This window comes from Pseudomonas sp. BMS12 (genome assembly GCF_001592875.1).
Lineage (GTDB): Bacteria > Pseudomonadota > Gammaproteobacteria > Pseudomonadales > Pseudomonadaceae > Aquipseudomonas.
The window spans coordinates 201116-257647 of sequence record NZ_LSOF01000018.1; the positions used below are offsets into that span (position 1 = coordinate 201116).

At 64.4% G+C, this 56532-nt stretch carries 55 protein-coding genes and 1 tRNA gene (1 of these 56 running past the window's edge); 35 read left to right on the forward strand and 21 right to left on the reverse strand.

The annotated features are described in order from the left end of the window. Position 1 precedes the first annotated feature (1 nt). From AYB31_RS17590 to AYB31_RS17605, 4 genes are all read left to right on the forward strand, one after another. Positions 2-77: transfer RNA gene (locus AYB31_RS17590), tRNA-Glu, on the forward strand. 263 nt (positions 78-340) lie between these two features. Beyond that, positions 341-1192 (forward strand): alpha/beta fold hydrolase, encoded by an 852-nt coding sequence (locus AYB31_RS17595; RefSeq protein ID WP_068830099.1) that lies wholly within the window; start codon positions 341-343, stop codon positions 1190-1192. Between the two features lie 148 nt (positions 1193-1340). Beyond that, positions 1341-1991 carry a bifunctional 4-hydroxy-2-oxoglutarate aldolase/2-dehydro-3-deoxy-phosphogluconate aldolase gene (locus AYB31_RS17600; protein WP_068830101.1) on the forward strand — a complete coding sequence of 217 codons (651 nt, stop codon included), beginning with the start codon at positions 1341-1343 and terminating at the stop codon, positions 1989-1991. Next, positions 1988-2437, forward strand: a complete 450-nt coding sequence (locus AYB31_RS17605; RefSeq protein ID WP_068830102.1) for an acyl-CoA thioesterase — start codon at positions 1988-1990, stop codon at positions 2435-2437. The genes AYB31_RS17600 and AYB31_RS17605 overlap by 4 nt, the downstream gene beginning before the upstream one ends. Positions 2438-2441: 4 nt before the next feature. Here the strand turns inward: AYB31_RS17605 and AYB31_RS17610 are convergent, their stop codons facing one another. Then, entirely contained in the window at positions 2442-2834 is a 393-nt protein-coding gene (locus tag AYB31_RS17610) for a hypothetical protein (protein ID WP_068830104.1), read from the reverse strand. A gap of 105 nt (positions 2835-2939) precedes the next feature. On the opposite strand from AYB31_RS17610, the gene AYB31_RS17615 reads away from it, so the two are divergent. After that, on the forward strand, positions 2940-3899 hold the full coding sequence (locus AYB31_RS17615) for a tRNA dihydrouridine synthase (protein ID WP_068830105.1): 960 nt from the start codon (positions 2940-2942) through the stop codon (positions 3897-3899). A gap of 1 nt (position 3900) precedes the next feature. Here AYB31_RS17615 and AYB31_RS17620 read toward each other — a convergent pair whose 3' ends face one another. Continuing rightward, the gene (locus tag AYB31_RS17620) at positions 3901-4647 is read right to left on the reverse strand and encodes an SDR family oxidoreductase (RefSeq protein WP_068830107.1); all 747 of its coding nucleotides are present in this window, start codon (positions 4645-4647) and stop codon (positions 3901-3903) included. A 108-nt stretch (positions 4648-4755) separates the two neighbouring features. On the opposite strand from AYB31_RS17620, the gene AYB31_RS17625 reads away from it, so the two are divergent. Further along, complete coding sequence (locus AYB31_RS17625) at positions 4756-5205, forward strand: Hsp20 family protein (protein ID WP_068830108.1); 450 nt, start codon at positions 4756-4758, stop codon at positions 5203-5205. Positions 5206-5287: 82 nt separating this feature from the next. On the opposite strand, the gene AYB31_RS17630 is transcribed toward AYB31_RS17625, so the two are convergent. Next, a complete protein-coding gene (locus tag AYB31_RS17630; RefSeq protein WP_068830110.1) occupies positions 5288-8203 on the reverse strand; it encodes an EAL domain-containing protein in 2916 nt (971 codons plus the stop codon). 114 nt (positions 8204-8317) lie between these two features. Next, positions 8318-9196 (reverse strand): LysR family transcriptional regulator, encoded by an 879-nt coding sequence (locus AYB31_RS17635; RefSeq protein ID WP_068830112.1) that lies wholly within the window; start codon positions 9194-9196, stop codon positions 8318-8320. A 208-nt stretch (positions 9197-9404) separates the two neighbouring features. Here AYB31_RS17635 and leuC point away from each other — a divergent pair, with 208 nt between their 5' ends. From leuC to AYB31_RS17705, 14 genes are all read left to right on the forward strand, one after another. Beyond that, positions 9405-10832 carry a 3-isopropylmalate dehydratase large subunit gene (leuC, locus tag AYB31_RS17640; protein WP_068830114.1) on the forward strand — a complete coding sequence of 476 codons (1428 nt, stop codon included), beginning with the start codon at positions 9405-9407 and terminating at the stop codon, positions 10830-10832. An 11-nt stretch (positions 10833-10843) separates the two neighbouring features. Beyond that, positions 10844-11491, forward strand: coding sequence for a 3-isopropylmalate dehydratase small subunit (gene leuD, locus AYB31_RS17645; protein WP_068830116.1), 648 nt, complete (start codon positions 10844-10846; stop codon positions 11489-11491). Positions 11492-11505: 14 nt separating this feature from the next. Then, positions 11506-12588, forward strand: coding sequence for a 3-isopropylmalate dehydrogenase (gene leuB, locus AYB31_RS17650; RefSeq protein WP_068830118.1), 1083 nt, complete (start codon positions 11506-11508; stop codon positions 12586-12588). 56 nt (positions 12589-12644) lie between these two features. After that, complete coding sequence (gene asd / locus AYB31_RS17655) at positions 12645-13757, forward strand: aspartate-semialdehyde dehydrogenase (protein WP_068830120.1); 1113 nt, start codon at positions 12645-12647, stop codon at positions 13755-13757. Positions 13758-13864: 107 nt separating this feature from the next. Then, positions 13865-14869, forward strand: a complete 1005-nt coding sequence (locus tag AYB31_RS17660; RefSeq protein ID WP_068830122.1) for an aspartate-semialdehyde dehydrogenase — start codon at positions 13865-13867, stop codon at positions 14867-14869. Between the two features lie 153 nt (positions 14870-15022). Further along, entirely contained in the window at positions 15023-17776 is a 2754-nt protein-coding gene (locus AYB31_RS17665; protein WP_068830124.1) for a FimV/HubP family polar landmark protein, read from the forward strand. 3 nt (positions 17777-17779) lie between these two features. Then, the gene (gene truA, locus AYB31_RS17670) at positions 17780-18646 is read left to right on the forward strand and encodes a tRNA pseudouridine(38-40) synthase TruA (RefSeq protein WP_068830126.1); all 867 of its coding nucleotides are present in this window, start codon (positions 17780-17782) and stop codon (positions 18644-18646) included. Positions 18647-18726: 80 nt separating this feature from the next. Further along, positions 18727-19347: a phosphoribosylanthranilate isomerase gene (locus AYB31_RS17675; protein WP_068830128.1), complete on the forward strand. Its 621-nt coding sequence runs from the start codon at positions 18727-18729 to the stop codon at positions 19345-19347. A 114-nt stretch (positions 19348-19461) separates the two neighbouring features. After that, the gene (gene accD, locus AYB31_RS17680) at positions 19462-20337 is read left to right on the forward strand and encodes an acetyl-CoA carboxylase, carboxyltransferase subunit beta (protein WP_068830130.1); all 876 of its coding nucleotides are present in this window, start codon (positions 19462-19464) and stop codon (positions 20335-20337) included. Beyond that, entirely contained in the window at positions 20334-21635 is a 1302-nt protein-coding gene (gene folC / locus AYB31_RS17685; RefSeq protein ID WP_068830132.1) for a bifunctional tetrahydrofolate synthase/dihydrofolate synthase, read from the forward strand. The genes accD and folC overlap by 4 nt, the downstream gene beginning before the upstream one ends. Then, entirely contained in the window at positions 21619-22221 is a 603-nt protein-coding gene (locus AYB31_RS17690; RefSeq protein ID WP_068830134.1) for an SPOR domain-containing protein, read from the forward strand. The genes folC and AYB31_RS17690 overlap by 17 nt, the downstream gene beginning before the upstream one ends. A 92-nt stretch (positions 22222-22313) precedes the next feature. Beyond that, the gene (locus tag AYB31_RS17695) at positions 22314-22877 is read left to right on the forward strand and encodes a CvpA family protein (protein WP_068830136.1); all 564 of its coding nucleotides are present in this window, start codon (positions 22314-22316) and stop codon (positions 22875-22877) included. A 33-nt stretch (positions 22878-22910) separates the two neighbouring features. Then, complete coding sequence (gene purF, locus AYB31_RS17700; RefSeq protein WP_068830138.1) at positions 22911-24416, forward strand: amidophosphoribosyltransferase; 1506 nt, start codon at positions 22911-22913, stop codon at positions 24414-24416. Between the two features lie 23 nt (positions 24417-24439). After that, positions 24440-25651 (forward strand): O-succinylhomoserine sulfhydrylase, encoded by a 1212-nt coding sequence (locus tag AYB31_RS17705; protein ID WP_068830140.1) that lies wholly within the window; start codon positions 24440-24442, stop codon positions 25649-25651. A 49-nt stretch (positions 25652-25700) separates the two neighbouring features. Here AYB31_RS17705 and gspD read toward each other — a convergent pair whose 3' ends face one another. Together gspD and AYB31_RS17715 are read right to left on the reverse strand one after the other, a co-directional pair. Next, complete coding sequence (gene gspD / locus AYB31_RS17710; protein ID WP_068830142.1) at positions 25701-27650, reverse strand: type II secretion system secretin GspD; 1950 nt, start codon at positions 27648-27650, stop codon at positions 25701-25703. Next, a complete protein-coding gene (locus tag AYB31_RS17715; RefSeq protein ID WP_082805347.1) occupies positions 27647-28285 on the reverse strand; it encodes a type II secretion system protein N in 639 nt (212 codons plus the stop codon). The genes gspD and AYB31_RS17715 overlap by 4 nt, the downstream gene beginning before the upstream one ends. A gap of 264 nt (positions 28286-28549) precedes the next feature. Here AYB31_RS17715 and AYB31_RS17720 point away from each other — a divergent pair, with 264 nt between their 5' ends. From AYB31_RS17720 to AYB31_RS17775, 13 genes are all read left to right on the forward strand, one after another. After that, positions 28550-31183, forward strand: coding sequence for a LuxR C-terminal-related transcriptional regulator (locus tag AYB31_RS17720; RefSeq protein WP_068830144.1), 2634 nt, complete (start codon positions 28550-28552; stop codon positions 31181-31183). Between the two features lie 118 nt (positions 31184-31301). Next, a complete protein-coding gene (locus AYB31_RS17725) occupies positions 31302-34043 on the forward strand; it encodes a peroxidase family protein (protein WP_068830146.1) in 2742 nt (913 codons plus the stop codon). A 227-nt stretch (positions 34044-34270) separates the two neighbouring features. Beyond that, positions 34271-35770: a type II secretion system ATPase GspE gene (gene gspE / locus AYB31_RS17730; RefSeq protein WP_068830148.1), complete on the forward strand. Its 1500-nt coding sequence runs from the start codon at positions 34271-34273 to the stop codon at positions 35768-35770. Between the two features lie 56 nt (positions 35771-35826). Further along, the gene (gene xcpS / locus AYB31_RS17735) at positions 35827-37044 is read left to right on the forward strand and encodes a GspF family T2SS innner membrane protein variant XcpS (protein WP_068830149.1); all 1218 of its coding nucleotides are present in this window, start codon (positions 35827-35829) and stop codon (positions 37042-37044) included. A gap of 5 nt (positions 37045-37049) precedes the next feature. Next, positions 37050-37481, forward strand: a complete 432-nt coding sequence (gene gspG / locus AYB31_RS17740) for a type II secretion system major pseudopilin GspG (protein ID WP_068830150.1) — start codon at positions 37050-37052, stop codon at positions 37479-37481. A 6-nt stretch (positions 37482-37487) separates the two neighbouring features. Continuing rightward, positions 37488-38039, forward strand: a complete 552-nt coding sequence (gene gspH, locus AYB31_RS17745) for a type II secretion system minor pseudopilin GspH (protein WP_068830151.1) — start codon at positions 37488-37490, stop codon at positions 38037-38039. Further along, on the forward strand, positions 38036-38425 hold the full coding sequence (gspI, locus tag AYB31_RS17750; RefSeq protein WP_068830153.1) for a type II secretion system minor pseudopilin GspI: 390 nt from the start codon (positions 38036-38038) through the stop codon (positions 38423-38425). Before gspH ends, gspI begins: the two co-directional genes overlap by 4 nt. Continuing rightward, positions 38422-39156, forward strand: a complete 735-nt coding sequence (gene gspJ, locus AYB31_RS17755) for a type II secretion system minor pseudopilin GspJ (protein WP_236715576.1) — start codon at positions 38422-38424, stop codon at positions 39154-39156. The genes gspI and gspJ overlap by 4 nt, the downstream gene beginning before the upstream one ends. Further along, complete coding sequence (gene gspK / locus AYB31_RS17760; RefSeq protein ID WP_068830157.1) at positions 39153-40103, forward strand: type II secretion system minor pseudopilin GspK; 951 nt, start codon at positions 39153-39155, stop codon at positions 40101-40103. The genes gspJ and gspK overlap by 4 nt, the downstream gene beginning before the upstream one ends. Next, positions 40104-41243 carry a type II secretion system protein GspL gene (gene gspL / locus AYB31_RS17765; RefSeq protein WP_068830158.1) on the forward strand — a complete coding sequence of 380 codons (1140 nt, stop codon included), beginning with the start codon at positions 40104-40106 and terminating at the stop codon, positions 41241-41243. It begins immediately after the preceding gene. After that, complete coding sequence (locus tag AYB31_RS17770) at positions 41240-41752, forward strand: type II secretion system protein M (RefSeq protein ID WP_068830159.1); 513 nt, start codon at positions 41240-41242, stop codon at positions 41750-41752. The genes gspL and AYB31_RS17770 overlap by 4 nt, the downstream gene beginning before the upstream one ends. A 407-nt stretch (positions 41753-42159) precedes the next feature. Next, positions 42160-42318, forward strand: coding sequence for a hypothetical protein (locus tag AYB31_RS21730; protein ID WP_161489390.1), 159 nt, complete (start codon positions 42160-42162; stop codon positions 42316-42318). A gap of 90 nt (positions 42319-42408) precedes the next feature. Continuing rightward, on the forward strand, positions 42409-42846 hold the full coding sequence (locus AYB31_RS17775; RefSeq protein WP_068830161.1) for a YqaA family protein: 438 nt from the start codon (positions 42409-42411) through the stop codon (positions 42844-42846). Positions 42847-42860: 14 nt separating this feature from the next. Here AYB31_RS17775 and AYB31_RS17780 read toward each other — a convergent pair whose 3' ends face one another. Next, positions 42861-43139, reverse strand: a complete 279-nt coding sequence (locus tag AYB31_RS17780; protein WP_068830162.1) for a peptidylprolyl isomerase — start codon at positions 43137-43139, stop codon at positions 42861-42863. A gap of 145 nt (positions 43140-43284) precedes the next feature. On the opposite strand from AYB31_RS17780, the gene AYB31_RS17785 reads away from it, so the two are divergent. Continuing rightward, a complete protein-coding gene (locus tag AYB31_RS17785) occupies positions 43285-44493 on the forward strand; it encodes a PilT/PilU family type 4a pilus ATPase (protein WP_177332309.1) in 1209 nt (402 codons plus the stop codon). Here the strand turns inward: AYB31_RS17785 and AYB31_RS17790 are convergent. The 8 genes from AYB31_RS17790 to fnr all read right to left on the reverse strand — a co-directional run bounded on the left by AYB31_RS17790 (position 44490) and on the right by fnr (position 50178). After that, positions 44490-45338 carry a substrate-binding periplasmic protein gene (locus AYB31_RS17790; RefSeq protein WP_442961828.1) on the reverse strand — a complete coding sequence of 283 codons (849 nt, stop codon included), beginning with the start codon at positions 45336-45338 and terminating at the stop codon, positions 44490-44492. The genes AYB31_RS17785 and AYB31_RS17790 overlap by 4 nt on opposite strands. Before the next feature lie 80 nt (positions 45339-45418). Then, positions 45419-45718 (reverse strand): cyd operon YbgE family protein, encoded by a 300-nt coding sequence (locus AYB31_RS17795; RefSeq protein ID WP_068830164.1) that lies wholly within the window; start codon positions 45716-45718, stop codon positions 45419-45421. Then, positions 45708-45824 carry a cytochrome bd-I oxidase subunit CydX gene (gene cydX / locus AYB31_RS17800; protein WP_049269383.1) on the reverse strand — a complete coding sequence of 39 codons (117 nt, stop codon included), beginning with the start codon at positions 45822-45824 and terminating at the stop codon, positions 45708-45710. The genes AYB31_RS17795 and cydX overlap by 11 nt, the downstream gene beginning before the upstream one ends. A gap of 12 nt (positions 45825-45836) precedes the next feature. Then, on the reverse strand, positions 45837-46979 hold the full coding sequence (gene cydB / locus AYB31_RS17805) for a cytochrome d ubiquinol oxidase subunit II (RefSeq protein WP_068830165.1): 1143 nt from the start codon (positions 46977-46979) through the stop codon (positions 45837-45839). Between the two features lie 10 nt (positions 46980-46989). Next, complete coding sequence (locus AYB31_RS17810) at positions 46990-48555, reverse strand: cytochrome ubiquinol oxidase subunit I (protein ID WP_068830167.1); 1566 nt, start codon at positions 48553-48555, stop codon at positions 46990-46992. After that, positions 48552-48710 carry a cytochrome oxidase putative small subunit CydP gene (cydP, locus tag AYB31_RS17815; RefSeq protein ID WP_236715577.1) on the reverse strand — a complete coding sequence of 53 codons (159 nt, stop codon included), beginning with the start codon at positions 48708-48710 and terminating at the stop codon, positions 48552-48554. The genes AYB31_RS17810 and cydP overlap by 4 nt, the downstream gene beginning before the upstream one ends. A gap of 144 nt (positions 48711-48854) precedes the next feature. After that, positions 48855-49403 (reverse strand): adenine phosphoribosyltransferase, encoded by a 549-nt coding sequence (locus AYB31_RS17820; RefSeq protein ID WP_068830170.1) that lies wholly within the window; start codon positions 49401-49403, stop codon positions 48855-48857. A gap of 40 nt (positions 49404-49443) precedes the next feature. Continuing rightward, positions 49444-50178, reverse strand: a complete 735-nt coding sequence (gene fnr / locus AYB31_RS17825; protein ID WP_068830171.1) for a fumarate/nitrate reduction transcriptional regulator Fnr — start codon at positions 50176-50178, stop codon at positions 49444-49446. A 157-nt stretch (positions 50179-50335) separates the two neighbouring features. Here fnr and AYB31_RS17830 point away from each other — a divergent pair, with 157 nt between their 5' ends. After that, on the forward strand, positions 50336-50785 hold the full coding sequence (locus AYB31_RS17830) for a hypothetical protein (protein ID WP_236715578.1): 450 nt from the start codon (positions 50336-50338) through the stop codon (positions 50783-50785). A 21-nt stretch (positions 50786-50806) separates the two neighbouring features. Here the strand turns inward: AYB31_RS17830 and hemN are convergent, their stop codons facing one another. The 6 genes from hemN to ccoG all read right to left on the reverse strand — a co-directional run. Next, entirely contained in the window at positions 50807-52189 is a 1383-nt protein-coding gene (gene hemN / locus AYB31_RS17835; RefSeq protein WP_068830173.1) for an oxygen-independent coproporphyrinogen III oxidase, read from the reverse strand. A gap of 141 nt (positions 52190-52330) precedes the next feature. Further along, positions 52331-53014, reverse strand: coding sequence for a sulfite exporter TauE/SafE family protein (locus AYB31_RS17840; RefSeq protein WP_068830175.1), 684 nt, complete (start codon positions 53012-53014; stop codon positions 52331-52333). Next, positions 53007-53213 (reverse strand): cbb3-type cytochrome oxidase assembly protein CcoS, encoded by a 207-nt coding sequence (gene ccoS / locus AYB31_RS17845; protein WP_068830177.1) that lies wholly within the window; start codon positions 53211-53213, stop codon positions 53007-53009. The genes AYB31_RS17840 and ccoS overlap by 8 nt, the downstream gene beginning before the upstream one ends. Positions 53214-53363: 150 nt before the next feature. Then, entirely contained in the window at positions 53364-55769 is a 2406-nt protein-coding gene (locus AYB31_RS17850; protein ID WP_068830179.1) for a heavy metal translocating P-type ATPase, read from the reverse strand. 12 nt (positions 55770-55781) lie between these two features. Next, positions 55782-56285, reverse strand: coding sequence for a FixH family protein (locus tag AYB31_RS17855; protein ID WP_068830181.1), 504 nt, complete (start codon positions 56283-56285; stop codon positions 55782-55784). A gap of 14 nt (positions 56286-56299) precedes the next feature. Next, positions 56300-56532, reverse strand: the final stretch of a protein-coding gene (ccoG, locus tag AYB31_RS17860) for a cytochrome c oxidase accessory protein CcoG (protein ID WP_068830183.1). 1183 nt of this gene lie beyond the right edge of the window; the window shows 233 of its 1416 coding nt (coding positions 1184-1416); the start codon falls outside the window, past its right edge — the gene reads right to left on this strand; its stop codon occupies positions 56300-56302.

The window sequence follows — 56532 nt, forward strand, 5'->3', positions numbered from 1 at the left end:
CGTCCCCTTCGTCTAGTGGCCTAGGACACCGCCCTTTCACGGCGGTAACAGGGGTTCGAGTCCCCTAGGGGACGCCATTTTCTTTCCGCGTTTTGCGGACTTAAAAGGGTCATTCTTAGGAATGACCCTTTTGTTTTTCTGGCTTCCCAATCTTCCCGAATGGGTATCGACGAGTGGCGCTACAGGCACTGGTCGTTTTCTATTGCGCCATTAATATTATGATTGTAATTTAATCGTGCGTGGCGATCGGGAGGGCTGTGGTCCGTGGGCTCATTCATTCCGGTTGGCGGCGTTCTGAGGTGTGCGGGTAATGGTGGGCGACTGTGAGAGGAGCATCATGATGAACGGCATGGGCTGGATTCGAGGACTCAATACCACTCTGGGGCTGCTGGCGCCGCAGTTCGCAGCGGGCAGGATGCATCGGGCGTTTCTCACGCCGCGTGAGCTGCCGCCGCGCGACTGGGAGTTGCCGCTACTGGCCGACGCCGAGCGGATCACTCTGCGCTTCGGGCTTTCCGCGTTGCGCTGGGGGCAGGGGCCGGCAGTGCTGCTATTGCATGGCTGGGAAGGGCGGCCGACGCAGTTCGCTCAGCTGATTCGGGCGCTGGTGCGCGCGGGTTATGGCGTGGTCGCGCTGGATGCCCCGGCTCATGGTCGCTCGCCAGGGCAGGAGGCCAATGTGGTGCTGTTCGCCCGGGCGTTGCTGGAGGCGGCGGGGGAGCTGCCGCCCCTGAAGGCGGTGATCGGTCATTCCATGGGCGGTGCCGGCGCTTTGCTGGCAACCCAGCTGGGGCTGCGCAGCGAAGCGCTGGTGACGATTTCGGCTCCGGCGCGAATCATCGGGGCGCTGCGTCGCTTTGCGCATTTCGTCGGTTTGCCCAGGCAGGCGCGGGCGCGCTTCGTGCACTTGGTCGAACGCAGTGCCGGAATGCCGGCGGCAATGCTCGATGTGGAGCGTTATCAGCTGGATATACCTGGCTTGGTGGTGCATGCGCAGGACGACCCGATGGTGCCGCACACCGAGGCGCAGTCGATTCATGCCGCCTGGGCTGACAGTCGCCTGCTCAGCCTGGCGCAGGGCGGCCACAGTCGATTGCTGACGGATCAGCAACTGATCGACGCCGTACTCGAGTTGCTGGAGCGCATCGAGAGGCCTGCCACGGCGCAGCTTCCGCTATCGGTCGCCAGCTGAGTCGCGCTACGGCAAAGGGGCAGCGATGGCGCGCCCCTTTGCCGTTACACTTGCCCCATGCTTGCAGTGTGCTTCGGCTCGGCTCGGTGCCGTCACAGCAGGCACTGTCCGACGCGACCGGGCATAACTGCGATGAGGGGGGAAGGACATGAGCCTGACGATGGATGTGGTGTTGCAGCGCGCGCGCCCGGTGCTGCCGGTGCTGGTGATCGAGGATTGTGGGCTGGCTGTGGATCTGGCGCGGGCGCTGTATGCGGGTGGTGTCAGTGTGCTGGAAGTGACCCTGCGCACGCCGCGCGCACTGGATGCCCTGGCGGCGATTCGCAAGGAGCTGCCCGAGTTGCTGGTCGGGGCCGGCACGGTGATTCATGCCGAGCAGTTCCAGGAGGCGCGTGATGCCGGGGCCCAGTTCACCGTCAGCCCCGGTTGCACCGAGCGCCTGGCTGCCGCGGCCGATGATTCCGGACTGCCTTACCTGCCGGCGGTGATGACGCCTTCCGAAGTCCTGCTGGCGCTGGAGTACGGTTACCGCTCGCTGAAGCTGTTCCCGGCCAATGGCGCGGCCAGCGTGAAGATGCTGAAGAGCTTCAAGGGGCCGTTCACCGGCATTCGCTTCTGCCCCACCGGCGGCATTACCGCGGACAACCTGCTGAGTTTCCTGCGTCTGCCCAACGTGGCCTGTGTCGGCGGTACCTGGATCGCCCCGGACAACCTGATCCGCGCGCGCGCCTGGGACCAGATCACCCTGCTGGCCAGCGAGGCCTGCGCTCTGGCTGCCAGCGTGGAGGTCAAACAGTGAGCTGGGACCTGCCTGATCCATTCGTTATCGACCTGTGCGTGGCCGCCGAGGATATCGACGGTCTCGGTCACGCCAACAACGCCGTCTACGTCAGCTGGCTGGAGCGCTGCGCCTGGCGTCACTCGCAGCACCTGGGGCTGGATCTGAGCGAGTATCGCCGCCTCGATCGCGCCATGGCGGTGCTGCGCCACGAGATCGACTATCTGGCCAGTGCCTATGAGGGCGAGGAGCTGCAGATGGCCACCTGGATCGTCGAGAGCGATCACAAGCTGAAGATGAATCGGCGCTTCCAGTTGTGGCGCCCGGCCGATGCCAGCACCCTGCTGCGCGCGCAGACCACCTTTGTCTGCATCGAGCTGTCCAGTGGTCGGCCCAAGCGTATGCCAACCGAGTTCGTCGAGGGTTATGGCAAGGCGCTGCTGGAGCCCTATCCGCTGCAGCTCTGAGCTGTCAGTTGAGCATCGGCGCGATGAACGCCTGGCCCGGCTTGACGATCACTGCGAACTGGCGCGTCTCGCCAGGAGCCAGCAGCACCGATTGCGAGGGCCCCGGCCCCTGGCCGCCGCAGTAACCCTTGGGGGAGATGGCGACGGCGATGCTGAAGGGGCCATTGGGCAGATCCAGGCTGGCACTCTTGCCCGGCCCCAGCGTGGCCATGACTTGCTGGTTGACGTACAGCTCCACATCGCAGGCGTTCGGTGCATTGTTGTCACGGGTGAAGATCAGCCGGGACGGGCTGTCCAGCGCCGGGTTCTTCGGCACATGGTGCACGCCGCGTGGCAGCGGTCCAGCCAGGGCGGTGCTACCGATGAGGCAGAGTGCGAGCAGCAGTGGGCGCGGCATGGTGACCTCCTTTGCGGCGCGTCGCTGGAGTTGCCGCGACGGCCGGTATGATTCCCTGATGGCGGCGCCGTAAACTACGCGCCCCGTGTTTTCGAGACTTCTGTCGTGCAAATCGCCCTGGCCCCCATGGAGGGGTTGGTCGACGAAATCCTGCGCGATGTGCTGACCCGTGTCGGCGGCATCGACTGGTGCGTCACCGAGTTTATCCGTATCTGCGACCGCCTGCTGCCGGCCTCCGCTTTCCACAAGCTGGCACCGGAGCTGGCCGAGTCGGCGCTCACCCGCGCCGGCACACCGATGCGCCTGCAATTGCTCGGCTCCGACCCTTTCTGCCTGGCCGACAACGCCGCTTTTGCCTGCACCCTGGGCGCGCCGGTGATCGATCTCAACTTCGGCTGTCCGGCCAAAACGGTGAACAAGTCCCGTGGCGGCGCGGTGCTGCTCAAGGAGCCGGAGCTGCTGCATGCCATCGTGCGTGAGGTGCGTCGTACGGTGCCGGCGCATATTCCGGTGACGGCGAAGATGCGCCTGGGCTTCGACAGCGCGGAGGGCGCACTGGATTGCGCCCGCGCCCTGGCCGAAGGTGGGGCGGCGCAACTGGTGGTGCATGCGCGGACCAAGGTCGACGGCTACAAGCCGCCGGCTCACTGGGAGTGGGTGGCGCGGGTGCAGGAGGCCGTCGCGGTGCCGGTGTATGCCAATGGCGAGATCTGGAGCGTCGAGGATTGGCGGCGTTGCCGTGAAGTCAGCGGCGCCGAGGACATCATGCTGGGTCGTGGCCTGGTGTCGCGTCCGGACCTGGCCAGACAGATCGCCTCCGCCCGTGCGGGGCGCGAGGTGCAGGCGATGACCTGGGACGAGCTGCTGCCGCTGCTGCGCGACTTCTGGCGGCAGGCCCGTGGCAAGCTGGCGCCGCGCTATGCGCCTGGGCGCCTCAAGCAGTGGCTGGCGATGCTCACCCGTAGCTATCCGGAGGCGGTGGCGCTGTTCGCCGAGATTCGCCGGGAGAACGATTGCCAGCGTATCGACCAGCTGCTGGCTGCTCCGCTGGCCGTGAGCGCCTGATTCAGCGCCCGCCACTGATATCGATGAAGCTGCCGGTGCAGTAGGACGCCTGCTCGCTGGCCAGCCAGAGTATGGCCTCGGCCACTTCCTCCGGCGTGCCGCCGCGTTGCAATGGCACGCTGCCGCGCAGGCGCTCGATGCGCCCGGGCTCGCCGCCGGCGGCATGGATGTCGGTGTCGATCAGTCCCGGGCGCACAGCGTTGACGCGAATGCCTTCGCTGGCCACTTCGCGCGCCAGGCCGGTGGTCAGGCTGTCCACCGCGCCCTTGGCGGCGGCGTAGTCGATGTATTCGTTGGGCGCACCGAGGCGGGCGGCCATGGACGAGACGTTGACGATGGCGCCCCCAGTGCCGCCATGGCGGCTGGACAGGCGGCGCACGGCCTCGCGGCAGCAGAGGAAGCTGCCGATTACGTTGGTCGCCAGTACCCGCTGCCAGCGCGCGGCATCCATCTGTTCCAGGCGCATCTGCGGCTCGAGCATGCCGGCATTGTTCACCAGTACATCGAGGCGGCCGTAGTGGCGGTCCAGTTCGGCGAACAGGCGCATGACCTCGGCCTCGTCGGTGATATCGGCCTGCACGGCATGGGCCGTGGCGCCGCTGGCACCTAGCTCGGCCACCAGTGCGGCGGCCTGCGCCGCCTGGCTGCGGTAGTTGAGCAGCAGGCGATAGCCGTGCTGCGCAGCCAGGCGCGCGGTGGCTGCGCCTATGCCGCGGCTGGCGCCGGTGATCAGCATGACTTTGTCCATGAATTCTTGCCTCTTGAAATCTGCGCTGGGGTTCCCATCTAGGGTAATGCGGGATGCCGAAGTCGGGTTCCGCAGTTGAACACTTGCTGATTATTCAGGAGATATCCCATGAGCAATGTATTGTCCCTGGCCCCACTGTTCCGCCAGTCCATCGGTTTCGACCGTTTCAACGATCTGTTCGAGTCGGCGCTGCGTAACAGCGAGAGCGGCAGTTCCTATCCCCCCTACAACGTCGAGAAGCATGGCGAGGACCGTTACCGCATCGTGGTCGCGGCGGCCGGCTTCCGTGAAGAAGACCTCGAACTGCAGGTCGAGCGTGGCGTATTGACGGTGAGTGGCGGCAAGCGCGAGCGCGCGGCCGAGAGCGTCAGCTACCTGCACCAGGGCATCGCCCAGCGCGGCTTCAAGCTGTCGTTCCGCCTGGCCGATCACATCGAGGTCAAGGGCGCGGCGCTGGATGCTGGCCTGCTCAATATCGACCTGGTGCGTGTCGTGCCGGAAGAAGCCAAACCCAAGCGCATTCCCATCGGAGCGCAGCAGCAGGCGCTGGAAAGCTGATCGTCGGCTGGCAGAGCAAGAAGGGCACCCGCGGGTGCCCTTCTTCGTTTCAGGATCTGCCCGCGAGATGGTGAGGAGGTTCTCAGGGCTGGCGGTTGGCTAGCAGCAGGTCATGAAATTCCAGCAGTGGTAGCGGTTTGCTGAACAGGTAGCCCTGGTACTGGTGGCAGCCTTGCTGCTGGAGGAACTCCAGCTGCTCCGGCTGCTCCACGCCTTCGGCAATCATCTGCAGGTTGAGGCTGCGCGCCATGGCGACGATGGCGCGGATGATCTCGGCGTCGTTGGGGTCGCTGGTGGCGTCGCGGACGAAGGACTGGTCGATCTTCAATACGTCCACCGGCAGGCGCTTGAGGTAGGTCAGCGAGCTGTAACCGGTGCCGAAATCGTCCATGGCGAAGCTGAGGCCGAGTTTCTTCAGGCGGTGCATCTTAGCGATGGTGTCGTCGATGTTCTGAATGACGATGCCTTCGGTGATTTCCAGCTTGAGCATGCTGGCCGGCAGTTCGCTCTGGGCCAGGCAGCGCTCCACACGCTCGACGAAGTCACCCTGGCGGAACTGGCGTGGGCTGATGTTGACGCACAGCTGGAAGTGGTTGCGCCGGACCAGTCCGTCGCGCAGCAGGCGGGCGCCGGCGTGGCAGGCCTCGTTGAGCACCCAGGCGCCGACGTCGAGGATCAGGCCGCTCTCTTCCAGCACTTGAATGAAGTGTGCGGGCGACTGAGGGCCCAGGGTCGGATGGTTCCAGCGCAGCAGGGCTTCACTGCCGATCACGCTGTCGTCGCGGGCATCAACCTGGGGCTGGAAGTACAGCTCGAACTCGCCACGAGCCAGGGCCAGGCGCAGGTCGCTCTCCAGGCGCAGGCGCTCGCTGGCGGCGTCCTGCATGGCCTTGCGGAACATCTGGATGGTGTTGCGCCCGGAGTCCTTGGCTCGGTACAGGGCGATGTCGGCGCGTTTGAGCAGGTCGGTGGGGTTGTCGCCGTGGTCCGGCACCAGGGCGATGCCGATACTCGGCGTGACCTGCAGGCGGTGGCCGTCCAGCAGCATCGGCTCGGCCAGCAGGCGGCGCAGCTTTTCCGCCACCTGGCGCACCTGGCGAGTGACTTCCGCGCGCTTGCCTTCGAGGCCGGAAATCAGCACCACGAACTCGTCGCCACCCAGTCGCGCCACGGTGTCTTCCTGGCGCACGCTGGCTTCCAGGCGCGCGGTGACCATCTTCAGCACAGCGTCGCCGACCGGGTGACCGAGCGAGTCGTTGATGTGTTTGAAGTGGTCGAGATCGAGGAACAGCAGGGCACCATGCAGGTTATGGCGTTTCAGCAGGGCGATCTGCTGGGTCAGGCGATCCATCAGCAGGGCGCGGTTGGGCAGATTGGTCAACGAGTCGTGGTAGGCCAGGTGTCGGACCTGGGCCTGGGCGGCCTTAAGTTCGCTGATATCGCGGGCGGTGAGCAGCAGGCAGGGCGTTTCGTTCAGTTCGATGGGCTCTACCGACACTTCCACCAGCTTGATGCTGCCGTCGCGGTGCTGGCCGTGCATTTCCATGTGGTAGACGCGACCCTCGCGGATGATGGTCTCGATCATCCGCTCGCGCTCCTCCGGGTGGGCCCAGACCTTCAACTCGCTGGAGCTGCGCCCGATGACTTCTTCGGGGCGATAACCAGTGAGGCGGCTGAAGCCTTCGTTGACCTCGATATAGCGGCCGCTGTCGCGCTCGGTGATGGTGATGGCGTCGGGGCTGGAGTGGAACGCCTTGGCGAATTTCTCCTGGCTGGCCTTCAGTGCGGCTTCGCTGTGCTGGCGCTCGCTGATATCGCGGAAGGTGGTGGTCAGGCAGCGCTGGCCCTGCACCTGGATGTAGCGATTGGAGATGATACAGGTCAGCTCGCGGCCATCCTTGCGGCGGAACTGGGCGATCTCGTTGTTCAGTTGCTTATCACGCACCAGCTTCTTGGCCAGTGCCTGGCGTTGCTCGATGTCGACCCAGAAACCGACGTCCAGGGCGTTGCGTCCGGTGAGCTCGGCGGGCTCCCAGCCGAAGGTCTGGGTAAAGCTCGGGTTGATCTCGAGAAAGGCGCCGTCGGGGACGCGTGATACGCAGATCGGCTCGGGGCTGGCCTGGAACAAGGTGACGAACTTTTCCTCGGAGGAGGCCAGGCGCTGTTCGCGCTGCACGCGCTCGGTGATGTCCATGAGGATGCCGGCCATGCGCAGTGGGGCGTCCCGCTCGTCGCGATAGAGCTTGGCGGTGCTTTCCAGGTAGCGCTGTTCGCCAGCTTCGAGCTGGATGCGATAGGTCAGCAGGAACTCCTGGCGCTGGCCTTCGACCAGTTCCCGGTAAGCCTGGCGCATCTGCTGCTGATCTTCTTCGGGAACCTGCTGGAAAAAGTGGGCGAATTCACCGTGATAAGGCCCGACGGCCAGGCCGTGCAGGTTGGCGGCGCGCTCCGAGCCATACAGCATGCCGCTGGGAATATGCCAGTCCCAGGTGCCCAGATTGGCCGAGTCCAGGGCCAGGGTCAGGCGTTCCTGGCTGTCGCGCAGGGCCTGCTCCTGCTCGCGCTGCTGGGTAATGTCGCGGATCACACCGACTACGCGGGTGTGGCCATCCGGGTCGGTACGCGGGCGGCCGCTGATTTCCAGCCAGTGCAGGCTGCCGTCTGGCCAGCGGATGCGATGGCGCAGGGGTTCCGGGTTGGGGGTTCCGCTGAGCACCTGCTCGAATAGCTGGCGCACCGGCAGGCGATCTTCCTCGGGAATCAGTTCGATGTAGTCGATCCGGCGTTCCAGTGGCTGCTTCGGGTCCAGGCCGAAGAGTGCCTGGGCGCCGCGCGACCAGCTGACCTTGCCGCTTTCGGTGTCCCAGTACCAGGCGCCGAGGTGGGCGCCGTTGAGTGCGGCGAGTAGCAGTGGCGCATCCTGCCAGGTCTTCTCGAACTCGGCAGGGTCCAGTGCGGGGATGAAGGGGAAGGGCGGCTGTTTAGGCGGTGTGGACATTGCGTTCTCGTCCGGCGCTCGGCACGCCATGGTCGCCTGATGAAGAAAGGCGGTGTAGAGGCATGTGGCGGGTTTTCTTATCGTTATATGCGCACGTTAGTCGCTGTTCCGGCCTCAAGGCAAGTGACGCTGCTCGTCGAGCAGGGCCATGAAGGCTTTGGCCGCGTTGGACAGGGTGCGCTCCTTGTGCAGGATGTAGCCGAGCTGGCGGCGCAGCTGGATGCCCGGTAGCGGCAGGCGTTCTACCTGCTCGTCGAGCATGGTGCGTGGCAGTACGCTCCAGGCCAGGCCGATGGAGACCATCATCTTGATGGTTTCCAGGTAGTTGGTGCTCATGCCGATGTTTGGCGTCAGACCTTGGCCTTCGAACAGACGGCGCACGATGTGGTGGGTGAAGGTGTTGTCGCCAGGGAAGACGGCGGGGTGTTGCGCCACATCGGCCAGAGTTACTGCGCTGTTGCGGGCCAGCGGGTGCTCGGGGGCGGCGACGAAGTCCAACGGGTCGTCCCACACCGGCACGGCGTGTACCGGCTCGCGCGCTTCCGGCGCCAGGGTGATGACCGCCAGTTCGGCGCGACCGTGCAGCACCTCCTCGTAGGCCACCTCGGAATCGAGGAACTGGATATCCAGCGCCACCTGCGGATGACTGCGGGTGAAGGCGCGCAGCAACGGCGGCAGGCGGTGCAGACCGATATGGTGGCTGGTGGCCAGGGTCAGGCGGCCGGAAATTTCGCCGCTGAGGTTGGTCAGCGCGCGGCGCGTGTCGTCCAGCACGTTGAGGATCTGGTAGGCGCGCGGCAGCAGGGCGCGGCCGGCTTCGGTCAGGCTCACTTCGCGGCCGAGGCGGTCGAACAGGCGCACCTTCAGCTGTTGCTCCAGACCGGCGATGCGCTTGCTCACAGCTGGTTGGGTCAGGTGCAGGCGCTCGGCGGCTTCCGAGAAACTGCCGACTTCGGCAATGGCGATGAAGGCGTTGAGATTGGCGAGATCCATGTACATAGCTCCAGGTGGCAAGCCATAAGCGGCAGAGGGTGCGAGCCTTGCCGGCAGTTTGCGCTTGGCAGCTTACCCTCATTCCGCTGGGGAATCCTTTGAATAAAAAATATGAATTGGAGTTATTTGAGCGAAGTCCTTAGCATCTCCAAATCGGTAGAAGGGCCATAGACCCTTCGCCTCCCGAACCGCTGATGAGGACTGTTTGATGGCCGGCAAGACGCTCTACGACAAGCTCTGGGAAATGCACGAGGTGAAGCGCCGCGACGATGGTTCGTCGCTGATCTACATCGACCGGCATATCCTCCACGAAGTGACCTCGCCGCAGGCCTTCGAAGGGCTGCGCCTGGCTGGACGCAAACCGTGGCGCATCGACGCCAACATCGCCACCCCGGACCACAACGTGCCGACCACCCATGCCGAGCGCCAGGGCGGCCTGGAGTCGATCGTCGACGAGGTATCGCGCATTCAGGTGCAGACCCTGGATGAGAACTGCGACGACTTCGGCATCCTCGAATTCAAGATGAACGACCAGCGCCAAGGCATCGTCCATGTGGTCGGCCCGGAGCAGGGCGCCACCCTGCCGGGCATGACCGTGGTCTGTGGCGACTCGCACACTTCCACCCATGGCGCCTTCGGTGCGCTGGCCCACGGCATCGGCACCTCCGAGGTCGAACATGTGCTCGCCACCCAGTGCCTGGTGGCCAAGAAGATGAAGAACATGCAGGTGCGCGTCGAGGGCAAGCTGCCGTTCGGGGTCACTGCCAAGGACATCGTCCTGGCCGTGATCGGCAAGATCGGCACCGCCGGCGGCAATGGCCACGCCCTGGAGTTCGCCGGCAGCGCCATTCGCGACCTGTCGCTGGAAGGGCGCATGACCATCTGCAACATGTCGATCGAGGCCGGCGCCCGTGTCGGCATGGTAGCGGTGGACGAGAAGACCATCGACTACGTGCGCAACCGCCCCTTCGCGCCCAAGGGCGCCGACTGGGACGCTGCCGTCGCTCAGTGGCAGGACCTCGTTTCCGATGCCGATGCGCACTTCGACACCATCGTCGAGCTGCGTGCCGAGGACATCAAACCGCAGGTCAGCTGGGGCACTTCGCCGGAAATGGTCCTGGCCGTCGACCAGAACGTGCCGGACCCGGCTGTCGAGGCTGACCCGGTCAAGCGCGACTCCATCGTTCGTGCGCTCAAGTACATGGGCCTGACTGCCAACCAGGCGATCACCGATATCCAACTGGATCGCGTGTTCATCGGCTCCTGCACCAACTCGCGGATCGAGGACCTGCGCGCCGCCGCCGAAGTGGCCAAGGGCCGCAAGGTTGCCGGTACGGTCAAGCAGGCGCTGGTGGTGCCGGGCTCCGGCCTGGTCAAGGCGCAGGCCGAGCAGGAAGGCCTGGACAAGATCTTCATCGAGGCTGGTTTCGAGTGGCGTGAACCGGGTTGCTCCATGTGCCTGGCCATGAACCCGGACAAGCTGGGCAGTGGCGAGCATTGCGCCTCGACTTCCAACCGCAACTTCGAAGGTCGCCAGGGCGCTGGTGGGCGTACCCACCTGGTCAGCCCGGCCATGGCCGCCGCCGCCGCGGTGACCGGTCGCTTTATCGATGTGCGCGAACTGATGCAGGCCTGAGGACCATATAGATGAAAGCCTTTACCCAACACACCGGTCTGGTCTGCCCGCTCGATCGTGCCAACGTCGATACCGATCAGATCATTCCCAAGCAGTTCCTTAAGTCGATCAAGCGCAGTGGCTTCGGCCCCAACCTGTTCGACGAGTGGCGCTACCTGGATGTCGGTCAGCCCAACCAGGACAACTCCAAGCGCCCGGTGAACCAGGACTTCGTGCTGAACTTCCCGCGCTACCAGGGCGCCAGCGTGCTGCTGGCCCGCGAGAACTTCGGTTGCGGATCGAGCCGCGAGCACGCGCCCTGGGCGCTGGAAGAATACGGTTTCCGCACCATCATCGCGCCGAGCTTTGCCGACATCTTCTTCAACAACAGCTTCAAGAACGGCCTGCTGCCGATCATCTTGAAAGATACAGAGGTTGATGAGCTGTTCCAGCAGGCCGAGGCCTGCGAGGGCTACCAGCTGACGGTCGATTTGGCGGCGCAGACCGTGACCCGCCCAGACGGCAAGCAGTACTCCTTCGAGGTCGACGCCTTCCGCAAGCACTGCCTGCTCAACGGCCTGGATGACATCGGTCTGACCCTGCAGGACCAGGAGGCGATCAAGGCCTTCGAAGGCAAACACCAGCAGAGCAGCCCCTGGCTGTTCGGCGCGATCAAGTGATTTAAGGATTCTTCATGAGCAAGCAGATTCTGGTTCTTCCTGGCGACGGCATCGGTCCGGAAATCATGGCCGAGGCGGTCAAGGTGCTGAACCTGGCCAACGACAAGTACAACCTGGGCTTCGCGCTGAGCTTCGATGAGCTGGGCGGTGCCGCCGTGGACAAATACGGCGTGCCGCTGGCCGACGAAACCCTCGACCGCGCGCGTGGCGCTGACGCCATCCTGCTCGGCGCCGTCGGTGGGCCGAAGTGGGACAAAATCGATCCGGCCATCCGCCCGGAGCGTGGCCTGCTGAAGATCCGCTCGCAGCTGGGGCTGTTCGCCAATCTGCGCCCGGCCATCCTCTATCCACAGCTGGCCGAGGCTTCCAGTCTCAAGCCGGAAGTGGTGGCGGGTCTGGATATCCTCATCGTTCGCGAACTGACCGGCGGCATCTACTTCGGTCAGCCCCGCGAGAGCAAGGTGCTGGAGAACGGCGAGCGCATGGCCTACGACACCCTGCCGTACAGCGAGAGCGAAGTTCGCCGCATCGCCCGCGTCGGCTTCGATATGGCCCGCGTGCGCGGCAAGAAGCTGTGCTCGGTGGACAAGGCCAACGTGCTGGCGTCCAGTCAGCTGTGGCGCGCAGTGATCGAGGAAGTGGCCAAGGACTACCCGGATGTCGAGCTGTCGCACATGTACGTCGACAACGCCGCCATGCAACTGGTGCGAGCGCCCAAGCAGTTCGATGTGATGGTCACCGACAACATGTTCGGCGACATTCTGTCGGATGAGGCTTCCATGCTCACCGGATCCATCGGCATGCTGCCCTCCGCCTCGCTGGATGCCAACAACAAGGGCATGTACGAGCCGTGCCACGGCTCGGCGCCGGATATCGCCGGGCAGGGTATCGCCAATCCGCTGGCGACCATCCTTTCGGTGTCGATGATGCTGCGTTACAGCTTCAATCAGGCCGCTGCGGCCGATGCCATCGAGCTGGCGGTGAGCAAGGTGCTGGATCAGGGCCTGCGTACGGGCGATATCTGGTCCGAGGGCAAGACCAAAGTCGGTACCGCCGCCATGGGCGATGCGGTAGTCGAGGCGCTGCGTAGTCTGTAATCTTTCCAGCCCCGCCGGAATCGTGCCGGCAGGCTGTTTATATAGGTGTAGTCGTTATGAAACGTGTAGGTCTGATCGGTTGGCGCGGTATGGTCGGTTCCGTGCTCATGCAGCGCATGCTGGAAGAGCGTGACTTCGACCTGATCGAGCCGGTGTTCTTCACCACTTCCAATGTCGGCGGCCAGGGCCCGGCCATTGGCAAGGACACCGCTGCGCTGAAGGACGCCTACAGCATCGATGAGCTGAAAGGCCTGGATGTGATCCTGACCTGTCAGGGTGGCGACTACACCAACGAAGTCTTCCCCAAACTGCGTGAAGCCGGCTGGCAGGGCTACTGGATCGATGCGGCTTCCAGCCTGCGTATGGCCGATGACTCGGTCATCGTGCTCGACCCGGTCAACCGCAAGGTGATCGATCAGTCGCTGGATGCCGGCACCAAGAACTACATCGGCGGCAACTGCACCGTCAGCCTGATGCTGATGGCTCTGGGCGGCTTGTACGAAGCAGGCCTGGTCGAGTGGATGAGCGCCATGACCTACCAGGCTGCGTCCGGTGCCGGTGCGCAGAACATGCGCGAGCTGATCAAGCAGATGGGCGCGATCAATGCATCTGTCGCTGACGAACTGGCCGACCCGGCCAGTGCCATCCTCGACATCGACCGCAAGGTCGCCGAGGCCATGCGTGGCGAGTCCTTCCCGGTCGACAATTTCGGCGTGCCGCTGGCTGGCAGCCTGATTCCCTATATCGACAAGGAGCTGCCCAACGGTCAGAGCCGTGAAGAGTGGAAGGGCCAGGCCGAGACCAACAAGATCCTCGGTCGCTTCAAGAGCCCGATTCCGGTCGATGGCCTGTGCGTGCGCATCGGCGCCATGCGCTGCCACAGCCAGGCGCTGACCATCAAGCTGAACAAGGACGTGCCGCTGAGCGATATCGAGGGCCTGATCAGTCAGCACAACCCTTGGGTCAAACTGGTGCCGAATCAGCGTGAGGCGAGCATTCGCGAGCTCGGTCCGACCGCCGTTACCGGCACTCTGAGCGTGCCGGTCGGCCGTCTGCGCAAGCTCAACATGGGCTCGCAGTACCTGGGGGCCTTCACCGTCGGCGATCAGCTGTTGTGGGGGGCTGCCGAGCCCCTGCGCCGGATGCTGCGCATCCTGCTGGAGCGTTGATCGCGAGCAGCACTTGAAAAGGGCCGGCCAACACCGGCCCTTTTCGTTTCTGGGGCCCGGCGGTTAGAGTGCCGGCTAAATCAGTTTTTCTATTGCAAGGCGCTGTAATGTCCAAGAGCTTCGATATTGCCGTGGTCGGTGCTACCGGCACCGTTGGCGAGACCCTGGTGCAGCTGCTGGAGGAGCGCGAGTTCCCTGTGGGCAACCTGTACCTGTTGGCTGGCAATGCTTCTGCGGGGCAGGCGGTGGCTTTCCGTGGCAAGAACCTGCGGGTGCGTGAGCTCGCGGGTTTCGACTTCGCCCAGGTGCAGCTGGCATTCTTCGCTGCGGGTGAGGCTGCCAGTCGCGAACATGCGCCGCGCGCCCAGGCTGCAGGTTGTTCTTTGATCGATCTCAGTGGCGTTCTGGCGGGCGCGTTGCCAGTCGTGCCCGAGGCCAATGCTGCGAATCTGGCAGGTCTGTCTGCGCCCTACTTGCTGAGCAGTCCCGCTCCGGTCGCCACTGCACTGGCAGCGGTGCTGGCGCCACTGCGGTCAAAGCTGGCGATGCACAAGGTCACCGTGCTGGCGGCGCTGGCGGTTTCCCAGCTCGGACGTGACGGAGTTGCCGAACTGGCGCGGCAGACCACTGAGTTGCTCAACATGCGACCACTGGAGCCGCAGCTGCTCGATCGCCAGATTGCCTTCAATCTGCTGGCCCAGACCGGTGCCATGGAGGAGGGTGGGCATGCCGTGTTGGAGCGCAGGGCTGCCCGGGAGCTGAAAGCAGTGCTGGGTGTCGACGGTTTGAAGGTCGCCATTACCTGCGCGCTGGCGCCGGTGTTCTTCGGTGATAGCTTGGCGGTCAGTGTCGATACTGCTGCGCCGCTCAATATTGACGAAGTGGCACGCCTGTTGGATCGGCAGGCTGGTATAGAGCTGGTCGAGGCAGGCGATTATCCGACTGCCGTGGGGGATGCGGTGGGGCAGGATGAGTTGTATGTTGGCCGTCTGCGCGCCGGGCTGGATGATCCGGCAGAGCTCAATTTGTGGATTGCGTCAGATAATGCGCGAAAAGGCTCGGCGCTCAATGCTGTGCAAATTGGTGAGTTGTTGATAAAACACTATCTGTAAAAGATACTTAGCCCCAAATTTGAAGAATCTTTCTAGCTTGGCAATACTGGTTTGGTAGTTCGCTGACGGGGAGCCGCCATTGGGTGGTGCAGGCAGTGCGCTTCAAAATCCTCTCGTCTAACGAGAAAAAAAGATAAAACAAGGGATTACGCTATGGTTCGGGTTCGCAAACTGGTACTGGCAATTGCGGCTGCATCCGCGCTGACTTCCGGTACGGCACACGCACTGGGGCTGGGGGAAATCGACCTGCAGTCCTCGCTGAGCCAGCCTCTGGTGGCAGAAATCGAGCTGCTCGAAGTGCGTGATCTGGCGTCCAACGAGGTAATTCCGACCTTGGCGTCACCCGAGGAGTTCAACAAGGCGGGCGTCGATCGCCAGTACTTCCTGACCGACCTCAAGTTCACCCCGGTGATCAAGGCCAACGGCAAGAGCGTGATTCGTATCACCTCAAACAAGCCGGTGCGCGAGCCCTATCTGAATTTCCTCGTCGAAGTGTTGTGGCCCAATGGTCGGCTGCTGCGCGAGTACACCCTGCTGCTGGATCCTCCTCTGTACAGCCCGCAGCCCGTGGTCGCCCCGCGTATGCCGGTAGCCGCGGCTCCGGTACCACGCCCAGTGGCTGCGGCACCGACTCCGCGTCCAGTGGCTCCAGCAGTCAGCGCGCCAAGTCGCCCGGCCGCTCCGAGCGCCCCTGTTGCCAGCAAGATCGAAGGCGATCAATACAAGACCACTTCCAGCGACACGCTCTGGGAAATCGCCCAGCGCAGCCGTCAGAGCGGTAGCGTGCATCAAGCCATGCTGGCCATTCAGGACCTCAATCCGAACGCCTTTATCGATGGCAACATCAATCGCCTGAAGAGTGGCCAAGTGTTGCGTCTGCCGACCGATGAGCAGATCAAGAGTCGCAGCCAGTCCGAGGCCATTGCCCAGGTTGCCGAACAGAACAATGCCTGGCGTGAAGGTCGCAGTGTTGCCGCTGCCGGCGCACGCCAGCTGGACGCCACCAAGCGCGCCACTGCTGGCGCCGCGCCGGCCAAGACCGATGCCAAGGACAGCCTGAAGCTGGTTTCTGCCGATACTGGCAAGGCCGCAGCTGGCAGCGACAAAGGCAAGGGTGACACCAAGGCGCTCAGTGACCAGCTGGCGGTGACCAAGGAAAGCCTGGACTCCAGCCGCCGCGAGAACGAAGAACTGAAAGGGCGTGTGGGGGATCTGCAGGGTCAGCTGGATAAACTGCAGCGCCTGATCGAACTTAAGGATAACCAGCTGGCCAAGCTGCAGGCCGACCTGGCCCAGCAGGGCAAGACTGCGGCAGCTGCTCCGGCTCCGGCCGTAGAGGCCGGGCCTGAAAGCAAGCCGACTGATAGCAAGGCTCCTGTGGTCGATAGCAAGCCCGCCGAAGAGAAGTCGGTTGACACTAAGCCTGCGACTACTGACTTCAATTACAGCGAGGAAGCCTCCCCAAAGACCGAGCCGGCTAAGCCGGCAGTTCAGGCTCCCGTAGCAAAACCGGCTCCTGCGCCGAAGCCGGCTCCTGTCACCGCGCCGGCTAAGCCAGCCAAGCCAGTAGCGCCTGCCCCGCAACCCGAACCTCAGAGTTTTGTCGATGAGTTGCTGGGCAACCCGATGCTGCTTGGGGCTGTCGGTGGTGGTGCGCTGCTGGTGCTGCTTATCGGCCTGATGGTGTTGTCACGGCGCAATGCGATGAAAGAGGCCGAGCTGCAAGACAGTCTGGGTGGCGATGACTCCAGTGCTTTTGCCAGCGATATGGATCTGCCTGACGACAGCTTCTCCGGTTTCGACGAGGCTTCCGATGAGACTCAGGTGCGTGAACAGCGTGATGAGCGCGTTGCGCCTCAGACGGCTGACGCCTTGGGCGAGGCCGACATCTATATTGCCTACGGTAAATTCACCCAGGCGGCCGAGCTGCTGCACAACGCCATCAATGACGAGCCCCAGCGTAGCGACCTGCGTCTGAAGCTGATGGAGGTATATGCCGAGCTGGGTGATCGTGACGGTTTCATTCGTCAGGAGCAGGAGCTGCGTGAGATCGGCGGTGCGGCTGGCGCAGTAGACCAGCTCAAGGCCAAGTACCCGGCTATGGCTGCCGCCGCTGCAGCGGGTGGTCTGGCTGCTGCCGATGACCTGGGTGACTTCAGTCTCGATGATCTGACGCTGGACGAGCCGGCTGCTGCGCCGCAACCCGCTGCGGATCTGGATGACTCCTTTGACCTGAGTCTGGATGATCTCGACGTCAATCTCGATGAGCCGGCCAAGCCTGCTGCCGAGAGCAACCTGGATGAGCTTGAGCTGGATGCCGGGCTGGACTTCGATGCGCCCAGTGCCAGTGAGGCTCCTGCCAGCGAGATGGATTTCGATCTCGATCTGAGCGGCGATAGCGCTGGCGATACCTTGTCTCTGGGGGACGATCTGGCCGATTTCAGCCTGGATCTGGATGCGGAGGACAAGTCCGCAGCGAGTGAAGAGGACTTCATGCTCAGCCTGGAAGACGAGCCGGCAGCGGCAAGTACCGAAGCCGATCTGGATATGCCGGCTGACTTCGATCTGTCGCTGGCCGATGACACTCCGGCTGCGCCTGCTGCGGACAGCTTCGCGGCTCAGCTGGATGAGGTTTCCGCCGAGCTGGACGAGTTGAGCGGCGGTTTGGCCGACGAGCTGCCGGCTGCACAGCCGGAGGCTTCTGCAACTGCAACGGGACTGGATGTGGACGACGATTTCGACTTCCTCTCGGGCACCGATGAAACTGCGACCAAGCTGGATCTGGCGCGTGCCTATATCGATATGGGCGACAGCGAAGGCGCCCGCGATATCCTCGATGAGGTCATCGCCGAAGGTAACGAAGGTCAGCAGCAGGAAGCGCGTGAGTTGATCGCCAAACTGGTTTGATAAATGTCTGATGCAATACCAACGACGGCAGCCCCAGAGGCTGCCGTCGGCTTTTCCAGGATCGCCCTGGGAATCGAATACAAGGGTTCTCGTTATCGTGGCTTCCAGCGCCAGCGCGCCGGGGTGCCTTCCATTCAGGAGAGTCTGGAAAAAGCGCTTTCCAAGGTCGCCGGTGGTGCGCCCGTGGTCTTGAGCTGTGCCGGGCGTACCGATGCGCTCGTGCATGCCAGTGGGCAGGTGGTGCATTTCGACACGCAGGTCGAGCGGACCATGCATTCCTGGGTGATGGGCGCCAATCTTAATCTGCCGGTGGACATCAGTGTGACCTGGGCCAAGGTCATGCCGCGGGAGTTCGATGCGCGCTTCAGTGCCATGGCGAGACGCTACCGCTATGTGATCTATAACGACCAGATTCGCCCTGCGCACATGGCCGAGGAGGTCACCTGGAATCATCGGCCACTGGATGTCGAGCGGATGCGCCAAGCTGCTCGATACCTGGTGGGAACCCATGACTTCAGCGCCTTTCGGGCGCGTCAGTGCCAGGCCAAGTCCCCGGTCAAGACGGTGCACCACCTGGAATTGATCGAGCACGGGCGCTTCATCGTGCTGGATATCCGCGCCAATGCTTTCTTGCACCATATGGTGCGCAACTTTGCCGGAGTGCTGATGACCATCGGTGCGGGCGAGCGACCTCCGGAGTGGGCGCGCGAGGTACTGGAGAGTCGTGTGCGGCGCACGGGTGGAGTGACCGCTCACCCCTATGGCCTGTATCTGGTGCAGGTCGAGTACCCAGCGCAGTTCGAATTGCCTCAACGCTACCTGGGGCCGCACTTTCTTTCCGGATTGCCGGATGTCATGGCGACCCTCTAGCGAACGGGTGTGGCCGAAAATTCGCCGACACCGCAATTCAGCCTTTGCTACCATCGATTTTTTCTGCGCGGAGTCCGAACTTGTCCGTCGTTCGCAGCAAGATTTGCGGTATCACCCGAGTCGAGGATGCCCTGGCGGCAGCGGCCTTGGGGGCCGATGCCATCGGTTTGGTGTTCTACGCCAAGAGTCCGCGTGCCGTCACGGTCGAGCAGGCGAGGGCGATCATTGCCGCGTTGCCACCGTTCGTGACCACGGTGGGGTTGTTCGTCGATATCGGGCGTGATGAGTTGCAGCAGATTCTCGCCCGCGTGCCGCTGGATCTGCTGCAGTTTCATGGTGATGAGTCGGCCGAGCAGTGCGAAGGCTTCGGGCGCCCTTACATCAAAGCGCTGCGGGTCAAGGCCGGCGACGATATTGCGGCACAGGTGCGCAGCTATCCGGGGGCTAGTGGAATTCTGCTGGATACCTATGTCGAAGGTGTGCCCGGTGGCACTGGCGCGGCCTTCGACTGGTCACTGGTGCCGCAGGAATTGGGCAAGCCGGTGATCCTCGCTGGTGGTCTGCATGCCGGCAACGTTGCCGAGGCGGTGGCGCGGGTCCGTCCTTATGCGGTGGATGTCAGCGGCGGGGTCGAGGCGAGCAAAGGCATCAAGGATGCGCGGAAGATCGACGCGTTCATTCGCGCCGCGCGGGGTCTTTGATGTGACGGCTGCCGCCCGCCTGCCGTCCATAAGCCATCGTGCCCTGGCCGGTTTGCGGCGGGTTTGAATCAAGGTTTGCCGGGCCCAGATCCCGAACAGCTACGGAGAGTAAGCATGAGCAACTGGTTACGAGAAAAGCTGATCCCTTCGATCATGCGTTCCGAGGTCAAGAAGAGCTCGGTGCCCGAGGGGCTGTGGCACAAGTGCCCGTCCTGTGATGCCGTGCTCTATCGTCCCGAACTGGAAAAGACCCTCGACGTCTGCCCCAAGTGTCACCACCACATGCGTATCGACGCGCGTGCCCGCCTCGATCTCTTTCTCGACGCCGAGGGGCGTGAAGAGTTGGGTGCCGAGCTGGAGCCGGTCGACCGCCTGAAGTTTCGCGACAGCAAGAAGTACAAGGATCGCATCACTGCCGCCCAGAAGGACACCGGCGAGAAGGACGCGCTGGTATCCATGAGTGGCCAGCTGCAAGGCATGCCCATTGTGGCCTGTGCCTTCGAGTTCAGCTTCATGGGCGGCTCCATGGGTGCCGTGGTCGGCGAGCGTTTCGTTCGAGCGGCCAACGTCGCGCTGGAAAAGCGCTGCCCGCTGGTGTGCTTCGCCGCTTCCGGCGGTGCGCGCATGCAGGAGGCGCTGATCTCGCTGATGCAGATGGCCAAGACTAGCGCCGTGCTGGCACGCTTGCGCGAGGAGGGTGTTCCCTTCATCTCCGTGCTGACCGATCCGGTTTACGGTGGGGTTTCCGCCAGTCTGGCCATGCTCGGTGACGTGATCGTCGCCGAACCGCGTGCGCTGATCGGCTTTGCCGGACCGCGGGTAATCGAACAGACCGTGCGCGAGAAACTGCCGGAAGGCTTCCAGCGTAGCGAGTTCCTGCTCGAGCATGGCGCCATCGACATGATTATCCATCGTCAGGACCTGCGCCCCCGCTTGGCCCGCCTGCTGGCCCAGTTCCAGCATCTGCCGACGCCCGCGGCCAGCGCATGAGCCAACGCTCCCTCGCCGACTGGCTGAGCTACCTCGAACAACTGCACCCCAGCGCCATCGACATGGGGTTGGAGCGTTCGCGCGAGGTGGCTGAGCGGCTCGGCCTGGGCAAGCCAGCACCGCTGGTGATAACGGTCACCGGCACCAATGGCAAGGGCTCTACCTGTGCCCTGCTGGCTGCGTTGCTGCGCGAGCAGGGGTTAAAGGTCGGTGTCTACAGCTCGCCGCACCTACTGCGTTACAACGAGCGGGTGCAGTTCGACGAGCGTGAGGCAAGCGACGCCGAGCTCTGTGCAGCTTTTGCAGCTGTCGAGGCGGGACGCGGCGAGATTTCCCTGACCTACTTCGAGATGGGCACCCTGGCAGCTTTCTGGCTGTTTCAGGAGGCTGCACTGGATGCCGTGGTGCTGGAGGTCGGTCTTGGTGGGCGACTGGATGCGGTCAACCTGATTGATGCCGACCTCGCGCTGGTGACCAGCATCGGTCTGGATCACGCCGACTGGCTGGGCGATACCCGCGAGTCGGTGGCCTTCGAGAAGGCCGGCATATTGCGTCAGGGCAAGCCTGCGTTGTGCGGCGATCTCGATCCGCCGTTGCCTTTACTGCAGCGGGTGGCCGAGCTGGATTGTCCGCTGTTTTTGCGTGGTCGCGATTACGACCTGGCTGTTGAGGAGTCGCGCTGGCATTGGCGTGGTCTGACGGCTACCGGTCTGGTGCTGGAGCTGCACGATTTGCCGTTGCTCGATCTGCCGCTGGAGAATGCGGCGCTGGCGCTTCAGGCCTATGCCGCGCTGGACTTGCCCTGGCATTCGGAGCAACTGGTCGCGGCGCTGCTTCGGGCGCGGGTGAGCGGGCGCTTGGAGCGTCGGCACCTGCGTTGGCAGGGCAGGGACCTGCGGCTGCTGCTGGATGTCGGGCACAACCCGCATGCCGCAGAGTACCTGGCCGCGCGCCTGGCTGCGCGACCGGTCAAGGGTAGGCGTCTGGCGGTGTTCGGCCTGCTGGCCGACAAGGACCTGGCAGGTGTTCTGGCGCCACTGCAGTTGGAAGTGCAGGACTGGGCGGTAGCGCCGCTAGACACCCCGCGTGCTCGTCCCGTGGGTGAGCTGGAGGCGGCGCTACGCAACCTGGGCGCTCAGGTGCAGGGCTGTGGCAGCGTTGCCGAAGCTTTGCTGGTACAGTGTTGCCGGGCGAGCGAGGACGATGAAATCCTCGTATTCGGATCTTTCTATTGTGTGGCCGAGGCCCTGGAGTGGCTCGGCCAACAGGCGGAGACAGGCGATGGCAGTGCTGGATAAGGGGCTCAAGCAGCGGATAGTCGGCGCACTGGTGCTGGTGGCGCTCGCCGTGATCTTCCTGCCCATGCTGTTTTCCCGCGAAGACGAATTGCGCCAGGTGGTGGTGGATGCTCCGGCAATGCCGGACAAACCGCTGATTCCCGAGGTCGAGCTGGAGCCGGTGCAGGTTCCCGAGCCGGTGGCGGAGGACGAAGTGCCTCCCGTCGAGCCGGTGCCGCAATCGCCTTCCGACCCGATTCCCGTGCCTGCACAACCCTCCGCTGAACAGCAGCCTCAGGTTGCGGCTCAGGCCGCCCCGGCTGAAAAATCGGTGCAGAAACCGGCCAGTGGCCTGGATGCCAACAACCTGCCTGTCAGCTGGTCGGTGCAGCTGGCCAGCCTGTCCAGTCGTGCCGGTGCCGAGAAGCTGCAGCAGACCCTGCGCAGTGGTGGCTATAACGCCTATATCCGTACCTTCGATGGCATGAACCGGGTATTCGTCGGGCCGGTGATCGAGCGTGCCGAAGCCGATAGGCTGCGCGACCTGCTCAACCGTCAGCAGAATCTCAAGGGTTTTGTGGTGCGTTTCCAGCCGGAAAGCGGCTGAGTTTCTCTATCGCAGCCATATAGCGGCCCTGGCTTACCCGCTCGGGTCTGCTCTGTTAAAATCCGCCGCCTTTCCCGTCTGTAGGCAGCAACGTGGCATTCACTTGGGTCGACTGGGCGATTATCGCCATCATCGCCATTTCCAGCCTGATCAGCCTGCGCCGCGGCTTCTTCAAGGAAGCCCTGTCGCTGCTGACCTGGATAGTCGCAGGTGTAGTGGCCTGGATGTTTGGTGGTGCCCTGTCGCAGCACCTGGATGGTTTCATCGAAACACCCTCGATGCGCGTCATCGCTGCCTGCGCGATTCTCTTCGTGGTGACCCTGCTGGTCGGGGCACTGATCAATTTCCTCATCGGTGAGCTGATCCGGGTAACCGGTCTGTCAGGCACCGATCGTTTTCTCGGTATGGTCTTCGGCGCGGCGCGCGGGGCTTTGCTGGTCGTGGTGCTGGTGGGGCTGGTGAGCCTGGCGCCGGTGCAGCAGGATCAGTGGTGGCAGCAGTCGACCCTGCTGCCGCATTTTCTGATGGTGGCGGACTGGTCGAAGAATCTCATCCTGAACCTTTCCAGCCAGTGGCTTGCCAGCGGCATCACGGAGACACCCGAGCTGCCGTTCAAAGAGGCGTTCTCGCAGCCTAAGCTGCCCGAGAGCCTGTAGATTTCCTGATTCACAACACAGAGGTTGCGTCACATGTGCGGCATCGTCGGTATTGTCGGTAAGTCCAACGTCAATCAGTCCCTGTATGACGCCCTTACCGTGCTCCAGCATCGCGGCCAGGACGCTGCCGGCATCGTCACCAGCCATGGCGGGCGTCTGTTCCTGCGCAAGGACAACGGCCTGGTACGCGATGTCTTCCAGCAACGCCATATGCAGCGCCTGGTGGGCAACGTCGGCATTGGCCACGTGCGCTACCCCACCGCAGGTAGCTCCAGCTCGGCAGAGGCACAGCCGTTTTACGTCAACTCGCCGTACGGCATCACGTTGGCGCACAACGGCAACCTGACCAACGTCGAGCAGCTGGCCAAAGAGATTTACGAATCCGACCTGCGTCACGTCAACACCAACTCCGACTCGGAAGTGCTGCTCAACGTGTTCGCCCATGAACTGGCGGTGCGTGGCAAGCTGCAGCCCACCGAGGAGGACGTGTTCGCTGCCGTTGCCGGCGTGCACGCTCGCTGCAGTGGCGGTTATGCGGTGGTGGCGATGATCACCGGTTACGGCGTGGTCGGTTTCCGCGACCCGCACGCGATCCGTCCGATCGTCTTCGGTCAGCGTCACACCGACGAGGGCGTGGAGTACATGATCGCCTCCGAGAGCGTGGCCCTCGACGTACTCGGTTTCAGCCTGATTCGCGATCTGGCCCCGGGCGAGGCGGTGTACATCACCGAGGACGGCAAGCTGCACACCCGTCAGTGTGCGCAGAATCCGCAGTACTCGCCGTGCATCTTCGAGCACGTCTATCTGGCCCGTCCGGACTCTCTGATGGATGGCGTCTCGGTGTACAAGGCGCGCCTGCGCATGGGCGAGAAGCTGGCCGAGAAGATCCAGCGCGAGCGTCCGGAGCACGACATCGACGTGGTCATCCCGATTCCCGACACCAGCCGCACTTCGGCGCTGGAGCTGGCCAACCAGCTGGGCGTGAAATTCCGCGAGGGCTTCGTCAAGAATCGCTATATCGGCCGTACCTTCATCATGCCGGGCCAGGCCGCGCGCAAGAAATCGGTACGCCAGAAGCTCAATGCCATTGACCTGGAATTCCGCGGCAAGAACGTGATGCTGGTGGACGATTCCATCGTGCGCGGCACCACCTGCAAGCAGATCATCCAGATGGCTCGCGAGGCTGGCGCGAAGAAGGTCTACTTCTGCTCCGCCGCCCCGGCCGTGCGCTATCCGAACGTCTACGGTATCGACATGCCCAGCGCCCACGAACTGATTGCCCATGGTCGCAGCACCGAGGAAGTCGCCGAGCTGATCGGCGCCGACTGGCTGATCTACCAGGATCTGGCCGATCTCAAGGAAGCGGTAGGCGGTGGCAAGGTCAAGATCGAGCAGTTCGACTGCGCCGTGTTCGACGGCGAGTACGTCACTGGCGATGTCAACGAGCATTACCTGAACAAGATCGAGCAAGCACGCAACGATGCGGCCAAAGGTGGCAGTCCTGTGGTCAGCGCCATCATCGATCTGCACAACGACTGAGCGCGCAGGAGCCTGGAGCAGCCATGAGCGAGAATTGGGAAGCCGGCAGACTGGACAGCGACCTCGAGGGTGTCGGTTTCGACACCCTGGCGGTGCGTGCGGGGCAGCAGCGCACACCGGAAGGTGAGCATGGCGAGGCGATGTTCCTCACCTCCAGCTATGTGTTCCGCAGTGCCGCCGACGCCGCCGCGCGTTTCGCTGGCGAAGTGCCGGGCAATGTCTACTCGCGCTACACCAACCCCACAGTGCGCGCTTTCGAGCAGCGCATCGCGGCTCTGGAAGGTGCCGAGCAGGCAGTCGCTACCGCTTCCGGCATGGCGGCCATCCTGGCCATCGTCATGAGCCTGTGCAGCGCCGGTGACCATGTACTGGTGTCGCGCAGCGTGTTCGGCTCGACCATCAGCCTGTTCGAGAAGTACCTCAAGCGTTTCGGTATCGAGGTGGACTATCCGCCGCTGGCCGATCTGGATGCCTGGCAGGCCGCCTTCAAGTCGAACACCAAGCTGCTGTTCGTCGAATCACCGTCCAATCCGCTGGCCGAACTGGTCGATATCGCCGCCCTGGCCGAAATTGCTCACGCCCGTGATGCCCTGCTGGTGGTGGACAACTGCTTCTGTACCCCGGCGCTGCAACAGCCGCTCAAGCTCGGTGCCGACATCGTCATGCACTCGGCGACCAAGTTCATCGATGGCCAGGGCCGTGGCCTGGGCGGTGTCGTGGCCGGTCGCAAGGCGCAGATGGAACTGGTGGTCGGCTTCCTGCGTACCGCCGGGCCGACCCTGAGCCCGTTCAATGCCTGGATGTTCCTCAAGGGCCTGGAAACTCTGCGCGTGCGCATGCAGGCGCAAAGTGCCGCCGCCCTGGAACTGGCGCAGTGGCTGGAAACCCAGGCGGGTATCGAGCATGTCTATTACGCCGGCCTGCCCAGTCATCCACAGCATGAGCTGGCCAAGCGGCAACAGAGCGCCTTCGGCGCGGTGGTCAGCTTCGAGGTTGCCGGTGGCAAGGAGGCTGCCTGGCGGTTCATCGACGCTACCCGGGTGATCTCCATTACCACCAACCTGGGCGACACCAAGAGCACCATTGCCCATCCTGCGACCACTTCGCATGGCCGCCTGTCGCCGCAGGAGCGGGCCAATGCCGGGATTCGCGACAGCCTGATCCGCGTCGCCGTTGGGCTGGAGGACATTGCCGACCTCAAGGCCGATCTGGCACGTGGTTTAGCCGCAATCTGAAACGAAAACGCCGCTCAATCGAGCGGCGTTTTTTCTTCTGCAGCCATCACTATGGATTGCGCAGGTCGATGGCTCCGGAGCCTGGCTTGTCGAACAGGCGCTGCGGATCATTGCCCGGCAATACCTGCTGGCCCTCGTCGTCGTAGCCCATCACGCTGATATCGCCGTACTTCTTGCCGGAGAGCGACGCCATGCCTGCACGGTCGCGAACCACGGTCGGGCGCAGGAATACCATCAGGTTGCGTTTGACGTGGGTGTCCTTGGTCGAACGGAACAGCCCGCCGATCAGAGGGATGTCGCCGAGTAGCGGCACCTTGGAGACGGTGCTGGTGACGTCGTCCTGAATCAGACCGCCGAGCACGATGACCTGGCCGTCGTCGGCGAGGATCACGCTCTTGATCGAGCGCTTGTTGGTCACCAGATCGACCGCCTGGGCATTGACCCCGGCGCTGGGCGCGATGGAAGAGATCTCCTGCTCCACCTCCAGGCGCAGGGTGGCGCCGTCGTTGATGTGCGGGGTGACCTTGAGGGTCACGCCTATGTCCTCGCGTTCGATGGTGGTAAAGGGGTTGCTCGAACCCGCTGCATCGGTGGTGTAGGAACCGGTCTGGAAGGGCACGTTCTGGCCGACCAGAATTTCCGCCTCCTGGTTGTCCAGGGTCAGCAGGCTGGGGGTCGACAGCAGGTTGCTCTTGCTGTTGGACGACAGCGCGGTGATCAGCGCGCCGAAACTGTCGGTACCGATGCCGATGATGGCGCCGTCCGGCAGGGTGGTGTTCTCGGGGATTTCGCCGGCCTGGATGGCCTGCAGCACGGTGCCGACCGACAGGCCGGTACCGCCGAAGTTGACGCCGCCGAGCCCGCCGGTGCCGCCGCGGGCATCCACCGCCCACTGCACGCCGAGTGCGTCGCTGATATCGCCGGAGAACTCGACGATGGCGGCTTCGACCATGACCTGGGCGCGCGGTACGTCGAGGTTGCGCACGATATCTTCCAGAGTCGCCACGGTATCCGGATCGGCCAGCAGCACCAGGGCGTTGAGACTCTCGTCGGCGCGGATCAGGATGTTCTGCGGTTTGCTGGCGGTGGTTTCCGCGCCTTCGGCGTTCTTCAGGCCCTCGGAAATATCGCCGAGGGTTTCCGCCAGGCTCTTGGCATCACTGTGGCGCAGGCGGATCACCCGGGCATTGGCCGAGCGCGTGCTGGGTGTGTCGAGGGAGCGGGCCAGGTTGGCCAGGCGCTGGCGTGCGGCCGGCGGGCCGAGCAGGATCAGGCGGTTGGTGCGGGTATCGGCGATCACCCGGGTGCCGGTACCGTCCTTCTTCTCGTTGCGCATCACCGAGCTGTTCAGGGCCTCGGCGGTATCCAGAACCCAGGCGTGCTGCAGATTGATCACGCTGTAGTCGCCGTTGCCACGCTGGTCGAGATCGGCGATCAGCTTGCGGATGCGCTCGATATTGGCCTTGCGGTCGCTGATGATCAGCGCGTTGGAGGCATTGATGGCGGCCAGATGACCATTCTGCGGCACCATCGGGCGCAGCAGGGGGATCAGCTCGTTGACCGAGCTGTGCTGCACCTGGATCAGCTCGGTCTGGATGTCGTCCGGCGCGGTACGGCCGTTGTTGGCGCTGCTGCGCGCCTCGGTGCCGGGCACGATGCGCGCCTGGTCGCCCTGGGTCAGCACGCTGAAACCGTGAGTGCTCATGACCGAGAGGAACAACTGGTAGACCTCGTCCAGCCCCAGTGCCGATCTGGAGATCACCGTGACCTGGCCCTTGACCCGCGGGTCGACGACGAAGGTTTCTCCGGTGATGGCCGCTACCTGGTCGATGAATTCGCGGATGTCCGCGTCCTTCATGTTGATGGTCCAGGTCTCCGCGCCCTGGTTGACCGTCGCCACCGGCTGGGCGGCAAGGGCCGTCAGCGGCAGGGGCGCGGCCAGGGCACTCACTGCCAGCGTCAGGGCCAGGGGCAGGGCTTTGAGTTTGAATGGGCTCATTGGGCTTCTTCGGCTCCGGGCGGGTCGGTTGGCAACGGCTCGCTGCCGTCGGATTCCAGGCGGTCTTGCAGGATATCGATGCGTTGCTGCAGGGCTTGTACGTCTTCGTCCTGCAGTTGCTCCAGCTGGTCGACGGTGAAGTCCGGTTCATGACGCTGGGTGGCGGGCAGGCGCACGAGAGGGAAGTTCAGGCTTTCCTCCATGCCGCCGCGCTCGAGTATCACGTGATCCGGGTGGACTTCCTTGAGGCGGGTGCTGGCATTGATCTCGCCGCCGACCTCAATGCGCCGCGGCTGGCCACCGGCGGCCTGGATGATGGCTGCGGAGCGCTGGGCGTCTGGATTGACGAAACTGGCCAGCAGGGTCATTTGCTGATTGGTGCTGGGCGGGGGCTGGTCGCTGACGGCTCTGCTCGGCGTACCGAACAGACCCTGCAGCTGATCGAGGGCGGGCGCCTGGCGCTGTTCGGCCTGCACGCTGCCGGCCGCTGCCGGCGCTTCACTGCGCAGCAGGCGCAGGTGGTCGATACTCTGTCGGGTCAGGCTCAGGCTCATGCCCACCACGGCCAGCAGGCACAGGCAGGTCACGCCATGACGGCGCAGCCATGCAAAGAGGCGGGTACGTGTCGCGCTCAAGGCAATGATCCCCCGGTGTCCTTCTTATTCGTGCGAACTCTGCTCGGTCCGCATCGACCCGGCCCGCAGTCTGCGGGCGTCGCCGACTCTAAAGCAAGTCCCCAGGCCACGATGCCTCCCTGCACCATACTTTCTGCGTACTGTCGCACTTTAACCGCCTGCCGGAAGCGTGACTCGCTTCGAAGCAGCGGCAAAATGAGCGGCTATCATCGGCGCCACCTGCTTTCCGTACAACAATAAGAATAAGCCTGACGGATTTCTGCGATGGAAGAGCCCAAGTCGTCTCTCGGTTTTGCCCGGGACGAGCTGCTGGCACTGTTGTGCCGCTGTGAGCAATACCCTCTGACCCTGTTGCTGGCGCCCGCCGGCTCTGGCAAGTCCACGTTGCTGGCCCACTGGCAGGCCGGGCGCGCCCGGTGCAGTGTCGTGCATTACCCACTGCAGGCGCGTGACAACGAGCCGGTGCGCTTCTTTCGCCATCTCGCCGAGAGCATTCGTGCTCAGGTCGCGGGGTTCGACATCTCCTGGTTCAACCCCTTCGCCGCCGAGATGCACCAGGCGCCCGAGGTGCTGGGCGAATACCTGGCCGATGCCCTCAATCGCATCGAAGGGCGCCTGTACATCGTGCTCGACGATTTCCAGTGCATTGCCCAGCCGACCATCCTCGAGGCGCTGTCGAGCATGCTCGAACGACTGACCTCCGGAGTACGGGTGCTGCTTTCCAGTCGCAATCATCCCGGTTTCTCGCTCAGCCGGCTAAAACTGGACAACAAACTGTTGTGCCTCGACCAGCATGACCTGCGCCTGAACCCGGCGCAGATCCAGCAATTCAATGCCCACCTCGGCGGTCCCGAGCTCAGTCAGGCCTATGTCGACAACCTGATGGCCATGACCGAAGGCTGGATGGCCGGCGTGAAGATGGCCCTGCTGGCCTATGCGCGTTTTGGCACCGAAGCGCTGGAGCGCTTCGGTGGTGGCCACCCGGAAATCGTCGACTATTTCGGCCACGTGGTGCTCAAGCGCCTGTCACCGTCGCTGCATGACTTCCTGCTGTGCAGCGCGATCTTCGAGCGTTTCGACGGCGAGTTGTGTGACCAGGTGCTGAGTCGCAGCGGCTCGGCCCTGTTGCTGGAGGATCTGGCCGGGCGCGAGCTGTTCCTGCTGCCGGTGGCCGAGCAGCCGGGCTGTTACCGTTACCACGCCCTGTTACACGATTTCCTGGCCCGGCGCCTGATGCTGCACAAGCCCCAGCAGGTGCCGGAACTGCATCGCCGCGCCGCGCAGACGCTGCGCCAGCGTGGCGAACTGGAGGCGGCCTTGCAGCATGCCCAGCGCAGCGCCGACCGGGCTTTCTTCCGCGCCCTGCTGGAGGAGGTTTGCGAGCAGTGGGTGCGCAGCGGTCATTACGCCGAGGTGCTCAAGTGGCTGGAGCCGCTGAGTGAGCTCGACCTGTGCGGCCAGCCCCGCCTGCTGGTGCCGATGACCTATGCGCTGACCCTGTCGCGGCGCTTCCACCAGGCCCGTTACTGCCTGGACGAGCTGGTGGCGCGCTGTCGCGACGAGCCTGGGCTGGAGGCGCCGACCCGGCAGCTGCTGACCCTCAATCTGGAGCTGTTCCAGCATGACCTGGCGTTCGATCCCGGTGAACGCTGGAGTGAGCTGCTGGCCCCGGGGTTGTCCAGCGACATCCGCGCGCTGACCCTGACCATCGTTGCCTATCACCACCTGATGCACGGTCGGCTGCAGCGCTCCATCGCTCTGGCGCTAGAGTCCAAGGCGTTGCTGGGGCAGACCGGGCAGGTGTTTCTAGAGAGCTATGCCGACCTGATCATCGCCCTGTGCAACCGCAACGCCGGCCGCGCCACCTGTGCGCGCAAGGACGTGTGTCAGGACTACCAGCGCACCGAGCGCAGCTCGCCGGCCTGGGTCAACCGGGCCACCGCAATGGTGGTGGCACTGTACGAGCAGAACCAGCTGGGCGCCGCGCAGCAGCTGTGCGAGGACCTCATGGCGATGGTCACCTCGTCCTCGGCCACCGAAACCATCGCCACCGTGCACATCACCCTGGCCCGCCTGCTGCACCGGCGCCAGGAGCAGGGCCGGGCGACGCGCCTGCTGGAGCGTCTGTCGCGCATCCTGCAACTGGGCAACTACGCCCGCTTTGCCAGCCAGGCGGCCCAGGAAAGCATGCGCCAGGTCTGCCTCGATGCCCGTCCGGCGTTGCTGGACGCCCTGGCTCAGAAACTCGGTCTGGACGAGCGCCTGGCCGCGGGCGAGTGGGAGCGGGTGCGGCCCTACGACGAGTGCTGGGAGCGCTATGGCCTGGCGACCGTGTACTGGCTGGTGCAGCGTGGTGCCCAGCCGCGTGCCTGTCGCATTCTCAAGGTGCTGGCGCAGTCGCTGCAGCACAGCGAAATGCACGCCAGGGCTCTGGTGGTGGAGGCCAATCTGCTGGTGCTGAGCGCGCCGCAGCAGGGTGAGGAATGGCAGAGCCAGGCGTTGCTGCAGCTGATCGAACGCTTTGGCATCGTCAACATCAATCGTTCGGTGTTCGATGAGGCGCCGGGGTTCGCCGAGGCGGTGTTCGGCCTGCTGCGCTCCGGTCGACTGCAGGCGCCGGAGGCCTACAGCGAGGCCTATGCCGAATTTCTCCACGCCGAGGCCGGCTCGGGCGGCAATGCCGTCGAGCGACTCGGCCTGCTCACCGACAAGGAGGCGGAAATCTTCGCCCAGTTGCTCAAGGGCCTGTCCAACAGCGAGATTAGTGCCAGCACCGGTATCGCCCTGTCCACCACCAAGTGGCACCTGAAGAACATCTACTCGAAGCTCAATCTCTCCGGCCGCACCGAGGCCATCCTCGCCATGCAGCAGCGCGGCAGCGACCAACGGTTGTCCTGATTGCCCAGTCCCCCTCCCGTGGGAGGGGGGAGGGTGGCGTGCAAATCCCTAGTCTCTCGTCTGCCGGACAACCGCCGGCGACCACCCACGACTACAAGAAGAATCGGGAGATACCGCCATGTCTGTTTGGGTCACCTGGCCTAGCCTGGTCAAGTTCGGCACCCTGGGCATCTACGCCGGCCTGATAACCCTCGCGCTAGAGCGCGATGTGTTGTTCAAGAACAACCTGTTCGACGTCGACAACCTGCCCGCCGCCAACGCCAATATCGTCTGCGATGCCCGCAGCCAGGTGGCACGTACCGAGGACGGCACCTGCAACATTCTCAGCAACCCGGCTGAAGGCTCGGTGTATCGCCGTTTCGGGCGCAACGTCGACCCCAGCGTCACCCACGGCGAAACCGAGGCCGATACCCTGCTGACGCCCAACCCGCGGGAAGTGAGCAATGTGCTGATGGCGCGTGACGAGTTCAAACCGGCGCCCAGCCTCAACTTCATCGCCGCCTCGTGGATCCAGTTCATGGTCCACGACTGGGTCGACCATGGCGCCAATTCGGAAGACAACCCGATCCAGGTGCCGTTACCGGCCGGTGACAGCTTCGGCAGCGGCAGTCTGGCTGTGCGTCGTACCCAGCCTGATCCGACCCGCACCGCCGCCGAAGCCGGCAAGCCCGAAACCTATCGCAACCACAACACGCACTGGTGGGACGGTTCGCAGCTGTATGGCAGCGACAAGGCCACCAACGACAAGGTGCGTGCCTTCGTCGACGGCAAGCTGAAGATCAATGCCGACGGCACCCTGCCGCACGAGCTGCTCAGCGGCAAGCCGGTCACCGGCTTCAATGAGAACTGGTGGGTCGGTCTGAGCATGCTGCACCAGTTGTTCACCAAGGAGCACAACGCCGTCGCGACGATGCTCAAGCAGAAATATCCGGACAAGGACGACCAGTGGCTCTACGACCACGCACGCCTGGTTACCGCTGCGCTGATGGCCAAGATCCACACTGTAGAGTGGACCCCGGCGGTGATCGCCAATCCGGTCACCGAGCGAGCCATGTACGCCAACTGGTGGGGGCTGCTCGGTGCAGGGCCGGAGCGTGACAAGTATCAGGACGAGGCGCGCATGCTGCAGGAGGACCTGGCCAGCGCCAATCCCTTCATTCTGCGCATCCTGGGCATCGACCCGCAGAACGTCGGTAGCGCCACCATCTCCCACGCCCTGGCCGGCATCGTCGGTTCGACCAACCCGAACAACTACGGCGTGCCCTACACCCTCACCGAGGAGTTCGTCGCCGTGTACCGCATGCACCCGCTGATGCGCGACAGGGTCGACGTCTACGATATCGGCTCGAATCGGGTGTCGCGCTCGGTGGCGCTGCAGGACACCCGCGACGGCGACGCCGAGGACCTGCTGGCCAGTGAGCAGCCGGATCGCCTGTGGTACTCCTTCGGCATCACCAACCCGGGTTCGCTGACCCTCAACAACTACCCGGGCTTCCTGCGCAACCTGTCAATTCCGCTGGTCGGCAACATCGACCTGGCCACCATCGACGTACTGCGCGATCGCGAACGTGGCGTGCCGCGCTACAACGAGTTCCGCCGGCAGATCGGCCTCAACCCGATCACTAAGTTCGAGGACCTGACCCAGGACGCGGCCACCCTGGCCAATCTCAAGCGCATCTACAGCAACGATATCGAGCAGATCGACACCCTGGTCGGCATGCTCGCCGAAACCGTGCGCCCGGACGGCTTCGCCTTCGGCGAGACGGCCTTCCAGATCTTCATCATGAACGCCTCGCGCCGGCTGATGGCCGACCGTTTCTACACCAAGGACTACCGCCCGGAGATCTACACCCCGGAAGGCCTGGCCTGGGTCGAGAACAGCACCATGGTCGACGTGATCAAGCGCCACAATCCGCAGCTGGCCAGCAGCCTGGTCGGGGTCGAGAACGCCTTCAAGCCCTGGGGGCTGAACATTCCGGCCGACTACGACAGCTGGCCGGCCAAGGCCAAGCAGGACAATCTGTGGGTCAACGGCGCGCTGCGCAGTCAGTATGCCGAGGGCGAGTTGCCGGCCATTCCGCCGGTGAACGTCGGCGGCCTGATTGGCTCGGTGTTGTGGAAGAAGGTGCAGGAGCGCGGCGACGTCGCACCGCTGGGCTACACCAAGGCCATGCACCCGCACGGCGTGATGGCCAAGGCGCGTTTCGTCGCTCAAACGGGGCAGCCTTACACCGGCCTGTTCCAGGGCGCCGAGCATGGGCTGCTGCGTCTGTCGGTGGCCGGCGATCCTGCGGTCAACGGCTTCCAGCCGGGGCTGGCGTGGAAGGTCTTCGTCGATGGCAAGCCGTCGCAGAACGTTTCCGCGCTGTACACCCTGAGCGGGCAGGGCAACAACTACAACTTCTTCGCCAACGAGCTGTCGCAGTTCGTCTCGCCGGAGGTCAACGACACCTTGGGCACCACCTTGCTGTTCTCGGCGGTAAGCCTCAAACCGACCCTGCTGCGGGTCGACGACATGGCGCAAGTGACCCAGGCCGGCCACGCCGTGACCACGCCCAAGGCGCCGACCCAGGTGTATTTCGTGCCTCGCCCCGAAGTGCGCAGCCTGTTCGGCAGCAGCGCCCACGACTTCCGTGGCGACCTGCAGAGCCTGACCACGGGCACCAAGCTGTACGACGTCTATGCCACTTCCATGAGCATCAAGACCTCGCTGATTCCTTCGATCAATCGCAACTACGCCCAGCAGCGGCGCAACAGCGCGGTGAAGATCGGCGAGCTGGAGCTGACCTCGCCGTTTATCGCCTCGGCTTTCGGCGATGGCGGCGTGTTCTTCAAGCACCAGCGTAACGAAGACAAGTAACCTCAAGGTGTTACGCAAGGGCCTCGGCGCATGCCGGGGCCTTTGTATTTCTGTTACCTGCAGCACAGCCTAAACATTTGTCGTGCAGGCTTGTCGCACTTAGGGTCGACCTGCGAAATCATCACTGCAGTCTTTGCGCAAATCCGTTAACTTGGCGCGATAAACGTGCCGTATAACAACAAGAACAGACAGTTAGATGGATCTGCTGTTTCGGGAACTGGCCGCATATGTCTACTGATATCCACGCCGCTCTGGCGGCCCCGGCAGCCGCGCCGTTGCGCTCGCTGCCTTTCGCCTTCGCCAAACGCCACGGCGTGCTCCTGCGCGAGCAGGGCCTGCAGGTGCGCCGCGGCGCCAGCCTGACCGCCGTGCAGGAGGCCCAGCGCTTCGCCGGCCGCGTATTGCCGCTGGAGTGGCTGGAGGCCGAGGCCTTCGAGCAACAGCTGTCGTTGGCCTACCAGCGCGACTCCTCGGAAGTACGCCAGATGGCCGAAGGCCTGGGCGCGGAAATGGACCTGGCCAGCCTGGCCGAACTCACCCCCGAGTCCGGCGATCTGCTGGAGCAGGAAGACGACGCGCCGATCATCCGCCTGATCAACGCCATCTTGAGCGAGGCGATCAAGGCCGGCGCCTCCGATATCCACCTGGAAACCTTCGAGAAACGCCTGGTCGTGCGCTTTCGCGTGGACGGCATCCTGCGCGAGGTGATCGAGCCGCGCCGCGAGCTGGCCGCGTTGCTGGTCTCAAGGGTCAAGGTCATGGCGCGGCTGGACATCGCCGAGAAGCGCGTGCCGCAGGACGGACGGATTTCCCTGAAGGTTGGCGGTCGCGAGGTGGATATCCGCGTCTCGACTCTGCCCTCGGCCAACGGCGAGCGCGTGGTGCTGCGTCTGCTGGATAAGCAAGCCGGGCGCCTGTCGTTGCAGCATCTGGGCATGAGCGAGCGCGACCGCCGCCTGCTGGATGAGAACCTGCGCAAGCCGCACGGCATCATCCTGGTCACCGGCCCGACCGGCTCGGGCAAGACCACCACCCTGTACGCCGGCCTGGTCACCCTCAACGACCGCTCGCGCAACATCCTCACGGTGGAAGACCCCATCGAGTACTACCTGGAAGGCATCGGCCAGACCCAGGTCAACCCGCGGGTGGACATGACCTTCGCCCGCGGCCTGCGCGCAATCCTGCGTCAGGACCCGGACGTGGTGATGGTCGGCGAGATCCGCGACCAGGAAACCGCCGACATCGCCGTGCAGGCCTCGCTGACTGGCCACCTGGTGCTGTCGACCCTGCACACCAACAGCGCGGTGGGCGCCGTGACCCGCCTGGTGGACATGGGCGTCGAGCCGTTTCTGCTGTCTTCCTCCTTGCTCGGCGTGCTGGCCCAGCGCCTGGTGCGTGTGCTGTGCACTCACTGCCGCGAGGCACGACCGGCCGACGAGGCCGAATGCGGCCTGCTCGGCCTTGACCCGCAGACCCGGCCGCTGATCTATCACGCCCAGGGCTGCCCGGAGTGCCACCAGCAGGGCTATCGCGGCCGTACCGGCATCTACGAGCTGGTGATCTTCGACGACAAGATGCGCACCCTGGTGCACAACGGCGTCGGCGAGCAGGAACTGCTGCGCCATGCCCGCAGCCTCGGCCCGAGCATCCGCGACGACGGCCGGCGCAAGGTGCTGGAAGGGGTGACCACCCTGGAAGAAGTGCTGCGCGTGACGCGGGAGGATTGATGCAAGCAGTCATGCTCCCTCTCCCCATGGGGGAGAGGGCCGGGGAGAGGGGATAGATGGCCGCCTTCGAATACATTGCCCTGGATGCCCGAGGCCGCCAGCAGAAAGGCGTTCTGGAGGCCGACAGCGCGCGCCAGGTACGCCAGTTGCTGCGCGAGAAGCAGCTCTCGCCGCTGCAGGTCGAGCCTGCCCATCGCAAGGAGCAGGCGGCCGGTACGGGCGGTTTCAGCCTGCGCCGTGGCCTGTCGGCGCGCGACCTGGCCCTGGTCACCCGCCAGCTGGCGACCCTGATCGGTGCCGCGCTGCCCATCGAAGAAGCGCTGCGCGCCGCCGCCGCGCAGTCGCGCCAACCGCGCATCCAGTCGATGCTGATCGCCGTGCGCGCCAAGGTGCTGGAGGGCCACGGCCTGGCCAGCGCACTGGGCGCCTTCCCGGCGGCCTTTCCCGAGCTGTACCGCGCCACCGTGGCGGCCGGTGAGCATGCCGGGCACCTGGCGCCGGTGCTGGAACAGCTGGCCGACTACACCGAGCAGCGTCAGCAGTCGCGGCAGAAGGTGCAGATGGCGCTGCTCTACCCGGTGATCCTGATGCTCGCCTCGCTGGGCATCGTCGGCTTTCTGCTCGGCTACGTGGTGCCGGACGTGGTGCGGGTGTTCGTCGACTCGGGGCAGACCCTGCCGGCGCTGACTCGCGGGCTGATCCTGCTCAGTGAGCTGGTCAAGGCCTGGGGCGCCTTGGTGGTGCTGTTGCTCGGTATTGGCGTGTTCGCTTTCCGCCGTGCCCTGCGCAATGACGATGTGCGACGGCGCTGGCATGCCTTTCTGCTGCGCCTGCCACTGATCGGTGGGCTGATTGCGGCGACCGAGACGGCGCGTTTCGCCTCGACCCTGGCGATCCTGGTGCGCAGCGGGGTGCCGCTGGTCGAGGCGCTGGCCATCGGCGCCGAAGTGGTGTCCAACATGATCATTCGCGCCGACGTGGCTCAGGCCACCCAGCGCGTGCGCGAGGGCGGCAGCCTGTCACGGGCGCTGGAGGCCAGCCGGCAGTTTCCGCCGATGATGCTGCACATGATCGCCAGCGGCGAGCGTTCGGGCGAGCTGGACCAGATGCTGGCGCGCACGGCGCGCAATCAGGAGAACGACCTGGCGGCCACCATTGGCCTGTTGGTGGGGCTGTTCGAGCCGTTCATGCTGGTCTTCATGGGGGCGGTGGTGCTGGTGATCGTGCTGGCCATCCTGCTGCCGATTCTTTCTCTGAACCAACTGGTGGGTTGATAGTGATGAATAAGCTGGGCAAACAAGGCGGTTTCACCCTGATCGAGATCATGGTGGTGGTGGTCATCCTCGGCATCCTCGCGGCGCTGGTGGTGCCGCAGGTGATGGGCCGCCCGGACCAGGCCAAGGTCACTGCCGCGCAGAACGACATTCGCGCCATCGGTGCGGCGCTGGACATGTACAAGCTGGACAACCAGCACTACCCGAGCACCCAGCAGGGGCTGGAGGCGCTGGTGAAGAAGCCCAGCGGCAACCCGCCAGCGAAGAACTGGAACGCCGAGGGCTACCTCAAGCGTCTGCCGATCGACCCCTGGGGCAACCAGTATCTGTATCTGTCGCCGGGCAGCCGCGGCAAGGTCGACCTGTACTCCCTGGGCTCCGATGGCCAGGAAGGCGGCGAGGGCACCAGCGCCGATATCGGCAACTGGGACCTCTGATTCTCGATGCGCGCAGCACGCGGCTTCACGCTTATCGAGCTGCTGGTAGTACTGGTGCTGCTCGGCGTGCTGACTGGCCTAGCCGTGCTCGGCAGCGGTATCGCCAGCAGCCCGGCGCGCAAGCTCAACGATGAAGCCGAGCGCCTGAACAGCCTGCTGCGGGTGCTGCTCGACGAGGCCGTGCTGGACAACCGCGAATACGGCGTGCGCTTCGAGGCGCACAGCTACCAGGTGCTGCGCTACGAGCCGGGCAAGGCACGCTGGGCGACGCTGGACGACAAGGTGCACGAACTGCCGGAGTGGGTCGAGTTGAGCGTCAAGGTCGAGGAGCAGAGCATCGGCCTGCCCAGCGACAAGGACGACAAGAAGGCCAAGGACGACAAGGGTGAGAAAAAGGCGCCCGTGACCAAGCCACCGCAGTTGCTGATTCTCTCCAGCGGCGAGCTGACCCCCTTCACCCTGCGCCTGGCCGGCGGCCGTGGCCGCGAGGCGCCGGTGCTGTTGCTGTCCAGCGATGGTTTCGCCGATCCCCAGGTGACGCCGGAGAAAAGCCGGTGAAGCGCAGTCGCGGTTTTACCCTGCTGGAGGTGCTGGTGGCGCTGGCGATCTTCGCCGTGGTCGCCGCCAGCGTGCTCAGCGCCACTTCCCGCTCGCTGAAGACGGCCGCGCGGCTGGAGGACAAGACTTTCGCCAGTTGGCTGGCCGACAACCGCCTGCAACAGCTGCAGCTGGCCGACGCGCCGCCGGGCGAGGGTCGCGAGCAGGGCGAGGAAACCTATGCCGGCCGCCGTTGGCTGTGGCAGACCGAAGTACAGAGCACCAGCGAGGCGGAAATGCTGCGCGTCACCGTGCGCGTGGCGCCACGTCCGGAGCGCGGGCTGCAGGGCAAGATCGAGGACAACGCTCTGGTGACCCTCTCCGGATTCATCGGAGTGGCGCCATGAACCCTGCCTTTCTCAGGGGCATGGGGGGCCGGCAGCGTGGTTTCACCCTGCTGGAAGTGCTGATCGCCATCGCCATCTTCGCCATGCTGGCCATGGCCACCTACCGCATGCTCGACAGCGTGATGCAGACCGACCGTGGCCAGCGCGAGCAGGAACAGCGCCTGCGTGAGCTGACCCGGGCCATGGCCGCCTTCGAGCGCGACCTGTTGCAGGTGCGTTCGCGCCCGGTGCGTGACCCCCTGGGCGATCCGCTGCCGGTCATGCGTGGCGACAGTGGCAGGAATACCGTGCTGGAGTTCACCCGCAGTGGCTGGCGCAATCCGCTTGGGCAGCCGCGTTCCACCCTGCAACGGGTGCGCTGGCAGCTGCAGGGTGAGCGCTGGCAGCGCGCCTATTGGCCGGTGCTGGACCAGGCCCAGGATAGCCAGCCGCGTATTCAGCAGGCGCTGGAGGGTGTTTCCCGCTTCGAGCTGCGCTTTCTCGATGGCGACGGTCGCTGGCTGCAGAACTGGCCGCCGCCCAGCAGCAATGCCGATGAGGCTCTGACCCAGCTGCCCCGTGCCGTGGAGCTGGTCATCGAGCACCGCCGCTATGGCGAGCTGCGCCGTCTCTGGCGCCTGCCGGAAATGCCGCAGCAGGAGCAACTGGCAGTGCCCGGCAATGAAGGCGGGGAGGATGGCTTGCTGCCGGAAGAGCCGAGTCCGGACACCGGGCAGGAGCTGAGCCAATGAAGCGCCAGCGAGGGGTGGCGTTGATCACCGTGATGCTGGTGGTGGCGCTGGTCACGGTGATCTGTGCGGCATTGCTGCTGCGTCAGCAGCTGGCCATCCGCAGTACCGGCAACCAGTTGCTGGTGCGTCAGGCGCAGTACTACGCCGAAGGTGGCGAGCTGCTGGCCAAGGCCCTGCTGCGCCGCGATCAGGAACAGGGTGTGGTCGACAATCTGGCCGAACCCTGGGCTAACCCCCGCCTGCAGTTCCCGCTCGATGAGGGGGGCGAACTGCGCCTGCGCATCGACGATCTGTCCGGCCGTTTCAACCTCAACAGCCTGGCGGTCACTGGCGAAGCCGGCGAGCTGGCGCTGCTGCGTTTTCGCCGCCTGTTGCAGCAGCTGCAGCTCAGCCCGGCCTACGCCGAACGCCTGCAGGACTGGCTGGATGTGAATCAGGAAGCCAGTGGTTCGACAGGGGCCGAGGATGACCAGTACCTGCTGCTGGACCCCGCGTATCGCACCGGTCCCGGGCGTATTGCCGATGTGTCCGAGCTGCGCCTGCTGTTGGGCATGAAAGAGGCCGACTACCGGCGTCTGGCGCCCTTCGTCAGTGCCTTGCCGAGTCAGGTCGAGCTCAATATCAATACCGCCAGCGCCCAGGTGCTGGCCTGCCTGGGCGAGGGCATTCCGGCATCCGCGCTGCAGTCGGCCATCGATGGGCGCGGGCGTAGCGGCTACAGCGATGTCGGCGGTTTCGTCCAGCAGCTGTCGTCCTATGGCGTCAGTGCCCAGGGGCTGGGGGTTGGCAGTCAGTATTTCCGTGTCACCACCGAGGTGTTGCTGGGCGACCGGCGCCAGGTGCTGACCAGCTATCTGCAACGTGGTAACGATAAGCACGTACGCCTGATGGCGCGCGATCTGGGGCAGGAGGGCCTGGGGCCCGAGCCCGTCGAGGAGTCCGAGTAAATGAGTCCTACCCTGTTTCTGCCGCCGCAGGCCTGCGGCGAGGTGTCTGCCGAACTGCCGGTGTGGCGGGTGGAGGGGGAGAGCTGCGTGCAGCAGGCCTTCACCGCCGCCGTGCCGGCCCAGGGCGCCTGGCGTCTGGTGCTGCCGGTCGAGGCGGTAACCCTGTGCGTGGTGCAACTGCCGACCACCAAGGCGCGCTGGCTGGCCAAGGCTCTGCCGTTCGCGGTGGAGGAGCTGCTGGCCGAGGATGTGGAGCTGTTTCACCTGTGCGTCGGCGCGCCCCTGGCCGATGGGCGTCACCGCGTGCATGCGCTCAAGCGGGCCTGGCTGGCCAGCTGGCTGGCGCTGTGCGGCGACAACCCGCCACGCCGCATCGAGGTCGACGCCGACCTGCTCTCGGGCGAAGGCAGCCAGCTGCTGTGCGCAGGCGAGCGCTGGCTGCTCGGTGGCAGCGGCGAGGCGCGCCTGGCCCTGCGTAGTGAGGACTGGCCGGCACTGGCAGCGTTGTGCCTGCAGCCGAGGGTGGCTCATGTCGAAGCCGGCCAGACCGCCCCGGCAGAGGTGGACGAAGTCCACGAACTGCCGAGGGCGCTGCCCTGGCTGGCGGCGCAGACGGCCGATTGCAATTTGGCCCAGGGCGCATTCGCCGTGCGTGAGCCTTCCGGTGAATGGCGGCGTTGGCGTCCACTGGCGGCATTGCTGGGTCTATGGCTGTTGCTGCAGTGGGGCTTCAACCTGGCTCAGGGTCTGTACCTGCAACATGAGGGTGAGCGCTATGCCACGGCCAATCACGGGCTTTACCGCGAGTTGTTCCCGGACGACAGCAAGCTGATCAACTTGCGTGCGCAGTTCGATCAGCACCTGGCCGAAGCGGCTGGGGGCGGACAGAGCCAGCTGCTGGCACTGCTCGAGCAGAGCGCTGCGGCCCTCAACCAGGAGGGCGGCCAGGTGCAGGTCGAACAACTGGACTTCAGCGCCCAGCGTGGCGAGCTGGCTTTCAACCTGCTGGCCAGCGACTTTGCGACACTGGAAAGCCTGCGAGGCAGGCTGCAGGACGCCGGGCTGGCGGTGGACATGGGCTCGGCGAGCCGGCAGGACAGCGGCGTCAGCGCGCGCCTGGTGATCGGAGGTAACGGATGAGCGAGATGATCATGCAGTGGTCGCAACGCCTGCTACAGAGCCCGCTGGGCGCGCGCTGGCAGGCGCTGCCGCCTCGCGACCGTCTGGCCCTGGTGCTGCTCGGCAGCTTCCTGTTGCTGGTGCTCTTGTACCTGCTGGCCTGGCGCCCGGTCAGCCAGAACCTGGCGCAGGCGCGCAGTTTCCTGCAGCAGCAGCGCAGCCTGCATGCCTACATGCAGGAGCATGCGCCGCAGGTACAGGCACTGCAGGGGCGACCGCAGGTCACCCTCGACCCGGCCCGCTTGCAGGGGTTGGTAACGGCCAGTGCGGCGAGTCAGGGGCTGAATGTCGAGCGCCTGGACAACCAGGGCGATGGCAGCCTGCAGGTCAGCCTGCAGGCCACCGAGTTCACTCGCCTGCTGCGCTGGCTGGTGAGCCTGGAGGAGCAGGGTGTGCGGGTCGACGAGGCGGGGCTGGAGCGCGCCGACAAGGGCCTGGTGAACAGCCGCCTGCTGCTGCGTGCCGACTGAGCAGAAGCGGATGATCTTGTTCGAGTTAGGTGCTTGATTCACCAATGCCTACGCGATGCCAGTCGGTGAGCTTGAGTGAGTGCTCATATGGCATTAACCCTCATGTTTCCTACTCATAGCTACTCACTCACCCCATTGCTATTGCATGGTGATGTTGGCGGTAGAGATCACGGCGGAATCCTGAATACGGAGATGGCGTGGACTGAGGGCGGTTGGCGCGTGAGGAGCTTGCCGGACTCGCCGCGCGGCCCGGCTGATAAGGGCGCTGTGATCGGTGACTTGTTTTAATGTCGATTGTAATTTCATCATTGATGAGCAATATCGATGATGGTGATTTTTTAATGAGTGGCCAGGCAGCGATAGTGACGGCGTGGATTCAGCCAACCCCTTCTAGCAGGAACCTCGCCATGAAAGCCTTCACCCTTGCTGTCCTGTATACCGCCGCCCTGAGTAGCTACATGTCCACCCTGTCGTTTGCAGCGCCTTCGGTCCCCACCGGGCCGGTGCAGCAGAGCAACCCGGCGGCAGTCGGTACGGGTGTGCTGGTACTGGATCGGCTGGCATAAGGCAGCGCACAACGCCTTGCAGTCAGAGGTTTCGCGTCGGCAGCAGACAGGCTATAAGGCTGGCTCGATTTTGCCGTCCTGAGCGCTGCCTTGCTCGAGTACTCCATCTACCTCGGTCTGTTCCTCTCCGCCTTTGGTGCTGCCAGCCTATTACCCCTGCAGTCGGAGGCGGTGCTGGTCGCACTGTTGCTGGCGGGTGAGCAACCTGTCACGGCGCTGCTGCTGGTGGCCAGTCTCGGCAATGTGCTCGGCGCCGTGCTGAATGCGGCGCTCGGGCGCGGCATCGAACGTTTTCATGGGCGGCGCTGGTTTCCCGTCGACGACCGGCAGCTGGCGCGGGCCAAGGCGGGATACCAGCGCTATGGCCGCTGGTCGCTGCTGCTGAGCTGGATGCCGGTCATAGGCGACCCGCTGACCCTGGTGGCCGGTGTGATGCGCGAGCCCTGGTGGAGCTTTCTGCTGCTGGTCACCCTGGCCAAGGCTGGGCGCTACCTGGCGCTGGCCGCCATCACGCTGGGCTGGTTCTGAGCCGTAGGCCTGGCTCAGTCGCGGTAGAACACCTGGATCAGGTGATAGCCAAACTGGGTCTTCACCGGGCCGTGCACTTCGCGCAGAGCCTTCTTGAAGATCACCTGGTCCACGGCACGCACCATCTGCCCCGGACGCACTTCGCCAAGGTCGCCGCCTTTCTTGCCCGACGGGCAGGTGGAGTATTTCTTTGCCAGCACATCGAAGGCCTCGCCAGCGGCGATGCGTTTCTTCAGGGCGGCCGCTTCGGCCTCGGTCTTCACCAGGATGTGGCGGGCCATTGCCTTGGGCATGATCGGTTCCTCAATTTGCGAGGCCGCTATTGTGCCAGTAATCATTGCGCCATCAGAATGACGTCATTTTTCAGGCTGTCGTTGGCCGGAAACCTGGGCCGACTTGGCCTAACTTGATTACTCCACACAGATGGAAGCGCGCCCCATGGATCTCACCCAGATGCTGAAAATCCTGTCCAGCCAGGACGGATCCGACCTCTACCTGTCCACCGGGGCTCCGCCCTGCGCCAAGTTCAACGGGGTGCTCAAGCCGCTCAGCCAGGAGCCGCTCAAGCCGGGTGATGTGGCGGCCATCGCCGCCGGGGTGATGGACGCCGAGCAGCGCGTCGAGTTCGAGAAAGAGCTGGAAATGAACCTGGCCATCTCGATTCCCAATGTCGGTCGCTTCCGCATCAACATCTTCAAGCAGCGTAACGAGGTTTCCATTGTCGCGCGCAACATCAAGATGGAAATTCCCAAGTTCGAAGACCTCAAGCTGCCCGAGGTACTGCTCAAGACCGTGATGGAGAAGCGCGGCCTGGTGCTGTTCGTCGGCGGTACCGGCTCGGGCAAGTCGACCTCGCTGGCGGCGCTGATCGATTATCGCAACCGCAACAGCGGCGGCCATATCATCACCATCGAGGATCCGGTGGAATACGTGCACCGGCACAAGAAGTCGATCATCAACCAGCGCGAAGTGGGCGTGGATACCCGCAGCTTCCATGCTGCGCTGAAGAACACCCTGCGCCAGGCGCCGGATGTGATCCTGATCGGCGAGATCCGCGACCGCGAGACCATGGAGCACGCCCTGGCCTTCGCCGACACCGGGCACCTGGCCATCTCCACTCTGCACGCCAACAACGCCAATCAGGCGCTGGACCGCATCATCAATTTCTTCCCCGAGGAACGCCGCCCGCAACTGCTCAATGACCTGGGCAACAACCTGCGCGCGTTCGTCTCCCAGCGCCTGGTCAAGACCCTCGATGGCAAGCGCCGCGCGGCGGTGGAGGTGATGCTGGGCACACCGACCGTGCGTGACCTGATCAAGCGCAACGAGTTCTCCGAGATCAAGGAGATCATGGAGAAGTCGAAAAACCTCGGCATGCAGACCTTCGACATGGCGCTGATCGACCTGGTCCACGAAGGGGCCATCGACGAGGACGAAGCGGTGAAGAACGCCGATTCGGCCAACAACGTGCGCCTCAAGCTCAAACTGTACAAGGACAACCCGGCCAGTCAGCCAGCGGTGGCGGCGCCAGTCGCGGCTCCCGAGGCCTCGCCGAGCGCGGCACCGGCCAACTGGGCGATGGAGCTGAAGCTGGAAGAGATCGAGGAAGAGACTCCTCCGGAAGATCCTGGGCGGCAGGGGATCTAGCGAGCAGGCGACTGTGGCATATAGGTGTGCTGCAGGCGCAGGCTAGTACCGTCCTGGTCCAGCGTTTCGACGGCCTTGCGCAGCTCTTCGACCAACTGTGGATCGCAGTCTTTCGAGCAGGCCAGGTAGAGGTCGGTACGTGCCAGAGGCGGGCTCCTATGCAGCTTCTGCTCGCGGTGTACAGATTTACCCCAGATGTATATTGCTTCCGGGATACCGGTAAACCAGGCATCAATACGGCCCAATGCCAGCAGATGAGCAGGATTTTCGCCGAGCTTGAGCTGAGTGATCTGATTCTCCCTGAAGCCTTCGCGGCGCAGTATCTCCAGCTGTGCTGTACCCAGGCCGACACCAATGCGACTGTAGTGCTGGCGTGCTTCGTCGAAACTGCTTACGGGTTCGTCCATGCTGAAGAACGCCCGCTCAAGAGGCATGATCGGGCTGATCCATGTGTAGTTGTCTTCCCGGTCGGGTGTGCGTGATAGCGGGATGATCAGCAGGTTGTGCCCACTGGCGACGGTCATTTGTGCCCTGGCCCACGGCTCGGTAACGATTTGCACCGGGTGACCGCTGCGAGCGAGGGCTGCCAGGGTCACGTCACCGACCATGCCATGGCCACCTGTGTAGTTTTGCAGGGTCAGAGGGGGCGCATCCGGCATGTACAACTTGACCGGCTCGTTGGCCGACCCAGGGCTCGCGAATGCAAGCATAGCCAGCAGAAATAGAAGGATAGGCACTGCGGGCATCCGGCGGTTGAGTTGCAAGGAGTATAGGGGAGCCGTCATCGCCATGACGTTCCCGAGCACATGCAGGAAAGGCTCGCGATCGCTGTGCTGTGATGACAAGGCTTTCCGTGCGGAGTGGCGACCTGATGCTCCAGACGCGCGTCCCCAGGTGTGCTCGTCGGTGCATGGCTATGAGCCGTTTACAGCGCCTGAACGGTAGTCAGCAGCAGGAGATAGCCCAGCACCAGCAGCGGCCAGGCGCAGGCTGGGCCGAACAGAAGGCGCCACAGCCGGTTGATCGGGTCGAAGCCGACGCCGTGGACGAAGCCGCCGCTGATGCCGAGCATCACCAGCATCAGCAGGCTGTGGCTGTAGCGGCCCTGATCGTCCAGATAGGCGGCGGGGTGGATCAGCAGCAGCAAGGCCAGCGGGCTGGCTAACAGCAGCGACAGCACCCGGCTCCACGGGCGCTGCAGCAGGGGGCGGGCCTCAGTCGTCACCGACCGGTTCCTCGTCGAGGTTCTGCGTGGTCTCAAGCCACAGGGCATTGATGATGCCGAAGCTGCAGGCCAGCAGCACACCGAGAATCCAGGTGAAATACCACATGATGCGTTCTCCTCAGTACAGGCCGTGGCGGTTGCTGTCGATCTGCGCGGTGGTCACCGTGCCCCACATCTTCGCGTAGCCCCACAGGGTGTAGGCGAGGATGATCGGCACGAAGATGCAGGCCACTACGAACATGATGCCCAGAGTCATGCGGCTGGACACGGCGTCCCACACGGTCAGGCTGGAGGCCGGGTCGAGCGAGGACGGCATGATGAAGGGGAACAGGGCGAAGCCGGCGGTGCACAGCGTGCCGACGATGGCCAGGCTGGAGCCGAGGAAGGCGAAGCCGCCCTTGCGCCCGCTTGCCGCGGCCAGTGCCAGTACCGCGCCGAGGATGCCCATCAGCGGCGCCAGCTTGGTCAGCGGATACTGCGCGTAGTTGGCCATCCAGCCGGCGTTGCCGGCGGCCACCTGCTTGCCCAGCGGGTTGAGCGCGGCTCCAGTGTCCAATGCACCCTGAATCACCTGGCCCTGGATATTGCCCAGCCACAGCCAGGCACCGGCGCCGATGAAGGCGACCAGGTACACCAGCGCGGTCAGTTGCGCGGCACGCCGGCTGCGGCGGGCGACATCGGCCTCGGTGCGCATCATCAGCCAGGTGGCACCGTGCAGCAGCAGCATCGACAGGCTGACCACCCCGGCCAGCAGGCCGAAGGGGTTGAGCAGCTGCCAGAAGCTGCCGTAGTAGGTCACGCGCAGGTCGGCGTCGAACTGGAAGGGCACGCCCAGCAGCAGGTTGCCGAAGGCCACGCCGAACACCAGTGAGGGCACCAGGCCGCCGACGAACAGGCCCCAGTCCCAGGTCTGCCGCCAGCGGGTGTTCTCCAGCTTGCTGCGGTAGTCGAAGCCCACCGGGCGCACGAACAGGGCGAACAGCACCAGCAGCATGGCCCAGTAGAAACCGGAGAAAGACGCGGCGTAGACCAGCGGCCAGGCGGCGAACAGCGCGCCACCGGCGGTGATCAGCCATACCTGGTTGCCGTCCCAGTGCGGGGCGATGGTGTTGATCACCACGCGCCGCTCGTTGTCGGTACGGCCGACGAAGGGCATCAGCGCGGCGGCGCCGAGGTCGAAACCGTCAGTCAGGGCGAAGCCGATCAGCAGCACGCCGACCAGCACCCACCAGATCAGCTTGAGGCTTTCGTAGTCGAACATGGTTGTCTCCTCAGGCGGCGGCCGGCTGCTGTTGTTCGAAGTGGTAACGCCCGGTGTGCAGGCTGGACGGGCCGAGGCGGGCGAACTTGATCATCAGGTACATCTCCACCACCAGCAGCAGGCTGTAGAAGGCGATCAGCGCGGTCAGCGAACCCCACACATCGCCTGCCGACAGGCTGGAGGCGGATAGGTGGGTGGGCAGTACCTCACCGATGGACCAGGGCTGGCGGCCATGCTCGGCCACGAACCAGCCGGTCTGCGCGGCGATCCACGGCAGCGGCAGGCTGAGCAGCGCCCACTTCAGCAGCCAGGGCTTGCGCTCCTCGTTCTTGCGCGCCGAGGCCCAGAAGGCGCAGGCGAACAGCGCCAGCATGAGGAAGCCGCTGGCAACCATGATGCGGAAGGTCCAGAACAGGCTGAACACGTTGGGGATGGTGTCCAACGCGGCTTGCTTGATCTGCGTCTCGCTGGCGTCCACCACCTTGGCGGTGTACTTCTTCAGCAGCAGGCCATAGCCCAGATCCTGCTTGACTGCCTCGAACGCGGCAATGGTCGCTGCGCTCTTGTCACCGCCGCGCAGCTGCTCCAGCAGCGCGTAGGCCTGCATGCCGTTGCGGATGCGCAGCTCATGCTCGGCCACCAGCTGCTTGATGCCCTTGACCTCGGTATCCAGCGAGCGGGTGGCGATCAGGCCCAGCGCGTAGGGAATCTTCACCGCGTAGTCGGTGCGCTGCTCCTCCTGGTTGGGCAGGCCGAACAGGGTGAAACCGGCCGGCGCGGGGTGGGTTTCCCACTCGGCCTCGATGGCAGCCAGCTTGGTCTTCTGCACGTCGCCGATTTCGTAGCCGGACTCGTCGCCCAGCACGATGACCGAGAGGATCGAGGCCAGGCCGAAGGCCGAGGCGATGGCGAAGGAGCGGCGGGCGAAGCCCTGGTCGCGCTTCTTCAGCAGGTAGTAGCTGGAAATCGCCAGGACGAAGATGGCTCCGGTGACGTAGCCGGCGGCCACGGTGTGCACGAACTTCACCTGCGCCACCGGGTTGAACAGCAGGGCGCCGAAGTCGGTCAGCTCCATGCGCATGGTTTCATAGTTGAACTCGGCGCCGACCGGGTTCTGCATCCAGCCGTTGGCGATCAGGATCCACAGCGCCGAGAGGTTCGAGCCGATAGCCACCAGCCAGGTCACCGCCAGGTGTTGGACCTTGGACAGCCGATCCCAGCCGAAGAAGAACAGACCGATGAAGGTCGATTCGAGGAAGAACGCCATCAACCCCTCGATGGCCAGCGGCGCGCCGAAGATGTCACCGACGTAGTGGCTGTAGTAGGCCCAGTTGGTACCGAACTGGAACTCCATGGTCAGTCCGGTGGTGACTCCGAGGGCGAAGTTGATGCCGAACAGCTTGCCCCAGAACTTCACCATGTCCTTGTAGACCTGCTTGCCGGTCATCACGTAGACCGACTCCATGATCGCCAGCAGAAAGGCCAGGCCGAGCGTCAGGGGCACGAACAGGAAGTGATACATCGCGGTCATGGCAAATTGCAGACGCGACAGGTCGACGACGGTTTCCGAGATCATCTCGGTTTCTCCTCGGTACGTGGCGATTCGTTGAACAGATGGGCATCGACACGGGCTGCGCCATTCTCGGGAATGGTCGGCGCGTCGAACCAGATAGCCTTGATGGCAAGCAGTAGGGCCAGCTTGATCAGCAATATGGCGGTGATTTCCCGCACCAGCGGGAGGCGCCATGGAGACGGTGGGCGAGTTGCCATCCAGATACCCTCAGGAGTATGTCGGGCAGGATAGACGGCTACGCTGGGGATCTTTTGACCTGGATCAGTCGGGTCGTTGGCTCAGGCGTGGTGCGTTGTCGCAGTTCAGCGCTCGTCGAGGGCGAAGGCGGTCAGGCTGAAGGTGGGGATGCCCATGTCCTGCAGCTTCTGCGAGCCACCCAGTTCGGGCAGGTCGATGATTGCCGCGGCCTCGTAGACCTGGGCGCCGAGGCGGCGCACCAGGCGTGCGGCGGCCAGCAGGGTACCGCCGGTGGCGATCAGGTCATCGAAAATCAGTACGCGGTCGCCTTCGCACAGGCTGTCGGCGTGCACTTCCAGCAGCGCTTCGCCGTATTCGGTCTGGTAACTCTCGGCGAGCACTTCGGCCGGCAGCTTGCCCTGTTTGCGGAACAGGATCAGCGGCTTGTTCAGCTCGTAGGCGATTACCGAGCCGATCAGGAAACCGCGCGCATCCATCGCGGCGATATGGCTGAAGTCGCTTTCCACATAACGCTGGATGAAGCTGTCGGCGACCATGCGCTGGGCGCGTGGCGACTGGAACAGCGGGGTGATGTCGCGGAACACCACGCCGGGTTTGGGGAAGTCCGGTACCGGGCGGATCAACGATTTGATGGCGAACTCATCGAAGATCATCTGCGGCTCCTTGGGCTCTACGGCTGGTTATACCTGGAGGCTAGTCGGGTATGCTGCCGCCGGCCAGGGCGCACAGCTCGATGGGGTCGAGGATGTGTACCTCCTTGCCTTCGGCCTCGATCAGGCCGCTCTGCTGGAAGCGGGTGAATACCCGTGACACGGTTTCCACAGCCAGGCCCAGGTAGTTGCCCAGCTCGTTGCGCGACATGGCCAGGCGAAACTGGTTGGCCGAGAAGCCACGGGCGCGGAAGCGCGCAGAGAGGTTGACCAGGAAGGTGGCGATGCGTTCGTCGGCGGTTTTCTTGGACAGCAGCAGCATCATCTGCTGGTCGTCGCGGATTTCCCGGCTCATCACCCGCATCAGCTGGCGGCGCAGTTGCGGCAGTTGCACGGAGAGTTCGTCGAGGCGCTCGAAGGGGATTTCGCACACCGAGGTGGTTTCCAGCGCCTGCGCGGATACCGGGTAGATGGCGGTGTCCACCCCGGACAGGCCGACCAGCTCGCTGGGCAGGTGGAAGCCGGTGATCTGCTCTTCACCGCCGTCGCTCAGGGTAAAGGTCTTCAGGGCGCCGGCCCGCACGGCGAACACCGAGTCGAAGGCATCGCCCTGGCGGAACAGGAACTCGCCTTTCTTCAGCGGCCGGCCACGTTTGACGATGCGGTCGAGGGCGTCCATGTCCTCCAGGTTCAGGGATAGCGGCAGGCACAGCGCGGCCAGGCTGCAGTCTTTGCAATGGGCCTGATGAGGGCTGTGCATCTTGATGATTTCTGACATCGGAGATCCCTGATTGACAATCACACACAAAGCGAAAGGTTAACCCATGGCCCGGTGCTCAGGCCAGCGCGACGATGGTGGTACAGGGCTGACCGATCACTCAAGTAATTTCATCGTCTACCGATACCCAGAGCGAGACCGCGCCGAGGGAAATTCCATGCTGAGGATAGACACAAACGGCTTGAGCGAGCGCTTGGCCCTGGGTGTAGAGCGCCAGGCCAGGCGTGCCGAGGGCGAAGTGGCTGACGAGCAGAAAGTGCGCGAGGGCTTGCGCGTCAGCCTGTCTGAGCTGGGGCGCGTACGCTCCAGTGCCAAGAACGACGATATCGATGAAAGCGACCTGCCGGACAACATCAAGGAAATTCTCAAGCTGATCCGTGCCTTACGCCAGCAGATCGCCGCCAAGCAGGCAGAACTGCAAGCACTGATGGCGGAACAAGGGCTGGGCCCGGAAATGCGACAGATGCGCGCCGAGGCACTACGCAGTGAGCTGGCTTCCTTGCAAGGGGCATTGAGCACGGCTCAAGCCAGCCTGGCGCAAGCCCTGCAGGACAAGCGCTTGAGCAATGGTCAACGCATGCAGGCGGCTAGTCTGGCGATGGCTTGAGCCGGCTCCCGCCGTTCGATTTCAGATCACCCGCGAGAAGCGCTGCTGGTTCTGCTGCTCCAGGTAGTGGTCGAACAGCATGCACAGCGAACGCACCAGCAGGCGACCAGCCGGGCGCACATTGATGCCTTGTCCGTTGAGCTCGATCAGGCCGTCGCGTGCCATTTCCTGCAGTTGAGGCCAGATGGCGGAGAAGTAGCTGCGGAAGTCGATGGCGAAGCGCTGCTCGATAGCGGCGATGTCTAGTTGGAATTCGCAGATCAGCGCCTGGATCACGGCGCGACGGATGCGGTCGTCGCTGTTGCAGTGCAGGCCGCGGCGGGTGGCCAGCTGGCCGTTGGCCAGGCTCTGCTGGTAGTCGTTCAGGTCGCTGATGTTCTGGCAGTACAGATCACCTACCTGGCTGATGGCGGAAACGCCCAGGCCGATCAGGTCGCAGTGTCCGTGGGTGGTGTAGCCCTGGAAGTTGCGTTGCAGGGTGCCATCTTCCTGGGCCATGGCCAGCTCGTCGTCGGGCAGGGCGAAGTGGTCCATGCCGATGTAGCGGTAACCGGCGGCGGTCAACTGTTCGATACTGCGTTGCAACATCTCCAGTTTCTGCGCCGGGTTGGGCAGCTCCTCGGCATTGATGCGGCGCTGCGGCAGGAAGCGTTCCGGCAGGTGGGCATAGTTGAACACCGAGAGGCGGTCGGGTTGCAGGGCGATCACTTCGTCCACGGTGCGGGCGAAGCGCTCCGGCGTCTGTTGCGGCAGGCCGTAGATCAGGTCGATGTTGACCGAGCGGAACTGCAGGGTATGGGCCGCCTCGACGATGGCGCGGGTCTGCTCCAGCGACTGCAGGCGGTTGATGGCGCGTTGCACGTCCGGGTCGAGATCCTGCACGCCCAGGCTGACACGATTGAAGCCCAGTTCACGCAGCAGGCCCATGGTCGACCAGTCGGCTTCGCGCGGATCGATCTCGATGCCGTAGTCGCCACTGTCGTCGTCCAGCAGATTGAAGCTCTGGCGCAGATGCTCCATCAATCGGCGCAGCTCATCGTGACTGAGGAAGGTCGGGGTGCCACCACCGAAGTGCAGCTGCTCGACCACCTGGCGCCGATCCAGATGCCGGGAGATCAGCGTGATCTCCTGCATCAGCTGCTCCAGATAGGGCTGCGCGCGGCCGCGATCCTTGGTGATCACCTTGTTGCAGGCGCAGTAGTAGCAGATGTTGGCGCAGAACGGCACGTGTACATACAGCGACAGTGGCCGTTGCGCCTTGCGGCTGTCGCGCAGCGCGTGCAGCAGGTCGAAGGAGCCTACCTGATCGTGAAACTGAACGGCGGTGGGGTAGGAGGTGTAGCGCGGACCTGCGCGGTCGTGGCGGCGAATCAGGTCGGCGTCCCAGCGGATGGCGTCGAGCATGGAAATATCCCTGGATTGGCGGTGGTGCCAGTCTAGGGAGTCGCCGCTGGTTGCCCGTTGATCTGTATCAAGTGCCCCGTGCTCGTAGACGCGAGTCCTGCTCGCACACTGTCGGGTTCACCAATAGCGCGCGCTGCTGCTTCAGTGACCCATCAGCCAGTGCTGGTGAGGGCCGGGCAGGGTCCATAGGCCGAACAGGATCACCAGCAGGCCGCCGGCGATACGCACGCCGCGTCGGCGTAGCAGGGCGGTGAGGCGCTCCGCGGCCAGGCCGGTGGCCAGCAGTACCGGCCAGGTACCCAGGCCGAAGGCCAGCATCAGCAGCGCACTATCGATCGGCGAGCCTTGGCTCGAGGCCCATAGCAGGGTGCTGTAGACCAGGCCGCACGGCAGCCAGCCCCAGATGGCCCCCAGCAGCAGAGCGCGTGGCAGGCTGCTGACCGGGATCAGCCGGCTGGCGATGGGTTGCAGATGGCGCCAGAGATGTCGGCCCAAGCCCTCGATACGGGTCAGGCCGCTCCACCAGCCGGCCAGGTACAGGCCCATGGCAATCAGCAGCAGTGCGGCAATCACCCGCAGCAACATGGCCGCCGGGCTGCTGGCGACTGCCCAGCCGGCCAGGCCGATCAGCAGACCGGCGGCGCTGTAGCTGAGAACACGACCGAGGTTGTAGGCCAGCAGCAGGCGCAGGCGACGAGCGCGCTGTTCAGGCGGGATGGCCAGCGTAAGCGCACCCATCAGGCCACCGCACATGCCCAGGCAGTGGCCGCCGCCGAGCAGGCCGAGCACCACTGCGGAAAGCAGCAACGGCAGCAGGTCAGCCACGCGGCTCATCCTTGTCGGTGCTCTGGTCGGCTTCTGCGATCCCGGCCTTGTGCTGGGGGTCTTCGTCGTCGAACAGAATGCTGTGGGCGGGGCTGTCCAGATCGTCGTACTGACCGTTATCGACCGCCCAGACGAACAGCCAGATGGCGAAGCCGACCAGCGCCACGGCAATCGGAATCAGGATGTAGATGGCGGACATGAACTCTCCAGACGTAGGGTGGATGTTGTCATCCATCGTTGCTGCGTTATGGCGGACCGATGACGCCTGATCCAGTACGGTGGGCTAACAGTCATTGCCGACTGCGCGGCCCGCCTGTGGTTGATACTGCGCTGGCCGACGCGCAGTGGGTCACGGTTTTACTCGGGCCAGACGCAGGGCGTTGAGTACGACCAGCAGCGAGCTGGCCGACATGCCGAGCGCAGCCCATAGCGGAGTGACCATGCCCAGGGCGGCGAAGGGCAGCACCAGGCCATTGTACAGAGTCGCCCAGGCCAGGTTCTCGACGATGATGTGCCGTGTCCGACGCGCCAGGGCGAAGCCCTGGACCAGGCTGCTCAGGCGGTTGGACAGGAGGACGGCGTCGGCGCTGGTCTTGGCCAGGTCGGTGGCGCTGCCCATGGCCACGCTGATGTCGGCGCCAGCCAGTACCGGCACGTCGTTGACGCCATCACCGAGCATCAGCACGCGGCGGCCGGCGCCATGCAATTGCTGCAGCACGGCCAGCTTGGCGTCGGGGGTGAGTCCGCCGCGGGCGTCGGCAATCTCCAGCTTGCGGGCGACTTCGCCGACCATGGGCGAGCTGTCGCCGGAGAGCAGGATGATCTCCCAGCCCTGTGCTCGGCAGGCGGCGATCAGCTCGGGGGCGTCTTCGCGCAGGCGGTCGCTCAGTACGAACCAGGCCAGTGGCCCGCGCGCGTCGCCCAGCAGCAGCCACTGCCCTTGATCACCAGGAATCGATGGCGCCTCGCGACCGGTCAGTTCGGCCACGTAACCCGGTTGGCCAATGCGCAGCAGGCGCCCGTCGACCTCGCCCTGCAGGCCCAGGCCGGGATGGCTGCTGAGCTGTTCGGCGCCCCGGTTGCTGTAGCCGAAGGCCCGGGCGATGGGGTGTTCCGAGCCGTGCTCGAGGGCGGCGGCCAGGGCCAGGCAGGCATCAGCGTCCAATTCGCGCAGGGTGACGATGCGCTCCAGGGTCAGGCGCCCCTCGCTGAGGGTGCCGGTCTTGTCGAAGATCACCGTATCGATGTGCTTGAGGCCTTCCAGCACGTGGCTGCGGGTCAGCAGCAGACCCAGCTTGTGCAGGCTGCCGGTGGCGGTGGTCAGGGCGGTGGGTGTGGCCAGCGACAGGGCACAGGGGCAAGTGGCGACCAGCAGCGCCAGCACGATCCAGAATGCCCGCTCGCTGTCGAGCTGCCACCAGACCAGGCCGACCACGGCGGCCAGGCCCAGCACGATCAGCAGGAACCACTGCGCCACCCGATCGGCCATCTCGGCCAGGCGCGGCTTGTCGGCCTGGGCGCGCTCCAGCAGGCGGACGATGGCGGACAGGCGGGTGTCGCCGCCGAGGGCTTCGACCTGGACCGTCAGCGGGCCTTCGACGTTGAGGGTGCCGGCGGTGACCGTATCGCCTTCGCCGCGCGGCAGCGGCAGGTATTCGCCCGTGAGCAGCGACTCATCGACACTGGACTGGCCAGCGACGATGCGCCCGTCCGCCGGCAGCTGCGAGCCCGGCGGCACCAGCACGCGGTCGCCGATGGCCAGTTCGCGCAGCAACACACGTTGGCTGTTGCCCTGTGCGTCCAGGCGCAGACAGGAAGGCGGCAGCAGGCTGACCAGCTGAGCGGTGGCTGCCGCCGTGCGCTCGCGGGCGCGGCGCTCCAGATAGCGGCCGGCAAGGAGGAACAGGGCGAACATGCCGACCGCATCGAAATACAGCTCGCCGACGCCGGTGAGCGTGGACCAGATGCCGGCGATATAGGCACCGCCGATGGCCAGTGAAACGGACACATCCATGGTCAGGTGGCGGGTACGCAGGTCGCGCAGGGCGCCACGGAAGAACTGGCCGCAGCAGTAGAAGACGATGGGCGTGGTGAGGAACAGGCTGGTCCAGCGCAGGATCTTGTCCAGCTCTGGCGACAGGTCGATGTTGAACTCGGGCCAGGTCGCCATGGCCGCCATCATCACCTGCATCCACAGCAGGCCGGCCACGCCGATTTGCCGTAGCGACTTGCGGTTCTCCTCGGCCAGGCGCTCGCTGGCCTGGTCGGCCTGCCAGGGGTGGCCGGCGTAGCCGATTCGGCGCAGCTCGGCGAGCAACTGGCTGAGACTGATCTGGCTATCGCTCCAGCGTACCTGCAGGCGCTGGTTGGACAGGTTGAGGCTGGCTTCGGCTACGCCGTGCAGGGTGCGCAGGTGCTTCTCGATCAGCCAGCCGCAGGCCGCGCAGCTGATGCCTTCGATCAGCAGGTTGGTTTCGCTGAGGTCGCCTTCATGCTGGACGAAATCCCGCTGCACTTCGTCGCGGTCATACAGCGCCAGCTCGTCCGGCAATGCCTTGGGCAGGGTCTGCGGATTGACCGCGTTGTCGCTGCGGTGTCGGTAGTAGCTGTCCAGGCCGCCGGCGACAATCGCCTCGGCCACGGCCTGGCAGCCCGGGCAGCAGAAAACCCGCGTCTGTTCCAGCACGTAGGCCTCGAAGCGCGCGCCGGACGGTACCGGCAACCCGCAGTGGTAGCAGGGAAGGGGGCTGCTCATGACGCGGCGCGATTACTCGTCGAGCCGGAAGCGCTGGCCGTCGGCGAGCTGCTTCTCCTCGAACAGGCGCCAGTCTTTACCACCTTCCTGGCCGATCAACTCGACAAAGCGGCGGCCTTCGATGGCATCCAGCAGGTTGCCGGTGTAGCTGCCGTCAGCCTGCTGCTGCAGGATCACCCGGCGATCACGCTCCGGCTGGGTGGGCGAGAGCAGGTTGAGCACCAGTTGCGGCGGGTTGCTGTTGCCTTGCAGCTGCAAGGCGACGGTGCCTTTCTGGTTGTCCAGGGTGAAATCGGCGATCAGCGCCAGGCGCTTGGCCAACTCTTCGCGCTCCAGCGAAGTATTGATGCCCTTGCCGACGTCGTAATAGTTGTCCGACAGCAGCCCTGGCGGGTTGCGGGTGGCGATCACCAGCATGCTGGTGCCCAGTATCACGGACATGCCGAGGATACCGAGGATGAACCAGACCCAGACTTCCTTGTACCAGGGGTTGAGCGGAGCTTGTTGCGACGACATGTAGGAACCTGTGTTCAGCGCACGCTAGGGCCGATGAATCGGCTGTCGGCGTCGCTTGCTATGGACGGGTCTTCCAAGGCCTGGACCTTGAACAGAATTTTATTGGCACTGGAGGGCAGTTTTTCCGGCGCGATGGACAGCTCCACCGGGATCGACAGCACTTCGCCGGCGATTGCCTTGACCTCGCTCTTGCCCTCGAACTCGAGGCCGTCGATGCCTTCGACGGAGATCAGATAGGTCAGGTCGC

Coding starts and splice junctions, on each gene's coding strand:
- AYB31_RS17595 (WP_068830099.1), top strand. CDS start 341: ATGAACGGCATGGGCTGGATTCGAGGACTCAATACCACTCTGGGGCTG.
- AYB31_RS17600 (WP_068830101.1), top strand. CDS start 1,341: ATGAGCCTGACGATGGATGTGGTGTTGCAGCGCGCGCGCCCGGTGCTG.
- AYB31_RS17610 (WP_068830104.1), bottom strand. CDS start 2,834: ATGCCGCGCCCACTGCTGCTCGCACTCTGCCTCATCGGTAGCACCGCC.
- AYB31_RS17620 (WP_068830107.1), bottom strand. CDS start 4,647: ATGGACAAAGTCATGCTGATCACCGGCGCCAGCCGCGGCATAGGCGCA.
- AYB31_RS17625 (WP_068830108.1), top strand. CDS start 4,756: ATGAGCAATGTATTGTCCCTGGCCCCACTGTTCCGCCAGTCCATCGGT.
- AYB31_RS17630 (WP_068830110.1), bottom strand. CDS start 8,203: ATGTCCACACCGCCTAAACAGCCGCCCTTCCCCTTCATCCCCGCACTG.
- AYB31_RS17635 (WP_068830112.1), bottom strand. CDS start 9,196: ATGGATCTCGCCAATCTCAACGCCTTCATCGCCATTGCCGAAGTCGGC.
- leuC (WP_068830114.1), top strand. CDS start 9,405: ATGGCCGGCAAGACGCTCTACGACAAGCTCTGGGAAATGCACGAGGTG.
- leuD (WP_068830116.1), top strand. CDS start 10,844: ATGAAAGCCTTTACCCAACACACCGGTCTGGTCTGCCCGCTCGATCGT.
- leuB (WP_068830118.1), top strand. CDS start 11,506: ATGAGCAAGCAGATTCTGGTTCTTCCTGGCGACGGCATCGGTCCGGAA.
- asd (WP_068830120.1), top strand. CDS start 12,645: ATGAAACGTGTAGGTCTGATCGGTTGGCGCGGTATGGTCGGTTCCGTG.
- AYB31_RS17660 (WP_068830122.1), top strand. CDS start 13,865: ATGTCCAAGAGCTTCGATATTGCCGTGGTCGGTGCTACCGGCACCGTT.
- AYB31_RS17665 (WP_068830124.1), top strand. CDS start 15,023: ATGGTTCGGGTTCGCAAACTGGTACTGGCAATTGCGGCTGCATCCGCG.
- truA (WP_068830126.1), top strand. CDS start 17,780: ATGTCTGATGCAATACCAACGACGGCAGCCCCAGAGGCTGCCGTCGGC.
- accD (WP_068830130.1), top strand. CDS start 19,462: ATGAGCAACTGGTTACGAGAAAAGCTGATCCCTTCGATCATGCGTTCC.
- folC (WP_068830132.1), top strand. CDS start 20,334: ATGAGCCAACGCTCCCTCGCCGACTGGCTGAGCTACCTCGAACAACTG.
- AYB31_RS17690 (WP_068830134.1), top strand. CDS start 21,619: ATGGCAGTGCTGGATAAGGGGCTCAAGCAGCGGATAGTCGGCGCACTG.
- purF (WP_068830138.1), top strand. CDS start 22,911: ATGTGCGGCATCGTCGGTATTGTCGGTAAGTCCAACGTCAATCAGTCC.
- AYB31_RS17705 (WP_068830140.1), top strand. CDS start 24,440: ATGAGCGAGAATTGGGAAGCCGGCAGACTGGACAGCGACCTCGAGGGT.
- gspD (WP_068830142.1), bottom strand. CDS start 27,650: ATGAGCCCATTCAAACTCAAAGCCCTGCCCCTGGCCCTGACGCTGGCA.
- AYB31_RS17720 (WP_068830144.1), top strand. CDS start 28,550: ATGGAAGAGCCCAAGTCGTCTCTCGGTTTTGCCCGGGACGAGCTGCTG.
- AYB31_RS17725 (WP_068830146.1), top strand. CDS start 31,302: ATGTCTGTTTGGGTCACCTGGCCTAGCCTGGTCAAGTTCGGCACCCTG.
- gspE (WP_068830148.1), top strand. CDS start 34,271: ATGTCTACTGATATCCACGCCGCTCTGGCGGCCCCGGCAGCCGCGCCG.
- xcpS (WP_068830149.1), top strand. CDS start 35,827: ATGGCCGCCTTCGAATACATTGCCCTGGATGCCCGAGGCCGCCAGCAG.
- gspG (WP_068830150.1), top strand. CDS start 37,050: ATGAATAAGCTGGGCAAACAAGGCGGTTTCACCCTGATCGAGATCATG.
- gspH (WP_068830151.1), top strand. CDS start 37,488: ATGCGCGCAGCACGCGGCTTCACGCTTATCGAGCTGCTGGTAGTACTG.
- gspJ (WP_236715576.1), top strand. CDS start 38,422: ATGAACCCTGCCTTTCTCAGGGGCATGGGGGGCCGGCAGCGTGGTTTC.
- gspK (WP_068830157.1), top strand. CDS start 39,153: ATGAAGCGCCAGCGAGGGGTGGCGTTGATCACCGTGATGCTGGTGGTG.
- gspL (WP_068830158.1), top strand. CDS start 40,104: ATGAGTCCTACCCTGTTTCTGCCGCCGCAGGCCTGCGGCGAGGTGTCT.
- AYB31_RS17770 (WP_068830159.1), top strand. CDS start 41,240: ATGAGCGAGATGATCATGCAGTGGTCGCAACGCCTGCTACAGAGCCCG.
- AYB31_RS21730 (WP_161489390.1), top strand. CDS start 42,160: ATGAAAGCCTTCACCCTTGCTGTCCTGTATACCGCCGCCCTGAGTAGC.
- AYB31_RS17780 (WP_068830162.1), bottom strand. CDS start 43,139: ATGCCCAAGGCAATGGCCCGCCACATCCTGGTGAAGACCGAGGCCGAA.
- AYB31_RS17785 (WP_177332309.1), top strand. CDS start 43,285: ATGGATCTCACCCAGATGCTGAAAATCCTGTCCAGCCAGGACGGATCC.
- cydX (WP_049269383.1), bottom strand. CDS start 45,824: ATGTGGTATTTCACCTGGATTCTCGGTGTGCTGCTGGCCTGCAGCTTC.
- cydB (WP_068830165.1), bottom strand. CDS start 46,979: ATGTTCGACTACGAAAGCCTCAAGCTGATCTGGTGGGTGCTGGTCGGC.
- AYB31_RS17810 (WP_068830167.1), bottom strand. CDS start 48,555: ATGATCTCGGAAACCGTCGTCGACCTGTCGCGTCTGCAATTTGCCATG.
- AYB31_RS17820 (WP_068830170.1), bottom strand. CDS start 49,403: ATGATCTTCGATGAGTTCGCCATCAAATCGTTGATCCGCCCGGTACCG.
- fnr (WP_068830171.1), bottom strand. CDS start 50,178: ATGTCAGAAATCATCAAGATGCACAGCCCTCATCAGGCCCATTGCAAA.
- AYB31_RS17830 (WP_236715578.1), top strand. CDS start 50,336: ATGCTGAGGATAGACACAAACGGCTTGAGCGAGCGCTTGGCCCTGGGT.
- hemN (WP_068830173.1), bottom strand. CDS start 52,189: ATGCTCGACGCCATCCGCTGGGACGCCGACCTGATTCGCCGCCACGAC.
- ccoS (WP_068830177.1), bottom strand. CDS start 53,213: ATGTCCGCCATCTACATCCTGATTCCGATTGCCGTGGCGCTGGTCGGC.
- AYB31_RS17850 (WP_068830179.1), bottom strand. CDS start 55,769: ATGAGCAGCCCCCTTCCCTGCTACCACTGCGGGTTGCCGGTACCGTCC.
- AYB31_RS17855 (WP_068830181.1), bottom strand. CDS start 56,285: ATGTCGTCGCAACAAGCTCCGCTCAACCCCTGGTACAAGGAAGTCTGG.